We start from the raw sequence: 53,470 nt of genomic DNA, 5'->3' as shown, positions 1-53,470 counted from the left end.
TGCGAAAGGCCCGCCCCAACGGCGGGCCTTTTTGCATCCAGCTAAAACGCCATAAGCAAAGCCCGTGCACAGATGCACCCGCGCTCTGCGCAAAGCGCGGGCCGTAGGCGTCTGGATTTTAGCAGCAGAGGGGCGAAACGGTCGAAATTTACGTCAAGGGGTGGACATCTCGGGGAAAAAAGGTCTCCATGTTCAAAACAGACAAGACTGTTTGTGAATAATAAGTGTCCAACAGGAAAAAGAGATGACCATCCCCTACAGCAAAATTCTCTCGGCTGCCGTCGCTTGCGCAGCGCTCGCCGTGCCGGCACAGGCCGAAACAAAGTTCATCGCGAACGACTTCTTCGACGCGGCAACCCCGCTGGCCAAATACACCTATCTGGAATGGGCCGAGCAGGTGAAAGCGCTCTCGGACGGAGATCTCGTGCCGGATGTCTACACCGGCACGGTTCTGCTTGCCCCGCGCGCAAACCTTCAGGGAACGCAGGACAATATCGTTCAGCTGGCGCATCAGAGCGCCGTCTATACGCCCTCTGAGATGCCGGTTGCGAACGCGGTGCAGGAACTGGGCTTCAACTACTCGGATCAGTTCGTGATGCAGTTCGCGATCTCCGATTTCTCCATGCACAATCAGATACAGATGGACGAATGGCGCGACCTTGGTCTGGTGTATCTCGGCGGCTATGCCACCCCGCCCTATGTGCTTTTCTGCCGCGAACCGGTGCGCAACCTTGCGGAACTGAAAGGCAAGCGCATTCGCACCGCAGGCTCGACCGTCTCGGCCTGGGTCGAGGAAGCAGGCGGCATCCCGGTCAACGTGCCCTCGAGCGAAATGTATACCGGCCTCGAGCGCGGCACGCTCGACTGTGCCTCGAACGCGGCGAACGATCTGATCGACCGCTCGCTGTGGGAGGTCTCGGAACACACCACATTGCTGCCGACGGGCATGTACTGGTCCGGACCGATGTGGGGCTATAACGCCGATTTCTGGGCCTCGCTCACCGACGACAACCGAAGCGTGCTGATGACGGCGACGGCCCGCGCCATGGTGCGGCTGGCGATCGGCTATGATGCGGCGGCGCGCGACGCGCTGGAGGCTTCGGCCGAGAAGGGCAACAACATCTATGAGCCGGAGGCCGATCTTATGGAGTCGGTCGAGGCGTTCCGGGCCAAGGCGCTTGAAGGCATCTATGAAACGGCAGAACAGAAATACGGCATCACCGACGCACAGGCGCTGATCGACGATTTCCGTGCCGTGGTCGAGAAATGGGAAGGCCTTCTCGAGGGTGTTGATCGCTCGGACGAGGATGCGCTGACCGCGCTTGTCGAAAGCGAAATCTACGACACGCTCGAGCCTGCCAGCTACGGCATCAACTGAAAATAGGCCGGCGCGGGACCTCCGCGTCGGCCCTTTGCTGTCACGGAGCCGACACCGATGTTCACGCGGATCGCATCCTTCACCAACCGGCTATTTCTGGTCCTCGCTTCGGTCGCCATCGTGTTGATGGCGGTGCAGGTCACCACTGACGTGGTCATCCGCGCGCTGTTCAACAGCGCGGTGATCGGCACCCTCGAGGTGATTTCCTACTACAATATGGTCGGCTTGGTGTTCTTGTCCTTGGGATATGTGGAGCTGACGCATCAGAACATCCGGGTGGATCTGTTTGCGCAATACATGCCCAAAACGGTCCAGTTGGCGCTGTATCTGTTTTCCTGCCTCCTCGGGCTGGTCTTCTTCGGATGTCTCGGCTGGCAGACGCTGTTGGACGCCATCAAGGCGACGCAGCGGACCGAAACCGTCATGGCGAACTTCATCTTCCAAATCTGGCCGGCGCGCTGGCTGCTCCCGGTCGGCTTCCTTGGGCTTGTGCTGGCGCTGACGTCCAACTTCTTCTCGGCGCTCGCCCGCCGCGAGCCATACTGAGGCCAAATATGAGCAATCTCGAAATCGGCATCCTCTATACCGTCGCGGCGCTTGTGCTGATCGCGCTGCGCGTTCCGATCGGCCTTAGCCTCGGCCTCGTCTCGGTGCTCGGCATCGCGCAGATGTTCAGCTTCAGTGTGGCATGGGGGATGATCTCGGCCACACCCTTTGACTATGTCGGCCAATGGGAACTGTCGGCCGCGCCGATGTTCCTGCTCATGGGGTTCATCTGCTCATCGACCGAAATGACCCGCGGGCTGTTCACCGCGCTGCGGATCGCCCTCGCGCGGCTGCCCGGCGGCCTTGCCGTGTCGTCGGTCGCCGCCTGCGCGTTCTTTGCCGCCGCCGCCGGCTCATCCACCGCCACCGCTTCGGCGATGTCGCGCATTGCCGTGCCCGAGATGCTGCGCAGCGGCTACAATCGCGGCCTCGCCACCGGGACGATCGCCGCCTCTGGCACATTGGGCTCGCTGATCCCGCCGTCGGTTCTGCTCATCCTCTATGGTGTCTACGCGCAGGTCTCTGTCGGGCAGCTGTTCATGGCGGGCTTCATCCCCGGCATTCTGTCGGCGCTGATCTATATGGCCATGATCATCATCCGGGTGAAGCTGAACCCCGATCTGGCGGGCAGCGTCGCCACCGAGATCTCGCCCGAAGAGCGCCGCGAAGCCTATCGCGACATCTGGCCTCTTCCCCTGCTGATCGTCTCAGTGCTTGGCGGTATCTTCGCCGGGCTGTTCTCGCCCACAGAGGCGGGTGCCATCGGGGTTGCAGTGGCGCTGGTTATTGCGCTTGCTCAGGGTCGCCTCACACGCAAAGCGCTGATGTCGGCGATCCGCGACGCGGTGGTCGCGACCGGCTCCATCTTTATCATCTTGATCGGCTCGCTCTTCTTCACCCGCTTCCTCGCGCTGTCCGGCCTACCCGAAGCCTTCGCGCGGCTGATCCTTGGTGTCAGTTCCGAGCTTTGGTGGATCCTGCTCGCGGTCGCGGTCATCTATGTGGTGCTTGGGATGCTGATCGATAGCATCGGGCTTCTGCTGCTGACGATCCCGATCATGCTGCCGCTGATCAACGAAGTCGGCATGGACCCGATCTGGTTCGGCATCATCGTGGTCAAGCTGCTCGAGGTCGGGCTGGTGACCCCTCCGGTGGGCTTGAACGTCTATATGATCAAAGGCGCGCTGGGAGAGATGGTCACGCTCAAAGAGATCTTTCGCGGAGTCTGGTGGTTCGTGGCGATGGATGTGCTCACGCTGCTGATCCTGATCCTCTTCCCTGCGCTGACGCTCTGGCTGCCCACTTTGTCCTACCGGTAGCAGGCGCGTCACGCCCCGAAGTCCTGTTTTCAGAGAATGACGTTCAGCCCTGTTACAAACTCGCGTGTTTGCTTATTTTGTCACGGAACAGTGAGACGTCATGATCTGAGAGGCATCCGGTGACCGAAACGAACGGCGGCAAGCGTCGCACACAGGCCGAGAGGTCGGAGACCACGCGAAACCAACTTTGTGAGGCGGCGCTCGAAACCCTGAGCGAGCTGGGCTACGTCAAAACCTCGACGCAGGAAATCTCTCGCCGTGCGAAGGTGTCGCGCGGCGCACTGACCCACCACTTCGCCAGCCGCAACGAGCTGATCATCGCGGCCTTCGAACATCTGGTCACCAGATGGGAGGCTGAATGGCCTTTCAGTCTGGAGGGTATGGTTCCGCATCTCAGCCCTGAAGAACTGATCGACGTGCTCTGGGACAAACTGTTCGACACCGGGCGCTATGTCGCCTCTCTCGAGATGATGCTGGCGGCCAGAATTGACGATGAACTCGGGCAGGGACTGCGGTGCGTTCTTGACCGATGGACCAGCCGCCGTGATCGGATGATCGCGCAGATGCTGAGCCTGCCGCCCGAAGACCCGGCGGTGGCGCGTTTCGTTCAGATCAATCTCAGCGTGATGCGCGGTGTCGCCGTCCATGCGAGCTTTGACAGTCGGCCCGAGAGCCAGACGCTGCTGTTGCAGGACTGGAAGCGCATGCTTCGGACAATCATGGAGAACGACCCGGCGTTCTCTCCGAGTTTGCGCGCGACGCCCGAATAGGCGCCGCGCCTTGGCAGTGATTACGCAGCAAAATCGTTCTTGTGGAACGCACCGTCTTTCATGATGACTTTCAGCGTCTCGCCGTGGCGGGTGAACACTTCGGGATCGGTCGTCGGATCGCCGTCCACCACCAGGATATCGGCGCGCGCGCCCACGACGATCTCGCCGATTTCGCCCGCCATGCACATCATCTCTGCGTTGCGGGAGGTCGCGGAGATCAGCGTGTCGACCGGGTCTTCGACCTTGGCGCGGATGGTGAACTCGTTGCATTGATACTCATGCAGTTCGAGCCCCAGAAGATCGGTGCCGAAGCCGACATTCACGTTTGCTGCGCGGGCAATCTGAAGACTTTCGAGACCGCGCTCGCAAACGAAGGCGATCTTTTTCATGCTGGTGTCGCTAAAGCCGTATTTGTCCGCAAACTTGGTCAGGATGTCCGACGCAACGAGGGTCGGGCAAAGCCAAGCGCCCTTTTCCGCCATCAGCTTTGCGGTGGCCTCATCGATGAGATTGCCGTGTTCGATCGTGTGACAGCCAGCCTCGATGGCCGCGGTGATGGCACGCGGCGTATAAGCATGTGCCATCACATAGGTGTTCCATGCGACGGCTTCTTCGACGATCGCGCGCAGTTCTTCGCCAGAGAATTGCGTGTTGCCAATCGGGTCCGTCACCGAGGCCGCACCGCCGGAGGCCATGATCTTGACCAGCTTGGCGCCTTTGCGCATTTCATCCCGGGCCGCTTCGCGCACTTCCGCAACGCCGTTGCAGATCCGCCCGATCATCGAGCCGACCCGATCGTGCGTCGCCTCGCCGGGGGCGCGATAGATCGTGCGCATGTCGCCGTGGCCGCCGGTCTGGCTCAGCGCCAGACCCGAAATCACCAGACGCGGCCCTTTCAGCCAGCCTTCCTCGACGGCCCGCACAAGACCCGCATCGGCGCCGCCCGCGTCGCGCACCGTGGTGAAACCACGATCCAGCATCCCGCGCATGATATGGCCCGCCTGCGCGAAGACGAAGCTGGGCCACTGGACGCCCGCCGTCAGATCGACGCTGTTGGCAACCACATGCACATGGCCGTCGATAAGGCCCGGGGTCAGCACCCTGCCCCCGCAGTCAACCCGCTCTGCATCATCCGGGATTGCAACGTCTTCGCCGATCTCGGCGATGATCCCGTCCCGCACAAGCACGACGAGCCCGTCCCGCAGGGTCGGGTTGCGTCCGTCAAAAACGCGGGCATTTAGAAAAGCAGTGGTCATTGGCATCTCCTGTGGGACCAAAGTGCCCGGATTTTCAGCAACGCTGCAGGAAATGCAGGGCCCTTCGCCGGGATGTGAGGTTTCCGCTCACTTGCCAACAAACCTGTATGTATGTAATCTTCATGTCAAGCCGTACCCTAAGGCAAAAAACGATCGCAACAGAGAGCAAACCCAAATGAATATTTCCCGCACCCTGCCCCTATCCGTCCTGGCGACCGGCGCGTTTCTGTCCGCGTCCCTTCCCCTGCAGGCGCAGCAGTCGATGAACCTCGCGAACGAATATCCCGCGTCGTCGATCCACGCCACCACGGCTGATTTCTTTGCCGAACGGGTCGAAGAGCTGACCAACGGCGAGATCGAGATCACCAACCACCATGGCGGCGCGCTTGGCTATAAGTCGCTCGAGCAGTTCGATGCCGTGGGCGATGGCGCGCTCGAACTGGCCTCCTCTTCGCTGGTGTTCTGGACGGGGATCGATCCGCTGTTCCAGCTGCCGTCGCTGCCCTTCATCGCGCCGACGGCCGCCGACACCAAGGCGCTCTATGAAGCTGTGATGCCGACCTACAAGGAAAAGATGGCGGACTACGGCCAGATCCTGCTGGTTGCGACGCCTTGGCCGTCCTCGGGACTCTGGGGCCACAGCGCGCTCGACTCGAAAGAGGCGCTCGATGGGCTCAAGGTCCGCACCTATGATGTCTCGTCTACCGAGACGATGCGCAACGCAGGTGCGTTCCCGGTGCAGATCGGATGGGCTGACGTGCCCGCGCAGCTGTCGACCAATGCCATCGACTCCGTGCTCACCTCCGCCGACGGCGGTGTCGGCATTCAGATGTGGGAACAGCTCGATCACTTCACGGTCGTGAACTACGCCATGCCGATGCAGGCGATCCACATGAACGCCGATGTCTTTGACGCGCTCGACGAAGACGAACAGAACGCAATCCTCGAGGCGGCGGCCGAAGCCGAAGCCAAGGGATGGAAACTGCTCGAGACCCGCTCGCAGGACAACTTCGCCACGATGCGCGAGCATGGCATGACCGTCGTCGAGGAAGTGCCCGCTGAATTCTCGGAGTTCCTGACCGCATCTGCCCAGCCGTTCATCGACGAATGGCTGGAAAGCGTCGGCGATGAGGGCCGCGCGATCCTTGACGCCTATGAGGCCGCGCGAGAGAAGTAACTCCGCCTGCGGTCGGGGAAATCCCATCCCCGACCGCCCCTCCCTCTCAGAGCCCGAAGGAACGACCACGATGGCACGGTGCTATCTCTACTGCTTTCGCCTGTCGCAAGTCGCTGCGGCCTTCGCCTGTCTGACGCTTCTCTACATGGTCGGCCATGTGATCTACGAGATCGTGCTCCGGTCGGTGTTCCACACGTCGACCTTCGTTATGGATGAATTCGTCGGCTACGCCCTTAGCGGCTTCATCTTCTTCTCGCTCGGCTACGCGCTCGAAACAGAGTCCCTCATCCGCGTCACGGTTCTGACGCAGCATTTTTCCGATCGTGTTGCGCGGATCGTCCTCGCCTTGGCTTCCTTCGTGAGTGTTGGCTTGGTGATCCTGCTGGCGAACAGCTATTGGATCCGCGTCGCCCGCGCCTACAAACGCGGCACCGTCTCCAGCAGCATCGCAGCCGTGCCGACCTGGATCCCCGAGGCCATCATCCTTGTGGGGCTGGCACTCTTTGCCCTGCAACTCTTCGCGTTCGGGCTGCGGCATCTGACCGGGCACGCATCACCCGCCACCGTCCCGCCGTCCAGCCCGACGGAATGAACGCGACCGGCTCCGTCGCGGCCAGACCCAACGAATAGGCAATAAACATGGAAGCACTCATCGCGGCGCTCGCGGTCCTCGGAATGCTGATCGTCACGCTTGGCGCCGGCCTCTGGGTCTTCTTGTCGCTGGCATTGGTCGCGGGCCTCAGCCTTCTCTTCGTGCAGGGCATGCCCGTCGACCGCATCTCGACCATCGCCGCCGGGATCGTCATCCGCTACGCATCGAGCTGGGAATTGGCCTCGATCCCGATGTTCATCTGGATGGGCGAAATCATTTTCCGCACCGACATTTCCGACCGCCTGTTCAAGGGCCTCTCGCCCTTCGTCGAGCGGATCCCCGGCGGGCTGCTTCATACCAATGTGCTGGGCTGCACCCTCTTTGCCGCGATCAGTGGCTCGTCGCCAGCGACGACGGCGACCGTCGGGCGCATCACCACGGTCGAACTGTTTCGGCGCGGTTATGACAAGAGCCTGTCGGTCGGCTCGATCGCCGGGGCCGGGAGCCTTGGCCTGCTGATCCCGCCTTCGATCCTGATGATCGTCTATGGCATCCTCGCTGAGCAATCGATCACCCGCCTCTTTGCCGCGGGCATCCTGCCCGGGTTGCTGATTGCGGCGCTCTATGTCTGCTACGTAATGATCCGCGCACTGCTCGACCCGTCGGTTGCGCCCTCTGACCTGCCGAAACGCCGCATCCGCGACTATCTAATCGCGCTGGCGAACCTGCTACCCATCGGCATATTGATGGGCACCGTTCTTGGCTCGATCTATTCCGGTGTCGCAACGCCATCGGAAGCGGCAGCCATGGGGGTGCTTGCGGCGACCTGTATCACCATCGCCACCGGCCAGTTCAGCCTGTCGATGATGCGCGACACCCTGCTTGGAACCGCGCGCACCAGCACCATGGTCTGCTCGATCCTCATCTTTGCGGCGTTCCTCTCGACGGCGATGGGCTATCTGCACATTCCCGCCGACGTTGCCGCGGCCATCGGCGCCATGAACCTGTCGCCCTATGCGCTGCTTGCGCTGCTGACGGTCTTTTACCTTGGTCTCGGGATCATCCTTGACGGCAATTCGATCGTGGTGATGAGCCTGCCGATCGCGCTGCCGCTTGTGCTGCAGGCTGGCTTCGATCCGATCTGGTTCGGCATCTACCTCGTGCTCATGGTCGAGATGGCGCAGGTCACACCGCCCGTCGGCTTCAACCTGTTCGTGCTGCAGGGGGTCACCGGCTGGTCGATCGGCCAGGTCGCCCGCGCTGCGACGCCGTTCTTCCTGCTTATGGTCCTTGGTCTGCTGATCGTCACCATCTTCCCGCAAATTGTCCTTTTTCTTCCTGATGTGATCTACAACCGATGACTTTGATGCCCGCCCCCTCCGCCGACACACTGCGCGCTCTGGTGACCCGTTTGAACGGCGTCGCCGCTCAGGGTGACAGTGTCGCGCTCTTTTCCGAGATGCTGACGATCTCCAAGGAGACCTTCGGCAGCAAGCTCTTCTCGGCGCTGCTCTGGGACCCCGATCGCGGGGCCATTCTCCGGGTCTTCAGCGATGACCTCGAGCGCTATCCGCTCGGCGTTTGGAAGCCGATGGGACCCACGCCTTGGGGGGCCAAGCTCCTCAAGGGCGGCGTGCCGGTGCTGTGCCGCGACGAGACCGAACTTCGCTGGGCCTTCCCTGATGCGGACCTGCTGGTCAGCATGGGGTGCATCGCCAATCTGTCAGCGCCGGTGCGCGACAACGGCGAGGTGCTGGGCGTGGTGTCGATCTCCGAGCGTTCCGGGGCCTATGACGACGCGCAGCTCGCCGCCTTCGAACACCTCGCGCAATGTCTGGTCCCGGCCTACCGGGCCGAGATCAATCGCCACGCCGCGTCATTCGACGCCTGACCCACCGATCCTGCGGGAAGGAACGACTATGAGCACCAAACTCATCCGCAACGCCGCTATCGTCGATGGTAGCCAAGACCGCCCCACCGAGCCGCTGGACATCGCCATCGAGAACGGCCGCTTTGTCGAGGTCGGATCTGGACTGCGCTTTTCGGCCGACGAGACCATCGACCTCGAAGGCGGGATCGTCATGCCGGGCCTGATCGACTGTCACGTCCATGTCATCGCGACCACCGCAAATCTCGGGCAGAACGCCGAACTCCCCAACAGCCTTGTCACCATCCGGTCGCTCAAACTGATGAACGACATGCTAATGCGCGGCTTCACCACGGTGCGCGACCTTGGCGGGGCGGATATTGGGCTCAAGATGGCATCGGATGAAGGCGCGATCGCCGCGCCGCGGCTGGTCATCTGCGGCAAGGCCCTGTCGCAAACCGGGGGGCATACCGACTACCGCGGGAGCTATTCGAACCGCGACGTGAGCTGGTATGCTGATCGCCTCGGCACGCTCGGGCGGATTTGCGACGGCGTGGCCGAAGTGCAGCGCGCCGCACGTGAAGAGATCAAGGGCGGCGCTCAGTTCATCAAGATCATGGCCGATGGCGGCGTGTCTTCCCCTTCGGATCCGATTGGCTATCTGGTCTTCTCGGTCGACGAAATCAAGGCGGCGGTCGAGATCGCAAAAGGGTTCGGCACCTACGTCTCGGCCCATCTTTACGACGATCGCGCCATTGTCCGGGCGCTTGATTGCGGCGTCGAATGCATCGAGCACGGCAACCTGATTTCCGATGAGACCATCGCGCGCATCGCCCGCGAAGGGCAGGCCATCGTGCCGACCAATATCACCTACGACTATCTTGCCACCGAGGGACCGCGCTTTGGCCTTCCGCCGGAAAGCGTCGCCAAGGTCGCGGATGTGCGCGAGGCGGGGCTCGAACGCCTGTCCAAACTGCATGAAGCGGGCGCACTGATGGGCTATGGCTCGGACCTGCTGGGCGGCATGCAGGCGCAGCAATCCGGCGAGTTCGCTCTGCGCGCGCGCTATATGCCCAATCAGGCGGTGATCCGTTCGGCGACCCTCGATGCCGCGCGGGTGCTGCGGATGGAGGGCGAAATTGGGGTCATTGCCCCCGGCGCGCACGCCGACCTGATCGCGGTGCGTGGCAACCCGCTCGACGACATCTCGGTCCTTGCGGGCCAAGGTGAAGGCATTTCCATGGTCCTCAAAGACGGGCGCGTGATGACGCGCACCTGAGCACATCCTCCCCGAACCGGCGGGGCGCGACACATGTCGCGTGGGCCGGTTTGTACTCAGAGCGGGTGGGTCTCCCCATCCGCTCTTTTTTGTTTAGTCCCGGGCCAATCGACCGGACACCGCACCTCGCCGTTGCCTCAGCCGGTGATCTTCGGCCAGGTGTCCGACAGGCGATATCCCGCGGGCCAAGGATCATCCGGATCCAGCATGTGCTGATGGGTCCCGGTGATCCAGCCCCGGCCGTTCAGCTCCGGGCGGATCGCCTTACGATCGCCCACCTGTGTCGTGCCAAGAATGCGCCCGTGGAATTCCGAGCCGATGATCGATTCCGCGGTGAACCGGTCGTCGAGCCCCATTTCGCCGCGCTCATGCAGGATCGCCATGCGCGCCGAAACGGCGGTGCCGGTGGGCGAACGGTCGAGCTTGCCCGGTTGGATGGCGACCACGGATTTTGCGCGCATGTGATTTCCGTCGCGCTGGATCTCACCAGCGAAGAGGCAGAACGAATGGTGCTGCCAGTCCGGCTTCTCCGGATGCTCGAACTGAAACGCAGCATTGGCGGCATTGGTGATCCGAATGCCCAGTTCGGCGATCTGGCGGGCGTTGCCCTGCTCAAGCTCGAGACCGATTTCGGCGGGGTTCACCACCACAAAGCTGTCTCCGCCAAACGCCGTATCGACGGTGATACGGCCAAGACCCGGCACCTCCAGCGGCACCGCGAGGCGCGTGGCGAAGGACGGCAGGTTCTCGACGAAAATCCGCTCTGCCTTGCCGTTCGCGCACTGCGCGCGAACCCGCACCAGACCGCCCGGCGCTTCGAGGACCAATTCGGTCACCGGCTCTTGCATCGGAAGAATGCCGCTGTCGAGCAGGACGGTCGACACGCAGATCGAGTTTGAGCCGGACATCGGGGGCGTATCCTCGGGCTCCATGATGATCCACGCAGCCTGCGCTTCGGGGTGTTTCGGCGGCACCAGCAAATTCACATGCCGGAAGACGCCGCCTCGGGGCTCGTTCAGCACGAAGTTGCGCAGTGTCTCATCCTGCGCGATCCAAGCGCGCTGCTCCCACAATGTATCACCGGGCGGCGGCGCGACGCCGCCAACGATGACATCCCCGACCTCGCCTTCTGCGTGGCATGAGACAACGTGGATTACCTTCGACGTGCGCATCAAAACGCCTCCGTTATACAAACAGTATGCTTTGTTTGTAATTGTACGCCTGCAGCCGGGCTGCTCGCAAGAGGATTTCCGACCGGGCAGAACTCAGCGAATACAGAGGCAACCCGCGATGTGCCGAGGGCACATTGGAGCATGACGGCGCACATAGCCAGCATACACCTCGGGACCAAGTCACTTTCCCACATCCAGCGCCGCTCCATAGGATTGCACTAATCAATGACTAATTTTTCCATAATTTTCACTAACCCGGGCCTCGTCTAGGGTCGGTCAAGATTCATCTGGCCGCCCCAAAAGCCGGACAAAATAAGGACTTTTACATGTCGATCGAACGCGTTGATACCCTCGTCGTCGGAGCGGGACAGGCTGGCGTCGCAATGAGCGAGCACCTTGGACGTGCGGGCGTCTCCCACCTCGTTCTCGAACGCTCGCGCATCGCAGAGGACTGGCGGACGAAGCGCTGGGACTCGCTCGTGGCCAACGGCCCGGCCTGGCACGATCGGTTTCCCGGGATGGAGTTCCGGGCAGACCCCGACGCTTTCGTCACCAAGGACGGCGTTGCCGAGTATCTCTCGGACTACGCTGCGATGATCAACGCGCCCATCCGCACCGGGGTCGACGTGACAAAGGTCGAGCGGCTCGAGGGGCGTCAGGGCTTCCGCATCGAAACATCGGAAGGTGTGGTCGAGGCGCTCAACGTCGTGGCGGCCACCGGGCCGTTCCAGACCGCGGTGATCCCGCCTGTCGTTCCCGAAGAGGCAGGGCTGACCCAGATCCATTCCAGCCAGTACCGCAATCCGGCCGATCTTCCCGAGGGCGGTATTCTGGTGGTCGGAGCGGGATCCTCGGGCGTGCAGATCGCCGACGAACTGAACCGCGCCGGCCGCAAGGTCTATCTGTCGGTGGGCCCGCATGATCGCCCCCCGCGCGCCTACCGTGGCCGTGATTTCGTCTGGTGGCTGGGCGTTCTCGGCCTTTGGAACATGGAAGCGCCCGCCCCCGGCACCGAACATGTGACCATCGCGGTCAGCGGCGCGCGCGGCGGCGAGACCATCGACTTCCGCAACCTCGCCGCGCAGGGCATCACCCTGCTGGGCCGGACCGAAGGCTTTGCGGCTGGCAAGCTGAGCTTTGCGGCGGACCTGCGCCGCAACATCGAGGGCGGCGACGACAACTATCTCAAGCTGCTGCGCGCCGCAGACGCCTATGTCGCGGAGAACGGCCTCGATCTGCCCGAGGAGCCCGAAGCGCATCTGCTCGGCGAGCTGCCGCAAGACGCCGTCGATCCGACGCTGTCGGTCGATCTGGCCGAGGCGGGCATCACCACGATCATCTGGGCAACCGGCTTCGGTGTCGACTATACGTGGATGAAGGTCGACTGCTTCGACGACAATGGCCGACCGATCCATCAGCGCGGCGTTGGCAAGGTTCCGGGTATCTTCTTCCTTGGCCTGCCGTGGCAGTCCCGCCGGGGTTCCAGTTTCATCTGGGGCGTCTGGCATGATGCCAAACATGTCGCAGATCAGATCACCACGCAGGCAAAATATATGGAATACCACGCCGAAGCAGAGGCCGATCACGACAGCCCTGCCGCGGCGACCGCCTGAGGCTCACGCATTCACTTCTATCGCGAGGGTGCCGAACGGCCACCCTCGCCGTACTTTCCGGAGGCCAAGATGGCTCATACCCGCATTCGCAAGTTCAACACCAAAGACACCTACCCCGAGCAAAATCTCGACAACGATCTGTGTCAGGCCGTGGTTGCCGAGGGCAAAATGGTGTTCCTGCGCGGCCAGTGCCCGCAGAACCTCGATGACGCCAAGAACATCGAAAGCCACGACCCGGTCGAGCAGACCCATAAGGTCATGCAGAACATCCGCCAGCTGATGGAAGAATGCGGCGGCGCGATGGAGCATGTCTGCCGGGTGCAGGTCTTTCTGACCGATGTGCGCAACCGCGAGGCGGTCTACCGGACCATGGGCGAATACATCAAGGGCGTACACCCGGTGTCCACCGGGCTGGTCGTTTCGGCACTTGCGCGTCCCGACTGGCTGGTCGAGATCGAGGCAACCGCCGTCATTCCCCACGATTACAAGGCCTGATCCCCTATGACCTTTTCCCTCGTCGCCCGCTGCCCCGACACCGGCATGTTCGGCATCGCGATCTCGTCGTCCTCCCCGGCGGTGGCTGCGCGTTGCTCATACGCGCGCGCAGGCGTCGGCGCGGTGGCCTCGCAGAACGTGACCGACCCGACGCTCGGCCCGCTCGCGCTGGACCTGATGCAAAGCGGAAAATCCGCCGCCGAAGCGATCGAGGGCGTGCAGGCGCAGGGCAAGTTCATCGAGTACCGGCAGGTGCTCGCGGTTGACAGCGAGGGGCGCACAGCGATCCATTCCGGCCCCAACTCGCTGGGCATCTGGACGCAAGCGCAGGCCCAAAACGTGGCTTCGGGCGGCAACCTTCTGGCCAATGACGGCGTGCCGCAGGCCATTGTCGAGGGCTATCTCTCGGCCAGCGGTCACATCGGCGACCGGCTGATCGCCGCCATGCGCGCCGGGCTTGCCGCCGGCGGCGAGGCCGGGCCGGTGCATTCCGCGGGGATGAAGATCGTCGATAAGGTCTCTTGGCCGGTGGCTGACCTGCGCTGCGACTGGACCGAAGAATGCCCGATCGAGGCCATCGCCACAGCATGGCAGGTCTACAAGCCGCAGTTGGACGCCTATGTGCAACGTGCGCTCGACCCGCGCGAAGCACCCTCATACGGGGTGCCGGGCGACGAGTGAGCGCCGCCTCCGCAACAAGACGGGCCGGGCCATCGCCCGGCCCTTTTTCGTGTCAGAGCGACGTTCCCAGAGTGACCATGGAGTTTAGGAAAAGCGCCTCGAACCTCGGCTGATCCAACCCGGTGAGGATCTGCGCATTCGGCGCGCGTCCGGCAAGATGGCGTTCGCTGATGGCGGCGACGGATTGGCCCGCCGTATCGCCCGGCGTGGTCACGATCGCAACATGCCCCGCCACGCTTTCAAAGAGGGCAGGCTCGAGCAGATAGGCCACCACCGCCGGATCGTGCAGGCAGGGATCATGATAGCCCGCCAACAGGCTGCCGCAGAGGCCCTGCAGCGGCGCGTCCGGTCCCGACAACCGCGCCATGGCCTGCGGCGACAGCACCGCCTGACGGGTCACGTCAAGCCCCGCCATGACAATCGGGATACCGCTTTCAAAGACGATCCGTGCCGCTTCGGGGTCGACGTGGAAATTGAACTCTGCCGCTGGCGTGGTGTTGCCCGGTCCAAAGGCCGCACCGCCCATCAGCGTGATGCCGTCGATGAGCTCGGGCAGATCCGGCGCCAGCAGGAGGGCAAGCGCAAGATTTGTCAGCGGACCGGTCGCGAGCAGATGCAGCCGCCCATCGCAGGCGCGGGCGGTTTCAACGATGGCCTGCGCCCCGTGCAGAGGCTCTGGCGCGCGCGTGGCAGGCGGCAGGCCGACATCGCCCAGCCCATCGCCGCCATGCATCTTCGAGGTCTTGCCCCGCGCGCGCATGATTGGCCGATGCGCTCCGGCATAGACCGGCACCGCCCCGAGCCCCGCGACATCCAGCATCCTGCGCGCGTTCGGCGCGGTGCACTCAAGACCGACGTTCCCGGCAACGACGGTGACGGCCCGCAGATCGAACCGTTCGGGATGCGCGGCGATCCACAGGATCGCCAGCGCGTCATCGACGCCCGGATCGCAGTCCAGCAGGATCGGGCGCGGCTCAGCCATGCGCCGCATCGTCCGGAACGTAGCGCGCCGCGCCGTCGGCCCAGCCAAAGCGGATCATCTCGCCGATTGCGGGATCAAAGCTCGCCGGCGCACGGGTGGTGATCTCGCAGCCCGCGGCCTCGAGGATCACCCGCAGGTCCGAGCCGGCAAACACCGTCTCGATCACCCGGCCCTCAAAGTCACCCTCACCGAGGCGGATGTCCTCTGGGCGGATGACCAGCGCGCCCGCAGCCCCCTCGGTCAGCCCGTCACGGCCATGAGCGATGAGGCCAAGCGGGGTCTGCAACCCAGCGCCCTCGACATGGCCCTTGAGGATGGTGGACTGGCCGATGAAATCGGCGACGAAGAGGCTGTTGGGTTCCGCGTAAATCTTCCGCGGCGTGTCGATCTGAGCGATCTTGCCATCGGACATCAGGCAGATGCGGTCCGACAGCGCCAGCGCTTCTTCCTGATCATGGGTGACGAAGATGATCGTCGCGCCGGTCTCGCGGTGGATGCGCTTGATCTCGATCTGCATCACCTCGCGCAGCTTGGCATCGAGCGCGCCAAGCGGTTCGTCCATCAGGATGATCGAGGGATCGTAAACAAGGCAACGCGCCAGCGCGACGCGCTGCTGCTGGCCGCCCGAAAGCTGGGTGGGGAAGCGCTCATGCGCGTGGCCGAGGCCCACGGTGTCCAGCACCTTCTCGACCTTGGGGGCGATATCGGCGGCGGCCATGCCGCGCATCTTCAGCGGGAAGGCAACGTTTTCGGCCACGGTCATATGCGGAAAGAGCGCGTAGTTCTGGAACACCACGCCGATGCCGCGCTTGTTGACCGGGGCAAAGGTCTGGTCAGTGCCGTCGATCATCACCTGCCCGGCGGACGGATCGGCCAGCCCCGCGATCAGCTGCAGCAGCGTCGTCTTGCCAGAGCCCGACGGCCCGAGCAGGGTCAGCAACTCGCCCTCGCGCACGTCGAGATCGACGTGATCGAGCGCCACAGTCGGCCCGTAGATTTTGGCAAGCCCCCGGGCCTGCAGCTTCATCGTGGTTTCAGAAGACCCCAGCGGGGTCGCGGCGGTGGTCATGGGGGCAGTTCCTGTATCCGGGGTCACGGAGCGGGCGGCGGAGATGGGAGAGGTCATGGTCATGCCTGCGGTCCTTTGGCTTGGCTCTGGCCTCCCTCAGCGGGGGCGGCTTTTCTCTGCGATGACGAAGAGGATGGTGACGATAAAGACGACAAAGACCGAGGCGGCCGCCAGCGTCGGCTGGATCGACAGCAGGATGTCGTCCCACATCTGCTTGGGCAGGGTCTGTTTCACGCCCGCACCGACGAAGATGGCAATGGTCAGTTCCTCGAAGGAGTGCAGCACCCCAAAGAGAAAGCCCGCGACGGTGCCGCCCTTGACCAGAGGCAGAAGGATCAGCCGGATCTGCTGCCAGCGGGTGGCGCCCATGGTGGCTGCGGCCTGCAGCAGGCGCCAGTCCATGCTGCGGAAGGTGGTCAGCAGGATCACAAAGACGATCGGCAGCGCGGTCAGCGTGTGGCCAAGCGCAATGCCGAGGTTGGTGGCGATCAGCCCGACCTGCGCGAAGACGTAGAACAGCGCCACGGCGATGACGATATTCGGCACGATCATCGGCAGCAGGAAGATCAGGAACACGAGGCTGTTCAGCTTCGAGCGCGAGCGCGCCATGCCATAGGCTGCGACGCCCGCGATCAGCGTCGACATCAGGCCCACGGCCACCGCGATCACCGCCGAGCGGATGGTCGCTCCGGTCCACTGCGCCGAGGTCAGATAGGCCTCGAACCATTTCAGCGAGAAGGAGGTTGGCGGAAACTCAAGGAAGGAGGCGGAGTTGAAGGCCATCGGCGGGAAGGCGATCACCGGCACGATCAGCACAAAGAGGATGACCCAGACGAAAATCGACAGCGTCCAGCGGCTGAACCGCGCCGGGATCACGCTGGCTGCGGCATCCGTGAGCCCTGCGCCAAGGGCGATCAGACCATTGCCTACACGCGCCGAGAGCCGCCCGTGGTGCGACTTGCCCCCGCCCTCGCCCGAGACCGAGGACATGCCGAAGATGCGGTCATAAAGGGCGATGGTCAGCAGGGTCACCACCAGCAGCAGCGTCGCCAGTGCGCCAGCAAGACGCATGTTGAAGAGCTTCTGAACCTGCGTGATGAGGGTCTGGCCCAGCACGGTTTCGCGCGGCGAGCCGAGCAGCGCGGGGGTGATGAAAAAGCCCAGCCCCATGACAAAGATCAGCAGACCAGCGGCGGTGACTCCGGGCATCGAAAGCGGCAGGAAGATACGCCAGAAAGCCTGACCGCGGCTCGCGCCCATGGTCATCGCGGCAGGCTGCAGCCGCTTGTCGATCGACAGCATGGTCGGAAGCATGGTCAAAATGGCGATCGGCAGCATCGCGTGCGCCATGCCAAAGACGACGGCACCGCGGCCATAAAGCAGGTCGAGCCCGCCTTCCATGCCCATCCCATTGAGGATTTGCGCCACGATGCCCTTGCGGGCCAGCAGCACGATCCATGCAAAGTTCTTCAGCAGCGGGCTGACCCAGAAGGGCAGCAGCACCAGCCACATGGCCATGCGCCTGCGGCGCTCGTTCATCCCCGCAAGCCAGACCGCGATGGGATAGCCCGCCAGAATGCACACGCCCGTCACCTCGGCAGAGATGATGAAGGTGTTCAGCAGCGTCTTTACGTAAACCCCCGCCGAGAACATGTCGCGGTAGACCGACAACTCAAAGGCGCCGGTGTCGGGGTTGCGGAAAGACAGCAGGATCAAAGCCCCTGCAGGCACCAGCAGCAAGAGCGCGAGATAGGCGATCCCCGGTGCCGAGAGCCAGAGCGTATCCGGACGGCCAAGCCTGCGCCGCTTGGCGGCAGGGGCGGGAGGAGCGGAAGTGGCGGCGGTGGTTTCGGTCATGACGTCTCGGCAAGTTCGAGGGGCAGGCTTGGCCCGGAGGGCTGAAGGACCGCGCGGGTGCTTCAGGCAAAGGGCGGAAAAAAACCGCAGCGGGGCGTGCCCGGCTGCGGTTGGGGGGGCGGCGGACCGCCCCCCTTAGAACCCGGTTAGCCGAGGATCCACTGCTCGAAACGCTGGGTCAGCGCGTCTTGGTTCTCGGCCCAGTAGTCAGCGCCCAGAAGCGCAAGGCCCGAGATGTGCTCCGGCGTGGTCGGCAGCACAGCGGCCTTCTCGGCGGAGATGTAGTCATAGGCCTTCATGTTGGTCGGGCCACAGGCCAGCACCTCGGTGTAGGCCGCCTGACGCTCGGCATCGAGGCACCACTCGACGAACTTGCGCGACAGGTCGGCTTTCTCGGTGTTGCCGGCGATGGTCCAGCCGTCGATGTTGTAAAGACCGCCGTTCCAGACCAGTTCCACCGGCGCGCCCGAAGAGATCGCCGTTTGCGCGCGGGTCGACCAAGCCGAAGTCATGTCGACTTCGCCGTTCTGCATCACCTGCGTGTTCTGCGCACCCGAGGTCCACCAAAGATCGACGTGATCCTTGATCTTGTCGAGGCTGGCAAACGCACGGTCGACGTCCAGCGGATAGAGGTCTTCGAGCGCGACGCCGTCCGCCAGCAGGGCCATTTCCAAGGTGGTCACCGGGCTGCGCCACAGGCCGCGGCGGCCTTTGAAGGTGTCGACGTCCCAGAAATCAGCCCAGCTCTTCGGACCCTTCTCGCCGAAGGTGTCGGTGCGGTAGGCCATGGCCAGCGCGTAGATCGCGACGCCGGTGAAATCGTGCTGGAAGGTGTTCGGCGTGAAGTCGTCGGGGTTCGACACTTCGATCTGCATCGGCAGCATGTAGTCGTCACCGAACTGGCGCAGACGCAGAACGTGCTCGGGGGTCATCAGGGCAACGTCGAACAGCTTGGTGTCGGTATCGACAGCCATTTTATACTGCGGGATCGGATCCGGCTCGTTGGTCGAGGTCTGGATGGTGACGCCGAATTCCTCGGTGAAACTGTCGTAAAAGCCCGCCTTGAAGCCTTCGTAGAAGGTGCCGCCCATGTCGCGGACCATCAAGGTCTCGCCAGCGAAAACCTTATTGCCCTTCAGCACGGCCGGAGCCGCCAGCGCGAGGCCGAGACCGGTTGAGGCCTTCATGAAGCCGCGACGGGAGAAGGTCGGTTTGTTGCCCTGTTTCATTTTGTTCCTTTGATTCCTGTTGGGAGGGTCCACATCGGCGATATGGAGCAGGTGGGATGTATCATTCGGCGGTGCGGGCATCGGATAAATTACAATTTTCCGCGCCTTGGCTTTGGCCTTTCCTAAGGTCAACCTGCGATGGCTTTAAGGCCTCGCCGAAGGACCTGCGCAGAAATTGGCAACCGCTTGACGCAGCATCAGATTGCAGGCTTCCAGCTGCGCGGCTTCGATGAATTCGTCGGGCTGGTGTCCCTGCGCCATGTCGCCCGGGCCGCAAACGATCACCGGAACCTGAAGCGCATCGCTGAACAGACCGCCCTCGGTTCCGAAGCTGAGCCAGCAATGGGGCGTCCCCTCGGGCAGGCAGGCGGCAAGCCGTCCGACCGCAGCAGCCTCGGGGTCCTGCGCAAGGCCGGGATAGGCCAATGTCTCGGTCAGCGTGATGCCGGTGCCTGCAAAGCCCTGCTTGGCGGCGTCAGAGATGGCACGGGCGCAGTCGCGGATGCGCGCGTCCAGCGCGGCGCTGTCCTCGGTGGCGGGAAAGCGGGTCTCGAAAATCAGCCGTGCCTCGGAGGGCACCACATTGACGGCTGTGCCGCCCTGCAGCACGCCCGAGTGAACCGTGGCGTAAGGGATCGAATAGCCCTCTTCGCGCACGCCGTTTTCCGCCAGCTCGTCCTGCATCGCCCGCAGCGCCATGACCAAATCTGTCGCGAGATGCAGCGCGTTGAGCGCCATCGGTGCCTCTGCGGAATGGCGGGCGACGCCCCTGCAGTCGGCGCGGTAGCCGATCTTGCCCTTGTGGCCCAGCCCGATGCGCAGGCTGGTCGGCTCTCCGACAAGCACGAGATCGGGACGGATGCCCCGCTGCTCGATCGCCGACAGCATATCGCCGACCCCGGCGCAGCCAACCTCTTCGTCGTAGGACAGCGCGATCCAGAGGGGCAGTGCCAAAGTCGCGGGGTCTACGGCCTCGGCCAGCGCCATAGCGCAGGCGACAAAGCCCTTCATGTCGGTCGTGCCGCGCCCGTAGAGCTTGTCACCCTCACGGGTCAGTTCAAAAGGAGGCCGTGTCCAGGGCTGGCCCGCCACCGGCACCACGTCGAGATGCGCCGACAACATCAGCCCCCCCGGCGCCTCTGGTCCCAGCCGTGCCAGAAGCGCAGCCTTCTGGCCGGTCGCGTCAGGAAAGATCTCGCAGATGGCACCCGCCGCTTCCAGCGCGGAACGCAACTCGGCGACCAGCGCCAAATTACTGTCCGCGCTGATCGTGGGATGGGCGATCAGCCGCGCCAGCCAGTCAAGATGGCTCACAGTGCGGCCTCTGCGGCGTCCATCGCGGCGTTGATGCGCGCGATGACCTCGGTGGTCTCTTCCTCGGTGATCGAGATGCGCAGGCGGCGTTCCAGCGTGGTGAAGATCCCAAAGAACGAGTTGGCGCAATGTTCGAGCGCCCGGTCCGCCTCGTCCGCAGTGATGCCGCAGCGCGCCGACAGGAAGTCACGAATGACACCCCGGGCGTGCGGGTTCGGCAGCACATAGGCGGGCTGGGTGTCATAGGCCACGCGGCGCCATGGCAGCAGCGACGGCATGAGGGTCAGCGGCGCGCGCAGGCGGATGTCATCCGAGGCGGCGGCGACCAGCAGCTCGGCCTCTTCGCCTTCCAGCACCCAGCGCCCCTGCCCCGGATGCCAGACCGCAAGGTCGCGCCCGGTGACGGTGAGCGTAACGCGGCGGCTCTCCCCCGGCTCGAGCGGGGTTTTGGCAAAGGCCTTGAGCTCGATCGTGCTGCGCTTCAGCTGGCGTCCTTTCGCCGCAAGATAGATCTGGCTGACCTCGCGACCTGCGAAATCGCCGGTGTTGGTCACGGTGAAAGAGACCTCCAGCGCTCCGTCCAGCGTGATCTCGGAGGTCGAGACCGACAGATCGGAATAGGCGAAGCTGGTGTAGGAGAGACCGTGCCCAAAGGCAAAGAGCGGAGCCATGCCGCGCGCCGCGTAGCCGCGATAGCCGACGTGCACACCTTCGGAGTACATGTGACGGCCCAGCTCGCCCGGGTAGGACAGGTGGCCCGGCACGTCGGACAGCTGCTGCGGGAAGGTGACCGACAGTTTGCCCGATGGGCTGACTTTGCCGCTGACCAGATCGGCCACTGCCCCGGCCATCGCCTGACCGGAATAGAAGCTGACGAGCACGGCGTCGACCGCGTCGATCCAAGGCATTTCGATCGCGTCGGGGCAGGCGACGATCACCGCGACCGGCGTGCCACTGGCGGCCAGCGCACGGATCATCTCATCCTGCCCGGGGCCAAGCGCCAGCGTGGTGCGGTCCGACCCTTCGCCATCGTAGGCACCCTCGGTCGAGACATAGGCAAGGATCACATCGGCGGTCTTGGCAATTTCCATCGCTTCGGCATCGGCCTCGGTGCGCTGGATGATCTCGGCGCCGGGCAGAACCGAGCGAAGCTCATCGACCGGGCTGTCGATCATCGTGGGGATCGTCGTGGCGCAGCCCGAGCCCTGGATCACAGGGGTTTCGGCGTCGCGCCCCATCACCAGCACGCGCTTGGCATCCGCCCGGACCGGCAGCGCGCCACCGTTCTTGACCAGCACCATCGACTGGGTGCCCATGGCACGGGCGCGGGCATGGTGCGCGGCCTGATCGATCTGCGGTGCGGGCGTCTCGGCACCGGCCAGCGCCTTTGCAATGAACTCCAGCATCCGCACGCAGGAGCGGTCGACCACATCTGCGGGCAGGCTGCCGTTTTCGATGGCCTCCAGCAGTTGGGCCTTGCGGCGCGGGCTTTCGGGCATGTCGAGATCGCCGCCCGCCAGCAGCGATGCGGGACGGTCCTTGATGCCGTGCCAGTCCGAGACGACGATGCCCTCATAGCCCCAGTCGCCGCGCAGCACATCGCCCAGCAGCCACGGATCCTGACTGGCCTGCACGCCGTTCAGGCGGTTGTAAGAGGACATGACGGTCCACGGGTTGGCCTGCTTGATCGCGATCTCAAAGCCTTTGAGGTAAATCTCGCGCAGCGCCCGCTCTTCGACGACGCTGTCCATGCTGGTGCGCTCGATCTCGGAGTTGTTGCAGGCGAAATGCTTGAGCGAGGTGCCGACGCCCTGCTCTTGGATGCCTTCGATCACCGCAGCCGACAGCTTGCCGGTCACCACCGGGTCTTCCGAGTAATATTCGTAGCTGCGCCCTGCCAGCGGCGTGCGGCGGATGTTGATCCCCGGCCCGAGCAGCATGTGCACGCCCATGGCGCGGCATTCGCGGCCCAAGAGCTCGCCAAGTTCGCGCATGAGGCCGGTGTCCCAGCTGTTGCCCATGGCAGAGCCATTGGGGAAACAGGTTGCAGGCTTCATCTCGCCCCAAGCCACGGCAACGTCCGACGCGCGCTGGTTCACCATGTTGAGGAACGCATCGAGATCCTCACCGCCCTTCTCGTCGCCGTCGATCTGCGGGATCGAGTAGCGCACGCCGTAGGTGCCATCCGTCATGGTAGTCGTGGGAATGCCAAAGCGCTCCAGCGCCGCGGTTTTCCACATGCCGAAACCGGAGAGCAGATCGGTCTTTTCTTGGGGGGTCATCTGCGCGACGATCTTTTCGGGCGCGCTCAGGTCCTGCATGGCGGGGGCAGTCAGGGTCTCGGTCAAGTGGGGCTCCGGCATGTGTCGCCGGAGGGAGGGCCGGCGCGGGAAAATTCACCCGTTATCCTTTCAGATGCCGAGGACAAGCGAAAATACGGAGTTGCGATCCGCTGGTTAGGGCGAGACTAAGCAGGGGTGCCCTTGGCTTTACTGAACCCGTTTTGGGACCATGATCGGAGGCTCCATACCCGGGATGTAGCTGTTCGAGATCATGCTGACGCAATGCTCTGTGAAGGTGCTCACCAGCCGTGTCGGCTCCCGCCCCGCCACACGGAGCAGACCCAGACGCATCGGCGTCTGATCCCCGGCGATGCGCAATTTGTGCACCGGGCGGCCATCCAGCGCCGCCGAGGCGCGGGGGCGAATGTTGGCGATGGTAAAGCCGAAGTTATTGGCGACCATGGTGCGGATCACATCTTGGTGCCGGAGCCGCGCGGTGACCTTGGGGACGACCCCGGCCCGTGCGAAAAGCCCCATGAAGTAATCACGCGACAACGGCAGATCGAGCAGGATGAAATCGCGCTCCGCAAGCTCTTCCAGCGTCACGGCACTCTGCTCGGCCAAAGGATCGGTCTGCGCCACCATCGCATAGGGCGGCAGTTCGGCCAGCGGCGTGAACTCGAAACCTTCGGGCACATGCAGATCGTAAGTCAGGGCGATGTCCAGCTCGGCACGTTCGATTTTCGCCAGCAGGATCTCGTGATCGGCCACCTCCGGCTGCACCCGCGCATTGGGGTAGTCGGCGGCGAAACTATGCGCCACTTGCGGCAGCACCATCGGCGCGAAGGTCACCAGACAACCCAGAGCGAGGTTGCCCTGAACCAGCCCGGTGGCCTCCGACACCAGCATGTAGAGCCCCTGCGCGTGGTCGAGCAGCTTCTTGGCCTCTGCGAGGGTTTCGCGTCCGACCGGGGTCAACGACAGGCCCTGCGCGTGGCGCCGCAGGAAAAGCTGTGCGCCGAGTTCGGCCTCGAGCTGCGAGATCGCGGTCGAGATCGACGGTTGCGAGATATTGATGCGCTCCGAGGCGAGCCGGATCGAGCCGCATTCGGCCGTCGCAATGAAATACTCGATTTGCCGGAGCGTGAAGCGCATGGGATGGTCTTTCTTTGCGGTCTCTTATCAGGTGGCAGCGCTTCGTTCGGGCCCCGCCCCATCGGCCAGAGCCACCCGGGGCGGCAGGCAAACACCCGTTGCGCCAAGTGTAGAGCTGCGGCTTGGGTGCTGGTGACGTGCCGAGGGTTTGAGCCCGTGCTGACCGCAGGTGATACGCCCATGCGCTTGGCGCGTCGAGGCTCTTGTGGCCCCCCTTGCCACGCAAGTGCCCGAGCCTGCGCCCCGGCCCGCCACCCTCTGGGCCGCGCCCTTCCTGCCTGACCTAGTGCGAGAGCCGCTTAAGGAACCGCTGCAGCCGTGCGTCTTTCGGCGCGCCAAAGATCTGCTCGGGCGCGCCTTCCTCGACGATCTTGCCGCCGTGCATGAAGATCACCCTGTCGGCGATCTCGCGGGCAAACTGCATCTCGTGGGTGACGATCAGCATGGTCTGCTTGCGCTCGGCGACGCGGCGCATCAGGTCCAGCACCTCGCCGACCCATTCGGGATCGAGCGCCGATGTGGGCTCGTCGAAAAGCATCAGTTCGGCACCGATCGCCATCGCGCGCCCGATCCCGACGCGCTGCTGCTGCCCGCCCGACAGGCTCGCCGGGTAGCTGCCCGCCTTGTCCGCCAGACCGGTCTCGGCCAGCACCTCAAGCGCGCGCGCCTCGGCCTCGGCCTTGGGGCGGCCCTGCACGGTGACCAGCGCCTCCATGATGTTCTCTTTCGCGGTCTTATTGGCAAAGAGCGCGTAGTTCTGGAACACGAAGGCCGAGCGGCGGCGTAGAGCGAGGATCTCGGCCCGCGATGCATGGGCGGCATCCAGCGTCACATCGCCGATGGTGATCTGCCCCGCATCGGGCTGGTCAAGGAAGTTGAGGCAGCGCAGCAGCGTCGATTTGCCGGTCCCCGACGGGCCGATGATCACCACGCGCTCGCCCGGCGCGATATCCAGGTCGATGCCATCGAGCACCGCCGTGCCATCGAAGCTCTTGCTAAGGCCGCGGACCTTGATCATCGTGCATACGCCTTGTTCAGATAGGTTTCGAGCCGCTTCTGGCCCTGGCTCAGCAGTTCCACCATGGCCCAGTACATCAGCGCCACGACAAGGAACGCCTCGAAGTAGAGGAAGCTGCCCGCCGCCTCTTTCTGCGCCGCGCCCATCATCTCGGTGACGCCGAGGGTGAAGGCCAGCGAGGTGCCCTTGATCATGTCGATGAAGTAATTGACCAGCGTCGGCGCGGCGACGCGCGCGGCCTGCGGCAGGATGATCCGCCGCATCATCTGCAGCTGGGTCATGCCGATCGACTGCGCGGCCTCCCACTGGCTGCGGTCAACGCCAAGGATGGCGGCGCGGATCGTCTCGGCCATATAGGCCGAGAAGTGCAGCGTCAGCCCCATGATCGCGGCAGTGACCCCGTCGATGCTGGTCAGGAAACTCAGCACCTGCGGCAACCCGTAGTAGAACAGGAAGAGCTGGACCAGCAGGGGCGTGCCGCGGAAGAAGCTGATGAACAGCACCACCGCCCAGTCGAGCCAGCGGATGCGGAACACCCGCTCGACCGCCAACAGCGAGGCGAGGACGAGCGCCAGCACCATCCCCGCCGCCGCCATGCCCAGCGTCAGCGGCACATAGCCCAAGATGACGGGCACCAGCCCCAGCATGTAGTCGAGGTCCAGTCCCCGCATGATCTTACTCCGGGCTGGTGATGTCGGTGCCGAACCACTTCTGCGAGATCTCGGTCAGCGTGCCGTTCTCGCGCAGCGTGGTCAGCGCGGCGTCCACCTCGTCGCGCAGCGCGGTGCCGGTCTCATCGGTGCGGAAGGGCAGCGCGTTGCGGATTTCCGAGAACGGCTTGCCAGCCAGTTCCAGCGGCAGCGGGCTTTCCTGGATCAGCTGCACCGACGACACGCGGTCCATCACGAAGGCATCGACGCGGCCCAGAGCAGTATCCTGCGCGATGTTGGACTCATAGGTCTTGATCTCGATCTCGTCGGCGAAGGGCAGTTCGCGCAGCAGCTGCTCAAAGTTCGAGCCGAGGTTCACCGCGACGGTGCGGCCGCGCAGATCCTCGACGCCAGCCACCTCGTCATTGCCCTCACGCACCACCACCTGCGCACCGTCATAGACGTAAGGCTGGGTGAAGGTGAACTTGGCCTCGCGCTCGGGGGTGATGGTGATCTGGTTGGCGATCGTGTCGATGCGCCCCGCGTCGAGCGCGCCGATCAGACCCGAGAAGGACATGGTCTCGAACTCGACGTCGAGGCCGGTCTCTTCGCCGACGGCGTTCATCACGTCCACCTCGAAGCCCTGCAGCACGTCCTGCTTGACGAAGGTGAAGGGGAAATAGCCGCCCGACATGCCCACGCGCAGCGTCTGGCCCTCTTGCGCGACGGTGGCGCTGGCCAGTCCGGCGGTGATCGCAGCAGCGGCGATGATGGATTTGAGCATTTTGGCAACTCCTTTGAATTAGGAGCACTAGGTGTCTTCGCGCGCCACGAGGATCAATGGGCCGAAAAAGAAAAGGCCCCTGTCTTGCGCAGCTGCGCTGCCGCCAGAACGCCGTTCTGCATTTTCGGCCCCGGGCGGAATGCATGTTTGCCACCGCAGGCCCCTGCGCCGGTGGGTGCACCACGTTTAGGAGACGGCGCGCGTCAAACAGGGCGGTATCGCGATGCCGCTTGCATCCTTCGGCGACCGACCGCTCTTTGCTCGGCCCGATGTCGGGGACACTCTGGCTCGCATAGCGTTCCCGCATATTCACACCCGAGAGAAGTGCATAGGCTTGGCACTGCTCAAAAATTCAGTTTTCGATAGTTCCCGCGCCAAGATCTCATCGCGGCACCAGCTGGGGCGGGCTTTGGGCCCCTCGCCCCTTGTGCTTCACGGATTTAGGCATTGAGACCTGAGCGGTGGACCTGACCTGAACGGATTGAGCGGATGAAGATTACCAAAGTTGATGTTTTCAAGGGACGCAGCGGCAAGCTCAATCCCGTTCTCATCCGTATCAGCACCGACGCGGGGCTGGAGGGCTGGGGCGAGGCGGGCGTTGCCTACGGAAAAGGCGCGAGCGCGGCGGCGGGCATGATTTGCGACCTTGCGCCGTTTCTCATCGGAACCGATCCCACCGCCATCGAGGCCTTTCTGACCCAGTGCCGGGACCATACGTTCTGGGGCAAGAACGGCGGCACCATCTTCCATGCCGCTGTCAGCGCCTGCGAAATGGCGATGTGGGATATCCTCGGCAAACAGCTGCAGGTCCCAATCCGGACGCTGATGGGCGGTTCGGTGATCGACGATCTGCCCTGCTACGCGAATGGCTGGTACGAAGCATCGCAGTCCCCGGATGACTTCGCGCGTGCGGTCGAGCGCCCGATGAAGGACGGCTTCAAGGCGATCAAATTCTATCCGCTGGGGCAGATGGTCGGGCAGAACATGCGGCACGTCAGCAGGCGTCAGATCAGCCGCGCGGCGGCAGATCTTGCGGTCGACAGGGTTCGCGCGGTCCGCGATGCGGTGGGGCCGGACGTCGACATCATGCTTGACCTCTCGGGCGGGATCACGGCCGCTGAGGTCATCCGCTTGTGCGAGCGCTTTGCCGAGTTCGACATCCGCTTCGTTGAAGAGCCGGTCGATCCCGCCGACATCGCCGGACTTGCAGAAGTCTCGCGGTCGGTGGCCATGCCGGTCGCCGCCGGAGAGCGACATTACACGCGCGACGGCTTCCGTCCGCTGATGGAGCAGCGCGCGATCAGCATCGCGCAGCCCGATCCCGGCAACACCGGGGGGCTCGCCGAAACCCGCAAGATCGCGGCCATGGCAGAAGCTTTTGGCATGCTCTGCGCCCCGCATGTCTGCGCCTCGCCGCTGATGACCGAAGCGGCTCTTCAGGTCGGCGCGACATTGCCCAACTTCATGACGATGGAGCTCTATCCCTACTTCCGGCATCACGACGGCTGGGTCGATTTCGTGCGCACCCCTGCCGAGACGAGGGCTGCCAATGGGATGATCCGGCCCAGTGACGCGCCAGGGATCGGTGTCGAAATCGAGGTGCCGCTCATCGAACATTGGCACGTCGCGTCGGTCACCTAGTCGACGCACCGCCCAATCTCAGCCGCCCGACCCTCAGCTGGACAAAGCGGCGCGGGCAATATCCGCCTCGGCGCGATCCGCAAGGTCTTCGAGCAACTGCGCCGCCGGAACGTCGGTCAGCGCCGATGTCCAAAGGCGGTTCGCGATGTCCTCATGCATCTGGACCACATGTTCCATGTCGATGATCGAAGCGACGCCGTAGCGCACATTGGGAATATCGACGACCCGGAACGGGCTGTTCACGACGCGGCTGCGGTCCATTTCGCGGATGATCTGAAAGCCGGACACCGGCAGACCCTCGGTCAGCACGCCGATCTGCACGCCCATCTGCGGCGACCGCAGCATCTGCGCGATATGCCTGACCTCGCGCACGGCATGGCTGCGGCGCGCGTGCACCAGCCGCGCGGAGGGATTTCTACGGGCCACGAGCCCCGTGGCTAGGAACCGCTCGATCTCGGGGACAGAGGAAATCGACACCAGCCCCATGCGCCGCGCCCGAAAGGTTTCCTTGCGTCCGCGCAGAGAGGTCAGCAGATCATCGAGGCGGCGCTGCACCCCGGTGGAAACATCGGGAAATGTCTCGGTCAGCGCCTCGCGCAGCACCTCGTCATATTCATCGGAGGTCAGCATATAGGCGATCGGGCCAAAGACGATAACCGAGGACAGCGCCCGCGCTTCGATCTGCCGGATACGCTCGAAGAAGACGATCCCGTCCGAGACGAACTCGATGTCGATCCCCAGCAGCGCCGTCATCGGGACCTGCAACAGGTTCGCCAGCTTCTGCACGGTCTCGATCTTCACCACCTCGCCCTTCTCGTAGCGATAGACCGCCGCGCGGCTCACCCCGAGCCGGGCCGCAAGATCGTCGACGCTGCGCCCCGAGGCGATGCGATAGGTGCGCAGGCGGTCTCCGATGTCGGAAAAGCGCGGCCCGGTCTTGGCCATTTGTCTCACCTCATGAGAATCTGGTGACTAATTTTTCATTTTTATCATTTCTTGAAACTTCTGCGAAAGCCCTTCTCAGGCGATGGTGGCGAAAAGTTAGAGGGACAAGACATGCTGACACATCTTGCTGCCACGGTTGACGGCGCGAAGGTTGTTTACGACCGCACCGAACAAGACGGCTATCCGGTCATTTTCGTGCATGGCGGCTTTGGCAGTTCGTCCGAGTTGTGGCATTCGACCATGGACAGCCTGCCCGAGGGATTTTGCGGTTACGCGATCAACAACTTCCTGCGCTCGGACGCGCCGCCCGACGGTTACACCATCGAAAGCCTTGCAGCCCGTGTCGCGCATTTTGCGCAGGCGCTCGGCCTTGAGCGCCCGGTCATCGTGGGCCATTCCATGGGCGGCGTCGTGTGTCAGCAGGCGGCGATCAGCTACCCGGATGTGATCGGCGGCCTTGTCACGGTCGGCAGCGGCCCGACCATGAAGGGGCACAACACCGGACGGGGCTTGCTGGCCACGATGCGCGAGGCGAATGGCATCACCGAGGAACTCATGCGCGGCATCAGCGCAAAGTGGTTCTACAAAGAGCCGCCCGAGGGGTTCTTTGACGCCTATGTCGAGCGCGCCATGCAAGCGCCGATGCAAGCGGTGATCGACATTCAGGCAAGCCTGCTGGACACCGATCTGGTCGACGACCTTCCGAAGATCGAAGCGCCGACGCTGGTGCTGCATCCCACCGAGGACTCCGGGCGCCCGATGGAACACGCCGAGCTGCTGATGGCGGGTATTTCCAATACGCGGCTGCATGTGTTCAAGGACTGCGGCCACTCTCCCATGCTCGAATCGAAAACCGAGTTTGACACCGTCTTCCATTCGTTTCTCCGCGACGTGAAAGACGGAACAACCAAAGCGGACCAGTGATGTTTCCAACAGAAAGGACCACCCTCATGAAGCCCTCGTGCTCCAAGCTCGGCCAAGCGCTCGGCGCCTTTGCCCTGACCGCCGCGCTGTTTCCCGCCACGCTTTCGGCGCAGACCGCCGTCAACGTGCTGGGCGGGTTCTCGAACCAATACCAGAACGCCGAAATCGAAAAGCCCTTCTTTGAAGGTCTTGAAGAGGCGACCGATGGTGCCGTCTCCGTGCGCTTCCGCTCGATCGACGAGCTGGGCCTCAAGGGCTACGACGGTTTCCGGCAACTGCAGTCGGGCGTGTTCCAGATCATGGAAATCTCGCCGGGCTATGTTGCGGGGGATGATCCCTTTGTGATGGGCCTCGACCTGCCCGGCATCATGCCGGAACTGGACACCAATCGCGCCGCCATCGAGGCCTTTCGCGGGCCGCTTGCCCAGCGGGTTCGCGAGAAGTTCGACGGCGAACTGCTGACGATCTGGCCCTATCCCGCCTCGATGCTGTTCTGCAGCGGCGAGCTGAACAGCCTGTCCGATCTGAAGGGCAAAAAGGTGCGGGTCTTCTCGCCGGCGCTCAACGATCTGGTGTCCTACTTCGGTGCAAGCGGCGTGACCCTGCCCTTCTCGGAGGTCTATCCCAGCCTGCAGCGCGGCGTCGTCGATTGCGCCATCGCGGCCTCGCTCTCGGGCTATGAGGCAAAATGGCATGAGGTGACCGACACGCTGTTCACCCTGCCGCTCACATGGGCGAACCAGCTTCATGTCGCCAATGGCGAATTCTGGGATGGCCTGCCCGAAGACGACCGCGCGGCGCTCACCACCGAGTTTGCCAAGATGGAAGATGAGATGTGGTCGGTCGCCGAGGATGCCACCGCGCAGGGCATCGCCTGCAACACCGGCGAAGGTGAGTGCACCTTTGGTGACGCCGCCGACATGAAGCTTGTCGAATATTCCGCCGAAGACGAAGAGAAGCTGATCGAAGCGGTGAATTCCGTGGTTCTGCCCGGCTGGGCCGAAGATTGCGACGCGGCCTTTGGCGAATGCTCGGCGATCTGGAACGAGACCGTCGGCGCCGCAACCGGTTACAGCATCAAATGACCTCCCCGTGACCGGCCCCGCGCGGGCCGGTCCGACCTGTGCCGGGCCGATCCGTCGGTCCGGCGCCTTTTTTCTGGGACTCACGTGGTGCCGCACGCCTAAGAGACGAACGGCGCAATGACCAAAGTGCGATGGAGCAGTGGATGCGGAAACTTCTGGATATCGTGACGATTGTGGCCGGGGCCGGGTTTCTGGGCCTTGCCTTTCTGACCGCCTACGAAGTGCTGAGCCGAAAGCTGTTCAACCATTCGCTGGCCGGTGTGGACGAGATCGGTGGCTATATCTATGCCATCGGCGCCGCCGTCGGTTTCACCGCCGCCTATGTGGCCAATGCCCACATCCGGATCAATCTGATCGTCGCCCGCTTTCCGGCCTTGGTGCGGCTGGTGCTGAATGTCCTGTCGCATGCGATCCTGCTGGCCTTCGCGCTGTTGCTCACGTGGCGCGGCGGAGCGCAATGGCTTCGCTCCTACGAGCTTGGCGCGGTCTCTCCGACCCCGCTCGGCACAAAGCTGGTCTATCCGCAGGGCATCTGGCTCGTGGCTCTGGCCTGCTTCACCCTCGTCATCGCCGCCCGGCTGGTCCGCGCGCTTGCGAAAATCCCCGGCGAAGGCGGCATCACCGCGGCGGCGCGCGACCTCGACATCGACGATGTCTCTGCCGAGACACAGGCCGAGCTGGCCTCGCTCAAGAGGCGCCAGTCGCCGGAAGGACTTTGAGATGATCGATACGACAACCCTCGCCGCACTCTATATCGCCCTGCTCGTCGGCCTGTCGCTTCTTGGCTTTCACGTTGCCGCCGTCATGGCCATGCTTGGTGTGATCGGCGCGCTGCTGACCTTCGGGCCCGCTGTCGTGATGAACATCGGCGGTCTCGCATGGTCGACGTCGAACGATTATCTGCTCGTCGCGCTTCCGATGTTCGTACTGATGGGCGAGCTGCTGCTGCGCTCGGGCATCACCGACCGGCTGTATAATGCGCTCTCGGCTTGGGTGCGCGGCGTGCCCGGCGGCCTTTTGCACAGCAATATCTTCGCCAGCGCGATCTTCTCGGCCACCTCCGGGTCGAGCGTCGCGACGGCGGCCACCATCGGCAGCGTGGCCATGCCAAATATGACCGAGCGCGGCTATAACGAGCGCCTCGCCCTCGGCTCCATCGCAGCGGGCGGCACGCTTGGCATCCTGATCCCGCCCAGCATCAACCTGATGATCTATGGCGCGATCACCAATACCTCTGTGGGCCGTCTCTTCGCGGCGGGGGTTGTGCCGGGCGTGCTGATGACGCTGCTCTTCTCGGCGGTCATCGTGATCTGGACACGGTTCGACCGCGCGTCGGCGGGCCGCGGCGGCACCCCCGCCCCGATGCGCGAACGGCTGGCGCTGCTGGTCGATCTACTGCCGATCCTGCTGATCTTCGCCGTGGTCATGGGCAGCCTCTATTCCGGCTTTGCCACCGCGACCGAAGCTGCCGCGCTTGGCACCGTGGCCGCCACCGGGCTCGCTGCGGCCCGCGGCCGACTGAACCGCGCGATGCTCGCCGAGGCATTCCGATCGACGATCAAGGTGACCGGCATGGTGACCCTGCTGATCGTCGCGGCCTTCTTCCTGAACTTCGTGCTGGGTCTCATCGGCATCCCGCAGGCCGTCGCTCAATGGGTCGATACGGTCAGCACCGGTCCGCTGATGACCCTGCTGCTGCTGATCTGTCTCTACCTCGTCCTCGGCTGTTTCATGGAAACGCTTTCGATGCTGATCACCACGCTGCCGATCGTGACCCCGATCGTGCTACAGCAGGGGATCGACCCGGTCTGGTTTGGCATCTTCGTGGTCATCATGTGCGAGCTGTCGCTGGTGACGCCGCCCGTCGGCATGAACCTCTTCGTCGTGCAGGGCATCCGCAAACCCGGATCGGACGTGCGCGACGTGGTGCTGGGCGCGATCCCCTTCGTGCTGTGCATGCTGGTGCTGGTCGGCTTGCTGATCGCCGCGCCGGTCCTCGCGACCTGGCTGCCGGACATGCTCTACGGCTGATCACCCCTCCTTCGGAAGCTCCCTGAGCGCTGGCCCCTTTGGGCCAGCGGCACCCCCCTTTTGGCCGTTTGAAAGCGAGAAACAGAATGAACGCTCCCGCTCCCTCCGCCCAACCGCTCGACACGCTGGCCGCTCGGCTTTTCAACGATATTCGCGGACTTGCGCCCGATGCCGAGGGCGTCTCCCGTCCGGCCTTTTCGGAGGATGAGAGCCGCGTTCTGGCCTATCTGGCGCAGGAGATGACCGCGCAGGGACTGGTGGTCGAGGAAGACGCGGGCCGCAATCTTGTCTTTAGCCTGCCGGAACATGCCGAAGCCGAGGCGTGGGACCTTATCGGAAGCCATGTGGATTCCGTGCCGTGCGGCGGCAATTACGACGGTCTTGCCGGTATTGTCGCGGGGCTTCTGGTGCTGCTGAGCGCGCATCGCGGCGACAGTCATCTGAAGAGGCCGCTCAAATGCATCGCCCTGCGGGCCGAGGAAAGCGCATGGTTCGGCACCTGCTATCTCGGCTCCAAGATGCTGACCGGACAGCTCACGCAGAAGGACCTCAACGCGCCGCACAAAGGAGATGGCCGTCCCTTGCGCAGCCATCTCAATGCGCTTGGCGTCGATACAGAAGCCGTCGCGGCGGGAACGCCGCTCGGAGATATGTCGCGCGTGCTGTCCTATGTGGAACTGCACATCGAGCAAGGCCCCCAGCTTGTGGAGGCCGAGCTTCCGGTTGCCGTGGTTTCTGCGATCCGGGGCAATTTCCGCTTCCGCCAAGTGCAGTGCATCGGGCAGGCCGGGCACTCTGGCACCGTGCCGCAGAAGGACCGCCACGATGCCGTTCTGGCCTATGCCGACTTCATGAACGGGCTGGAAACCCATTGCCTCGAACGGCTGTCGCGCGGCAGCGATCTGGTGATGACCTCGGGCGTGGTGGGCACCGATCCCGATCAGCACGCCATTGCGCGCATTCCGGGCAGCGTGTCCTTTTCGCTCGACATTCGCTCTGGCTCGAAGGCGCTCCTTGCAGAGCTGCGCACTGAGGTCGAGGCACGGATGAGCCGCATCGCCAAAACCCGCAAGGTCCGCTTCCTGACCGGCGCGGTGGTCGAAACTCAGCCCGCCGAGCTTGATCCCGGCGTCACAGCTGCGTTGGAGCGGGCGATGACAGAGGTGGCCGGGCGCGGTCTGGTCCTGACCTCGGGCGCAGGTCACGATGCGGCGGTCTTCGCGGGCGCGGGCGTGCCCACCGGCATGGTCTTCGTGCGCAACCGCAATGGCAGCCACAACCCGCAAGAGGCCATGGAAATCGCCGACCTGATGGTCGGGGTCGATGTGCTCAAGAGCTATTTCGCGCGCGCCGCTGCGCCTGCGCAAAACCCTTCAACCAAGAACGAGGCAGATATGTTTGACGACCTGATCGAGACTTTTGAAAGCCACGGCAAGGGCCTGCGCGCTCATGGGGCGCTTGCCACCGCGGCACGCAAATCGGCGGTTGCGCAGCCAAGCATGGCCACCGCGCTGCATCTGATCGCAAGCCGCGCCGACGCTTTCGTCGCGCGCTATGAGCGCATGCCGCTCACCTCCAGCGAAGAAGCGAAGGCCGAACGCGAGCTGCGCGCGATGATCGACGACCTCGACCGCGCCCTGTCGACGGGCTCGGAAGTTGAGACGCTTGCCGCCCTCGCCTCGGCGGCGCGGAATTGCTGCGCCGAAGAACTCGCTGCGGGCTGAGACCGGCGCAGTGGCCGTTGGATGACTTTTGCCGCCGGTTCTTTGGACGCCGCTATTTCATCGTCTTTTCGCGGGCGACATCCTTCAGGCACTGCACAAAAAGCTCGACGAAGGGGTTGAACCCATCGGCCCGCCACGCAGCGACCAGCGAGATGACCTCGGGCAGTTCGTCGAGCGGGCGCACCACCAGCCCGTCCATCGGCTCCTGCTCGACCCAGCGCGGCACCACCCCGATGCCAAGCCCTGCGGCGACGAGGACCACGACCGCTTTGGTGTGGCTGACCCGCTGCACGATATTTGGCGAGAACCCGGCGGCGCGGCAGTGCTGAAAGACAATCTCCTGATAGGAGATGCCACGGATGTCGCTGAACCCGATGAAGTTCTCATCCTTCAGGTCCTGCACGCGCAGTGACTTGCGCGCGGCCAGCGGCGAGGTGCTGGGCAATACGGCGGCAAAGCCCTCGCGGTGCACCTCGAGCGTCTGTAGCCCGCTCATGCTGCGCGGCGGGCGGATGAAGGCGACGTCGATCTTGCGCTCTGCGAGCAGCGGGAGCTGTTCCTCTGTGGTGTGAAAACTCATGTCGAACTGCACCGCAGGAGCCTGCGCCGAAAGCGCCCGCAAGGCCTTTGGAAGCACAGAGTAAATCGCCGAAGACATGGCACCGATCCGCAGCCGTCCGGCCTTGAGCCCGCCCACTGTCCGCGCCTCGTCGATCGCATCCTGAAAGCTGAGCAGCGCCTCTCCCGATTTCTCAAAAAGCGCGCGTCCCGCCGGTGTCAGCGTCACCGTGCGGGTCGTCCGATCGAAGAGCCGCACGCCGATGCGCTCCTCAAGCTGGCGGATCTGCTGCGAAAGCGGGGCCTGACTAACGCCTAATATCTCGGCGGCGCGCCCGAAGTGCAGTTCCTGTGCGACACGCATGAAGTAGCGCAAGTGACGGACTTCAACGCCTTTCATCGAATTATTCTCCAAAACAGATCAATACATACTATTCATATATTGGACTTAAAGACACAAGGCTGCTGGTCTGCGGCAACCAACAGGATACGGAAATGACTCGCCAAGAACCTCTCGACCTCTTTCGACCGGTCCGATGGATCGTCACGATCATGCTCATCGTCGTGGTCGCCACGACATTGCTGCAGATCATCATGCGCTACGCCTTCAACTCGCCGCTGATCTGGAGCGAGGAGTTCGTGCGCCTGTTGATCGTCTGGATCACCTTCATCGGGGCCTCTGCGGTCTGCTACGACGGACGGCACCTGAACGTCGAGGTGTTCCTCAAGGCCGCACCGCCGCGCTTGCGCGCCGCCATGCGGGTGTTCAACGCGGTTGTCTCGCTGATCTTTCTTGGGGTGCTCGGCTGGCATTCCATCACGCTGGTGAAGATCGAGATGATGCAGGACATGTCCGCCCTGCCGCTGAAGATCGGCCACATTCGTCTCGCTGCAACGGTTGGCTGCGCGCTGATGGTGATCGGTATCCTTGCCCGGATCTTCTACCGCCGCCCCGGGCTGAGCCGGATCGATCCGGCGCATGTCGAAAACGACGCGATGTAAGGCCAGACCATGCTGACGACCCTGATTATCCTGCTCCTGCTGGTCCTGCTGTTTACGGGCCTGCCTCTGGTCTTTGCGATCGGCACCGCCTCGCTGACCTATTTCTACTTCTCGGACATCAACCTCGCGCTGCTGACCCAGCGCATGACCTCTTCGGTCGACTCCTTCCTGATCCTGGCGATCCCGTTCTTCTTTCTCGCCGGCGAGTTGATGAACGCCTGCAAGCTGACCGACCGGATCATCAATCTCGCGAAGGTCTGCGTCGGTCACATCCACGGCGGGCTGGCGCAGGTGAACATCTTTGCCTCGCTGATCTTCTCGGGCATGTCCGGCTCGCCCACCGCTGACACCACCGCGCTTGGCTCGGTGCTGATCCCGGCGATGAAGCGCGAAGGCTACCCCGCGCCCTTCTCTGCGGCGGTCACCGTCGCCTCTTCGATGGTCGGCCCGATGGTGCCGCCTTCGGTCTCGCTGGTGATCTATGGCACGCTGGCCAATGTCTCGGTCGGGCGGTTGCTGCTGGCGGGCATTTTGCCGGGGCTGGTGATCATCGGCACGCAGATGGCCTTCACCTATTTCTACGCACGCTACGCCAAGCTGCCGCGGTACGAGCGCGCCTCCTTCCCCGAGGTTCGCACCGCCTTTGCCGAGGGCTTTGCCGCGCTGATGTTCCCGGTGATCATCGTGTCGGGCATTCTGCTTGGGATCTTCTCGCCGACCGAGGCCGCAGCAGTCGCCGTGCTTTACGCGCTCTGCCTTGGCTTCATCTACAAGAACGTCAGCGTCCGCGACATGCTTGGCGCGGTGACCACCACCGCACTTGGCACTGCACGCATCCTGTCGATCATCGCCGTCGCATCGGCCTTCTCGTGGATCATGGTGCGCGAGGGCGTGCCGCTGGCGATCGCCAACTCGATTTCCTCGATCTCTGAGGACCCGCTGATCGCGCTCTTTCTGATCGTGCTGATGCTGCTGGGTGTCGGCCTGCTCATGGTCGCCTCCTCGGCAGAGATCGTGCTGACCCCGATCCTCGTGCCGGTGATCCTGCAGTTCGGCATCGACCCGGTGCATTTCGGTGTGCTGATGGTCTTTGTCCTGATCATCGGCGGCGCCACCCCGCCGGTCGGCGTGCTGCTGTTCATCGCGCAGGACATCGCCAAGATCAGCCACCTTCAGATGGTGCGCGCCATGCTGCCCTTCTACGTGCCGCTGGTGCTGGCGATCATCCTCTTGGTCTGCTTCCCGCAGATCAGCCTCTTCCTTCCCAACCTCGTCTTCGGCGATTGAGCCGAACGGAGACCACAATGACGACTGCACATCAAAATCTTCTGGAGAACATGACCTTCGAGCAATTCGACGCTTGGTCGAAGGCCGAAGAAAAGCCGGTCATCCTGATCCCGCTTGGGTCGCAGGAGATCCAAGGCCCGATGGTTCCGATGGGAGACTTCATGCTGACCCGTGAGGTCGCTGCCGAGGTGGCGAAAACCTCCGGCGCGATTGCCGCCCCGACCCTGCCCTTCGGCTATGCCGAATACTTCCGCACCGTGCCCGGCGGCATCGCGATCTCGGCCGACGCCTTCCGTACCACGCTGACCGACATCCTCGACAACTTCCTCGACCACGGCTTCACCCGGATCGTCATCCTCAACGGCCACAGCGGCAACTACCCGCTGGTCGATCAGGTGATCCGCAGCGTGCGCAAGAAGCATGACCTGCTGGTGCCCTGCATCAACCTCTGGCGCTCGATCCCCGACGCGCTCTGGACCGAGCTGCACGGCGACTTCGGCAAGAAGGCCTTCTCGCATGGTGGCGACCCGGTGACCTCGGTCTATATGCACTATTTCCCGCAGCTGACCCACGAAGACCGCGCCAAGCTGCCGGACGCGCCGGGCAAGCTTGCGGGTCTGCCTGTGGCGGGTCTCGCCGGGGTGAAATTCAAGGACATCGAAATCGGCATGCCGGTCAATGTTGACGACCGCTGCCCCGACGGGATCGTGGCCGGCGATCCCGCGCGCTCGTCCGCGGACAAGGGCAAGAAGATCGCAGAGCACCTCGTGGCGTTCTGCACTGACTTCATCGCCCACTTCCGCGAGAGCGATCCGAAGGTTCCGGCCATGACGAAAACAGGGAAGTAAAACATGAAAAAGTTCACCATTGCCGCCGCTCTTCTGGCCAGCACCGCGCTTGCAGCGCAGGCCGATGAGATCCGCTATGCGACCTGGGCCCAGCCCGGCGAAGCGCCCTATGCAGGCGCCGAGAAGTTCAAGGAAGTGGTCGAGGCGAACTCGGATCACACCGTGACGATTTTCCCCGGCGACCAGCTTGGCAAGCCCAAGGAAGTCTATTCGCAGATGGCGCTCGGCTCGACGCAGATCCTTGCTTCGGGCGATCCGGGCCTGAAAGAGATCGAATATCTCGCGCTGCCCTACCTGATGGGCGATATGGGCGACTACGCCGAGGTGCTCGACACCGATTTCGGCAAAGAGTGGAACCAGCGCCTCGTCGACGAGCGCATGGTGCGCATCTTGGGTTTCATGCCGCGCAGCCCGCGCCAGATCAGCGCCAACAAGGTCATCAACACCATCGACGATCTCAAGGGGCTGAAACTGCGCGCTCCCGAGCGTGACTATTACGTCAAATCGCTTTCGGCGCTCGGCGCAAACCCGACCCCGATGGCCTTTGCCGAGGTCTACACCGCGCTGCAGACCGGCATCGTCGATGGGCAGGAAAACCCGATCGAGACGATCTATGCGCAGAAGTTCCACGAGGTTCAGAAGGGCGTTGCGATGATCGACTACATCGTCAAACCCGCCTATGTGACCATCTCGGAAAGCTTCTGGCAGGGCCTCTCTGACGAGGACAAGGCGCTGATGGTTCGCGCCAACGAGGAATCCACCAAGGTGATCGAAGAGATGCTTCCGCAGGAGCAGGAGAAAATCCTCTCCGAGATGGAAGCCGCTGGCGTGACCGTGACCTACCCCGACAAGGCGCCCTTCATCGAGGCGACCCAATCGGTGCGCGACGAGCTTGGCACCGAAATCTGGGGCGAGGACGTCTACAAGCAGATCGCCGAGATCGGCAAGAACTAAGCCCCGCACCTCCCTCTCAAAACTAAAAATCGGACCCTCCCTTCGGCACGCGCCGGAGGGGTGGTCCCGCTTTGTCCAAGGAACACCATGTCGCAAGCCACCAACCTCGTCTCCGAAATCGACGCGATCACCGCAGAGATCACCGAGGACCTGATCCGCATTCGCCGCTGGATGCACGAAAACCCCGAGCTCGCCTTCGAAGAGGTCCAGACCTCGGCGATGATCAAGGCAGAGCTCGACAAGTTCGGCATTTCCTGGACCGGCGGTTTTGGCACCACCGGCCTTTGCGCCACCATCGGCGACGGCTCTGGCCCGGTGATCGCCCTGCGCGGCGATTTCGACGCGCTGCCCATCCACGAAACCGGCAGCCCCGAGTATGTCTCAAAGACCGCCGGGAAATCGCACGCCTGTGGCCATGACGCCCACACCGCGATCCTGCTTGGCGTGGTGCGCGTGCTGGCGCGGCTTGGCAGCCTGCCGGGCAAGGCGATGTTCATCTTCCAGCCCGGCGAGGAAACGCTCTCCGGCGCGCGGGCGATGCTCGAGGACGGGCTGTTCGACCATTGCGACCCCGACATCGTTCTGGGCTACCACAACTGGCCGCTGATCCCCGGCGGCACGATCGGATGGCACCCGGCGACCGCCTTTGCCTCGACCGATCCGTTCGACGTGGAAATCACCGGAAAATCGGGCCATGGCGCACATCCGCATCTGGCCAAGGACCCCATCGTGGCCGCCGCGGCGCTGGTCAGCGGACTTCAGACCATTGTCAGCCGTCAGGTTGCGCCGCTGTCCTCTGCGGTGCTGTCGATCGGCCGCATCGAAGGCGGCACCGCCCGCAACCAGATCCCCGACACCGTGCGCCTCGAAGGCACCACCCGCAGCCAGGACCCGGCGGTACGTCAGCAGATCCGCGAAGCGATCGAGGCGCAATGCGCCGGCATCGCCACGCAGTTCGGCGTCGAGGTCACCCCGATTTTCCACACCGGCGTTCCGCCGGTCGTCAATGATCGCAAAATCCTTGATCCGGTGCTCGACGCCACGCGCGAGATTATCGGCGCGGACAAAGTCATCGAACTTCCGCAAGGCTCCATGGGCAGCGAGGATTTCGCCGAGTTTTCCAGCCGTAAGCCTTCTGCGCACCTGCGCATCGGCTCGCAGCTGGAGCATCACAAGACCATGCTTCATCGCAGCGATTTCGATCTCGACGAGGCCTGCATCCCCACCGCCGTGCGGGCGCTCAGCCACGCCATGCTCAGCCTTATGGACGCTGCCTAAATCACGCTTGTCCAGCTTGGCTTATGGGCGCAGCGCGCCCGTTCCGCCAAGCTGGGCGCCAAGCCCGCGTCGTTTCCGAGCGGGCTTGGCAGCGCGCAGAGCGCATCTCGGACCTGCCCCGCGTGCAGCGGCTCAGCCCGATTGCGCGACCACCACCCGGAACCCATTGCCGCGCCAAAAGCCGTTCGGCTCGAGGCTCCCGCGATAGATGCCGTTGGCTTTGAGCCGACCCGAAGAAAAGCAGCCGCCGCGCAGCACACGCCGCACGTCCGGCGCCGCACCAAGCGCCTCGCGGCCATCCTCGGCCCAGGGGAAGGCAAAGCTTGGCTTTGACATGTCGCTGCCCCAAAGCGTCGTGCACCATTCCCAGGCCTGACCGGCCATGTCGTGGCAACCGCAGGGCGAAGCGCCCTCGGGGAAGAGACCGACCGTGCAGATATCGTTGAAGCCGGTCTCTTCGTCATTCGCATGTTCCGCCGCCCAGACCTCGCCCCATGGGTAGGTCAGCCCAGCATGGCCGCGCGCGGCAGCCTCCCATTCGCGTTCGGTCGGCAGACGCACGGTGTCTTCGGCGATGATCCGGCCCTCGCCCCGCCACGTCTCGGTAAGCCAGTCGCAATAGGCGCGCGCGTCGTGCCATGTGAGGTCGGTTGCCGGGTGACTGGCGCGCTCTGGCGCACGGCCAGTGGCGGAAAGCCACTCCCGCCCCGTCGCTTGGACAAAGCGCAGATAGGCGGCACAGGTGACCGGGTACGCGCCGATGCGAAAGCTCTGAAGCATGACCTGATGCGCAGGGGCCGAATTGGGATGCAGATCGCCTCCCATGTCGTAGCGCCCGGCTGGCACCGTCACGAGCGCATCGAGCGCGCGCGGGACGCCGAGCTTTGCCAGCGCCTCCCCGGCCCGGCGACGGAGCGCGGGGGCGGCCCCGCCTGCTTCGATCGCCCCGGACAGTGCTGCTGCGATGTCCGCGGCTTCCGAGCTTCCGGCGGCGGTCAGATCGGCAGCGGCCAGCAATAGCGGCAGCGCTCCCATCCCGGCCAGCGCGGAGGCGAGCCCCGCATCCTCGCCCCGGCGACGGACCACCAAGCGCAGCGGGCCTGACCAGCGCGCGGGGTCTTGCGCCACCATTTCGGCGATCTGCGCGGGCGGCAGCCTGTCCAGAGCCTCGGCGTCGCGCGCCTCATCCAGCCACGCCTCTGTGGCGGGGAGTGCCGCCGCCTCTGCCAGCGACAGCGTCCGGCCATGGATCACCGACAGCGCCCAAAGACCGGGCTCAACCCAGATCTCGGAGCAAGGATCGGCGCGTCCGGCCAGCGCCGCGGCCCGTTCGGGCGCAAGCAAGGGAAGCAGCGCATGGGCGCGCAGATCGGGGTGGAGCCGGATGCCTTCAAGCGCGCCGCTCTCACACAGGATCAGCAGCCGCGCCTCGGGCGTCTCTGCGATCCATGCCATCGCCTGCTGCAGCAGTGCCGAAGGGTCGGGCTCGTGCTCAAACCCATCGAGAATAAGCAGCACCTGGCCGCTCTCGGCAATTGCAGCCGCCAGCGCCGCCCTACCTTGGCCCGGCGTCGAGACACAGGGCAGCGGCAGGCCCGCCTCCCAGACTTGCGGCAGCGAGAGACCTTGCGGGTTGCGGATCGCCGGACGACAGAGCGCTTCGGGGGGCCGCGCGGGATCATTCGCGCGTTGGGCGGTCAGCGCCTCGGCAAGGCAGCGCGCCAGCGTCGTCTTGCCGCCGCCGCGCGGCGCGTGCAGCAGCTGAGCGCGGTGCATGGAGATCATCTCGGGCGCGGTGAACTGCACCGCGACCTCTGGCTCTGCCCCTTCGGCGAAGACCCGCAGCCCCTTGGCGGCGCGGTCTTCATGGGTGAAGCCGACGAGGCGGGGCAGGATCGGAAGCTCTGTCATTTGAACAGCTTGGCCACGTCCGGGTTGTGAAAGCGCTGGATCTCGATGGCGTAACCCGCCGGATCCTCGAAGAAGAAGTGCTCGCAATAGGTGCCGCGCAGGATCTCCGAAAGCCCCGTCACGCCAGCCTCGGTCATCTTGGCGTGCCAGCCCGCCACATCCTCGGAGACGACAGTCAGCAGCGTCGCGCTCTGCGGCTGGTGCTTGAGGTGGCCCTTGTTGCCGTCGACGATGCCGAAATAGGCGTTTCCGGCGATGCGATAGATCCGCGCCAGCCCTTGGTCGAGCACCAGCTCGAAGCCCAGCACCTCCTCGTAGAAGGGGGCTACGGCGTGGATGTCTTCGTAGTAATAGAAGGTGATCGCGCATTCCTTGAGCATGATCGGCTCCTTTCGTCGTTGTGTCTTTGGGCAGCGCTTAGGCAATGCGCAGAATGCCCTTGTGATCGAGGCTCAGCCCCTGCAACTCGGGGACATGCGCGAGGCAGAGCACGGGGTGGAAGAGGTAAGCCCAAGGCGGGGCCTCCTGCAGGCGCCGGAGCAGCCCGCCATAGGCGCTGGCGCGGGCGGCTGTATCCGTCAGATGGCGCGCGGCATCGAAGCCGGTGTCGACCTGCGGATCGCTGACGCCCTGCCACCAGACCGCGCGGCTTAGGCCAGAGATCTTGTCGTCGAGCACGCGGAATGTGCTGTGCGGCGAGCTGTCAAAGATTGCCGCGTCGCCCATGCGCTTTTCGCCGATGTCGCGCGCGTATTGCGGACGGTCTTCGGCGATCTCGACGCGGGTCTCGAAGCCGACAGCGTTCCAGGCCTCGCGCATGAACCGCGCAAATTCCGGCGCGCGCTCGGGCATATAGGTTGGGCTGCGCAGCACCACTTCGCGCGGCCCATCAGAGCGCGCAAGCAGGCGGCGCGCTTCCTCGGGGTCGAAACGCAGCGGCGCAAGTCCCGCCTCGGCATGGCCAAAGTGCCAAGGGCTGACAATCGTGTCCGAGGGGATGGCAAGCCCGCCCATGACCTCCCGCACCAGCCGGGCGCGGTCGATTGCGAGATTGGCGGCGCGCCGCGCGTGAGGATCGCAGAAGGCCCCCTCGAAACCGTTCATATAGGCCATGACCGACATGGTGCTGACCTGCTCCTGCCAGCCAAAGCCCTCGATACCGCGCCGCGGCTCTTGCAGCCGTTCCATATGCGTGGCCGCCTGAACCTCGCCCGCCCGCAGCGCCGCGAGACGGTCCTCGGCTACCGGCATCGCGACAAAGCGCAGCCTGCGCCCGTCGCTGCGCCGGTGCAGCACGGCCTCTGCGCCGGGGGTGAAGGCGTCCACCCGCCACGGGCCGGTGCCGATCACCGGGCGCCCCTCGGCATCCATCTTCGGCAGGTAGAATTCTGAAAGGATCTCGGGCAGATCGGGGAAAGGTTTGGGCGTGACGATGGTCAGCACCTGCGCCTCGGCGGTGATCTCGGCGCCATCAAGGTAGCGGGCGTAAGACCACGGCATGCCGAACATGTCGCGCGAGTCGAGGATACGGGTGATGAACGCCGCTGCGTCTTCGGCGCGCACCGGGGTGCCGTCGTGGAATGTCTTGCCCGGGCGGATGTGCAGGCTCCAGCGGCAGCCGGTCGAGTCCAGATCCCATTCGGCAAACAGCCCGGGGCGGATCATGCCGTCCTGCCAGCGCAGCATCGGCTCGAGCACCAGAGATTTCAGCGTCAGAACGCTGCAATCATCCGTGACCCGGTCGGGCGGCAGGAAATCGACTTTTTCCAAAGCAATGGTTGGGACGGGAGGGTGGCTCATCCGATCTGGCTCCGGCGGCGAGGGTTGAACCAATCGGCCAGCGCGTCGCCGATCAGGTTGAAGGAGAGCACCGCCAGCAGGATCGCAAAGCCCGGGCCAAGCGCCGTCCATGGGCTGGAGCGGGCAAAGGCGAGATTGGCAGAGACATCAGCGCCCCATTCCGGCATTGGCGGCTGCGCGCCGAGACCGAGAAAGCCGAGGCTGGCGGTCTGCAGGATGGCGCTGCCGACGTTCAGCGAGGCCTGCACCAGCAGCGGTCCGATGGCATTGACCAGCACGTAGCGCAGCAATATCCGGCGCTGCGGCAGGCCAAGCGCATGTGCCGCATCGACATAGAGCCGCGACGAGACCGCCAGCGCTTGGCTGCGCGCAACACGGGCGAATTGCGGTGCCATGGTGATCGCGACGGCGAGCATCGCGTTCTCGAGACTGGGCCCAAAGGCTGCGGCCAAAGCGATCGCCAGCACCAGCGCCGGGAAAGAAAGCATGGCGTCGACAATGCGCATGATCAGCATGTCGATCCAGCCGCCGGAAAACCCCGCGATCACGCCAAAGAACACCCCGACTACAAAGGCGATGCCAACCACAAGGATGCCGATGGCCAGCGTGTATCGTCCACCGTGCACGAGCCGCGAAAGCATATCGCGACCAAAGCTGTCGGTGCCCAGCCAATGGCCCGGCCCCGGTGGCAGCAGCTTGGCGCCCATGTCGATCGCCACGGGCGATTTGACGAGGAAGGGCCCGACCAGCACCGCCAGCAGCAGCGCTCCGAGGATGCCCGCTCCGACCATGGCCAATGTGTTGCGGCGGAGAAAATGGATCAACTCTTTCATGGCGTCCCTCCCTCAGTTCATCTTGCGGCGGACGCGCGGGTCCAGCACGGCGTAGAGGACGTCGACCAGCAGCGAGGTCAGCATGAAGAGCAGCGCAAAGACCAGCGTCGCGCCTTGGATCACCGGGTAGTCGCGATTGCGGATGGCCTCGAACATGAAGCGCCCGATGCCGGGCCAGCTAAAGATCGTCTCGGTCAGGATCGCGCCGCCGAGCATTTCGGCGAACTTCAGGCCGACCACCGTGATCGCGGGCAGCAGCGAGGTGCGTAGGGCGTGGCCATAGATCACTTCGCGGTGGCTGAGACCTTTGGCGCGGGCGGTGCGCACATAGTCCTCGCCCAATGTCTCAAGCATTGTGGCCCGCACGAAGCGGCCCAGAGTGGCCGCAAGAAAGGCGGCAAGTACGGTGACCGGCAGGATCATGTGCAGCAGGGCACTTTGCACGGCGCCCGGCTCGCCCGAGAGCCATGCGTCGATGACGGCGAAACCGGTGACGTTGTCGACGAAAAGATAGCTCGACATCCGTCCCGAGACCGGCAGCCAGCCGAGCCAGGTGGCGAAGATCAGCTGTAGCAGCAGCGCCAGAAGGAAGGCGGGCATCGACACGCCGGTCAGCGACAGGATGCGCACGCCGTGATCGAAGCCAGAGTTGGGCCGGGTCGCTGAGAGCACGCCAATCGGCGTGCCTATGAGGATCGCCACCAGAACCGCCGCGATCGAGATTTCCAGCGTGGCCGGAAGCCGCAGAAGGATCTCGTCCAGCACCGGCTGCCCGGATTTGAGCGACACACCAAGGTCGCCCTGCGCGAGGCCCGCCACATAGTGCCAGAGCTGCAGCAGCGCCGGTTCGTCAAGGTTGAGCTGGGCGCGGAGCGCTGCGATCTGGCTGTCGGTGGCACCGGGGCCAAGCAGCGTCACCGCCGGGTCGCCCGGGATCAGCCGGACCAGCGAGAACACGATCACCAGCACCAGCGCAAGGACGGGGATGAGCGACACAAGGCGCCGCACGAGAAAGGCAAACATCGGATAGTCCGGTCAGAGAGGGGAGCACCGGCCCGGACAGCGAGGGTCCGAGCCGGTGCCAGCTTTAGGGATCGGCGGCGAAGATCAGTTCTTCGACACGCTCCAATATTCGTTGAGCGGCGGCGCGCTGTTGACCACCAGTCCTTCGACGTTCGAACGGGCAAAGACGATCAGTTTGGGGCTGAAGAGATAGGCGCCCGGCACGTCCTCAACGATCTGCTTTTGGATTTCAGAGTAGAGGGCCTTGCGCTTTTCCATGTCTGCCTCGCCCTGTGCCTGCAGGATCTTGGCGTCAAGCTCGGCGTTCTCCGGCATGCGGAAGGTCATGGCGCTGTCCTTGAGCGTCGAGAGATAGCCGATGGTCACATGCGCGTCGGGATCATTGTACCAAGGCTGGCGACCGTCGAGAGCCATCTGCCATTCGCCAGCGACATGCAGCGCGCGATAGGAGGGGAACTCGGTCTGAGCGATGTCCACATTCACGCCGATCTCGGCAAGGTTGGCTTGCACGAAGGTCGCCACCGCACCCCAGAGCGCACCCTGAAAGCTGTAGAGTTTGACCGACAGATCCGCCGGATTGACGCCCGCTTCTTCAAGCAGCGCTTTCGCGGCCTCGGGGTCATATTTCGGCGCAAGGTCCTTCACCTCGGGATCGAAAGCCCAGCTGTTGGACGTGAGCGGGCCATAGACGTGCTCTGCGGTGCCGTCGAAGACGCCCGACAGAAGCCCGTCATAGTCGATTGCCATAGCAATCGCGCGGCGCACCCGCACATCGGCAAACGGACCTTCTGTCAGCGAGTTGTTGAACTCGAGCTGGCGGATGATCTGCGACGGGCTTTCGAGAATCTGAATGTCGGCATTGTCGGCGAATGCTGCCATCTCCTCGGAGGGCACCGCCGAAAGCTGGCCCGCCTGCTGGATGATGTCGACGCCGCCGTTTTCCAGTTCGAGGCGCCGGGTCGAAGCCTCGGGGATGATGTTGTAGATCAGCCGCTCGAGCTTTGGCGCACCGCGGAAGTAATCGGGGTTCGCGTCAAGCACCACACGGGTGTCTGCCTGATAGGCGCGGAACTTGAACGGGCCGGTACCGACCGGATTGTTGGCGAAGTCATCGCCGAATTTCTCGACCGCCGCAGGGCTCACGATCGCCGACTGCGGCTGCGCGAGGATCGACAGGAAGGCGGGATAGGGCCGCGACAGGGTGAACACAACCTCGGTATCCGAGGGGGTCTCGATGCTCTCGATCAGGCCCAGCGTCGCCTCGACGTAGGGGTTCATCTCGGTGGTGCGCTCGAGCGAAAACTTCACCGCCTCGGCGTTGAAGGGCGTGCCGTCGTGGAAGGTGACGCCGTCGCGCAGGGTGAAGTCAAAGGTCTTGCCATCCTCGGAGACGGTCCAATCGGTTGCCAGCCGCCCCTCAAGCTCGGAGAAGTCCGGCGCTTTCCACGCGACCAGCGTGTCGAAGACGTTGAGAATGATCTCCGAGCCGATCGGTTCGGCCTTGTTGATCCCCGGCTCCAGCCCGGCGGGATCAGAGGGGACCGCGATGACCAGCGTCGACGCTTCCTGCGCGAGCGCGGTTTGGGCGGTGAGCGGCGCCGTCGCCAGCACCAGCGCCGCGCCGGAGAAAGCTCCGAACAATCTGCGCGTCAGTTTCATCTTTCGCTCCTGTGTTGGATTGGGCCGCGGCCCTTGTTGCGCGACCGAGTCGCGGGGATGCATGGAGACATTGCGCTTGGTGATATATCAGGTGCAATATTTCTTTTGAGACTCTGGCACCTTCAGGACGGATTTTTTCGCACCAATCCAGCGCCGCTCAAAGAATAGGCAATGTCAGGCGCCGCCACGGCATCTTGAGCCAGGTCAGGGGAATGGGCCGCGCTTTACCGGGCGCGAGGGATCGTGGATGTATTGAGACCACGAGCCCACATACATGGCAGCCTCCACCCCGATCGAGGCCAGCGCCAGCACTGTGACAGCCGCCGACATGCCAGCCCCGCAATAGACCCCAACCGGCCGCTCCCCCGTGACCCCAAGCCCGCGGTACATCTCGGCCAGCGTCTCGAACGAGGTCAGCGGCCCTTCGTCGGTGAAATTGTCGGGTGCCGGAGCACTTTGTGCGCCGGGGATATGTCCGCGCTTCGGATCGCCCCCCTGTTCCGGCCCGCCGATATAGTTGGGCCGGATACGCGCATCCAAAAGCCCCCCTTCCGACGCAAGCGCCAGCGCCTCTTCGGCGGTGAGGTCAGGCATTTGCCCCGGAGACAAAACGATGTCGCTTTGTGCAGCAATTTTAGCAGCTTGAGATGTGGGAAGCCCGGCCTTCACCCAAGCGTCTAGCCCCCCATCAAGCACCCTGACATCGGCGATTCCGGCCCACCGCAACACCCACCAACCACGGGCGGCGGTCATTGCACGCTCGGCATCATAAAGCACGACCGGTCTGTCCCCGGTGATGCCCCAGCGGCGCACGGCCGCCTGCAGCGCCGCCACATCGGGCAAGGGACGCTGGCCAAGCTCGGGCGCAGCGGGGGCCGCGAAGTCGGCATAAGCCTCTGCATCCACGGCGCCGGGAATCCAGCGGCCGCTGCGCGAAGGGACACCGGTATAGGGGTTCACCGATTGCACCGCGATCACCACCGGCGGCAGCGGCCCATCCAGCATCGCGTGCAGCTGCGCCGGTGTCAGAAGCGCCTTGGCGCGGGTCTCGGCATCGGGTCTTGGCATGGTCGATCTCCGCTCATGGTGCGTTCGTGATATATCACTTGGTACATTTATATTTGACACCACAGATCGGATCGGCTGTAAATCCCCTCGTCGCGTTTCACCGGAGTCCCCATGACCCTTCTCTCCGTTTCTGGCCTCACCACGCAGTTCCGCACGCCGGACGGCTGGCGCAGCGTGGTCGATGACGTCAGCTTCGATGTCGCCGCCGGACAGACGCTGGCCGTGGTCGGCGAGTCGGGATCGGGCAAGAGCGTCACCGCGCTTTCGGTCATGGGACTGCTGCCCGAAGGGCTGGCCCGAGCCAGCGGGTCTATCCGCTTCGAGGATCGCGAGTTGCTGACGCTGCCCGAGCGCCAGATGGAACGGATCCGCGGCAACGACATCGCGATGATTTTCCAAGAACCGATGACCTCGTTGAACCCGGTGCTCAGCGTTGGCCGGCAGATTGCAGAGCCGCTGGTGCGCCACAGGGGTCTCTCGCGCCGCGCCGCCATGACCGAGGCGGTGCGTTTGATGGACCGGGTCCGCATCCCCGCCGCCGCGCGCCGCGCTGCGGAATACCCGCACGAGATGTCCGGCGGCATGCTGCAGAGGGTGATGATCGCCACCGCGCTGGCCTGCGCGCCGCGATTGCTGATCGCCGACGAGCCGACCACCGCGCTCGACGTGACGATCCAGGCGCAGATCCTCGAGCTGATCAAGGAGCTGCAGGACGAAGACGGCATGGGCGTCCTGTTCATCACCCACGACATGGGGGTGGTCGCCGAGATCGCCGAGCGCACCGTTGTTATGTACCGCTCGAAGCTGCTGGAGGAAGGCGCGACCGAGCAGGTCTTTGCCGCGCCGCGCACCGAATACACAAGGCGCCTGCTCGCCGCCGCGCCGCGGCTTGGGGATCTGGCGGGCAGCGCCCTGCCCCGGCCTTACCCTGAAGACGGCGCCGAGCTGCCCCCCGCAGTCGATACGGTCCAGCGCGAGGCCGCGCCGCTTCTGAAAGTGCGCGATCTCGTCACCCGTTTCGACCTGCGCCGGGGGGTTCTGGGGCGGGTGCATGCCCGCGTCCACGCGGTGCAGAATGTCTCGTTCGATCTCTACCCCGGCGAAACGCTTGCGCTGGTCGGCGAGTCCGGCTGCGGCAAATCCACGACGGGCCGTTCGGTGCTGCGGCTGACCGAGCCGACTTCGGGCAGCATCAGCTTCGAGGGGCAGGACTTGCTGGCCATGCCGCCCGCCGCGCTGCTGCGCGAACGGCAGGCGATGCAGATGATTTTCCAAGACCCGTTCAGTTCGCTCAATCCGCGCATGCGTGTCGGCGAGGCCATCGCAGAGCCAATGATCGTCCACGGTCTGCTCGATCGCGCACAGGCCCCCGCCGAGGTCGCCCGGCTGCTGAGCCGCGTCGGGCTTGATCCGCAGATGGCCGGGCGCTGGCCGCATGAGTTTTCCGGCGGCCAGCGCCAACGCATCTCGATCGCGCGCGCACTGGGGCTGAAGCCCCGGCTGATCGTGGCCGATGAAAGCGTTTCGGCGCTCGACGTGACGATCAAGGCGCAGGTGGTCAACCTGATGATGGAACTGCAGGCCGACCTTGGCCTCTCTTATCTGTTCATCAGCCACGACATGGCGGTGGTCGAGCGCATCAGCCATCGCGTCGCGGTGATGCTCTCTGGCGAGATCGTCGAGGTTGGCCCGCGAGAGCGCATATTCGCAAGCCCGCAGCATCCCTACACCCGCCGTCTGCTCTCGGCGGTGCCCGAGCCCGATCCCGCCCGCCGCCTGACCCGCAGGGTGATCGAGGCCACGGAGCTAAAGAGCCCGATCCATCCGCCCGACTTTGTGCCCCCCATCCGCAACTATGCCGAGGTCGCGCCCGGGCATCTTGTCATGCAGGGCGCCTAACGCCTCGCTCCTTCGAAAGCCCAATATGTCCCGCATCCTTGTCCTCAACCCCAACAGTTCGGCGGCGATCACCGAGTCGATCTCGGCCTGCCTCGCGCCGCAGCGCCAGCTGACCCGGCACGAGATCTGCTGCGCCGACCTGCCGGGAGCCCCCGCCGGGATCGAAACCGACGCCGACGTCGCGCAGGTTGTACCGATGGTGCAGGCGCGCGCCGCCGACTTCGGCGCCGATGCCACCGTGATCGCCTGTTTCTCTGATCCGGGCGTCGCCTCCACCCGCGCCGCTTTGCCCGGTCGGCCGATCATCGGCATCGCTGAGGCGGCCTATTACGCCGCTCTTCAGCTTGGGCAGCGCTTTGGGGTGATCTCGCTCGGCCCCTCCTCTATCGCCCGCCATGCTGCGCGGCTCGACGAACTGGGGCTTCTCTCGCGTCTCGCGGGTGACCGCGACATCTCGATGAGCGTGGCCGAGGGCAATCGAGCCGACAGCCTGCCGAAGATCCGCGCCACCGCCGAGGCGCTGCGCGATCGCGACGGAGCCAGCGTGATCATCCTCGGCTGCGCTGGCATGGGGCTGCACCGCGCGGCGCTGCAAGAGGCCATTGGCCTGCCGGTGATCGATCCGGTGCAGGCGGCTGTCGCGGCAGCGGTGACCGCGCTCGATCTCGACTATTACGCATTTGCAAGAACCGGAGCCTGACATGGCTGACTTGGCTAATTTGGACCTTCTCCTTCGCGGCACGATCGTCACCCCCGAGGCCACGCTGGAAAATGGCTGGATCGCGGTGAGAGGCGGCAGCATCGTCGCCACTGGTCAGGGCGCGGAGGCGCCCGCCGCGGCGCAGACCATCGACTATGGCGAGGCGCTCATCCTGCCCGGCGTGGTCGACGGCCAGACCCATGCCACCAGCTGCAAAGGCATGGAAGGCATCGCCGAGACCACCCGCGGCGCGCTCGCAGGCGGGGTGACCACGCTGGTCGATATGCCCTTCGACAACCCGCTGCCTCTGGACCGGCTCGAACGACTGACCGAAAAGACCGCCGCCATCGCCGAACATGCTCACGCCGATATGGCGCTTTATGGCACGGCCACGCGCGAGACCGGCACCACCGAGATGCAGGCGCTGATCGACGCGGGCGTCTGCGCCTTCAAGATTTCCTCGTTCGAAAGTAGCCCGACCCGGTTTCCGCGCATCGCCGCCGATCTCATGCTCGACATGATGGAGGTGCTGGCCGACACCGATCTGCCTCTCGGTCTGCACAATGAGGATCAGGAGATCGTCCGCGCCCGCATGGCCGAGGCCCGCGCTGCGGGGCGTGACGGCATCGAGGCCCATGCCGAGGCGCGCCCCATGGCCGCCGAACTCGCCGCCACGGCACAGTTCCTCGCGCTGGCACAGGCAAGTGGCGCGCATGCCCATCCGGTGCATCTGACCGGGGCCGAGGGCTTTGCACAGGTCGCCGCCTTCGCCGGGCTCGGCGCGCGCGTTACGGGCGAGACCTGCGTGCATTACCTTTGCCTTGATGCGGCACAAGACGGCGCCCGTCTAGGCGCGCGGATGAAAGTGAACCCGCCGATCCGCGCGGGCCGGGTCGAGGGGCTCTGGCAGGCAATCGAGGCAGGCCAGGTCGCCTTTACCTCCTCGGACCACTCCAGCTGGCCGATCGACAATAAACTGACCGCTTCGATCTTTGACGCGGGCGCGGGAGTGCCGGGGCTGCAGACCCTTCTGCCGCTCTTTTACACTCTTGCCGAGGCGCGCGGGCTCGACGCCGCACAGCTCGCCGCCGCGCAGCTCTGCACCCGTCCGGCGCAGTTCTTCGGCCTCGAGACCAAGGGCGCCATCGCGCCGGGCAAGGATGCGGATTTTGCCGTCCTCGAGCGGGGCAGCTTCGTCTTTGACGAAGCCAGCGCGCTTGACGGGCTGAAATGGTCGCCCTTCCACGGCGACAGTTTTGGCGTCCGGGTCACCGCGACCTATCTGCGCGGCGCGCAGGTCTGGGACGGCACCAATATCCTCAGCGCACCCGGCAGCGGCCGCTATCTCGCGCGGGGCGCGACCGGCTGGTTTTCCGATCAAGGACAGGCTCAATGACCCTTCTCACCTCTGACGCCCGCGGCGTTTACGTCATCTCCGTCACGCCCTTCACCGACAACGGTGAGATCGATTGGGACAGTCTCGACCGGGTGGTGGATTTCTACTTCGAGAAGGGCGCCGACGGGCTGACCATCCTTGGCATGATGGGCGAAGCGCCGAAGCTGACGCAGGCCGAAAGCCGCGCCGTCGCCGAGCGGGTGATCAAGCGCGCCGCGGGCAAGCCGGTGGTCGTCGGCGTCTCGGCCCCGGGCCTCGCGGCGATTGGCGAGCTTGGGAAGGCGGTGATGGATATGGGCGCGGCGGGCTGCATGGTGACCACGCCGGGCAGCCTCAAGACCGACCCGCAGACGCTTGGCTATTTTTCCCAAGTCGCGCGCACGCTGGGCGCGGATGTGCCCATCGTGCTGCAGGATTTC

Annotated in this window: 48 protein-coding genes; 27 read left to right on the top strand and 21 right to left on the bottom strand. The window is 64.3% G+C overall.

Annotated features, from left to right (window positions below):
• Nucleotides 1-244: 244 nt before the first annotated feature.
• From G0A00_RS22225 to G0A00_RS22210, 4 genes are all read left to right on the top strand, one after another.
• Nucleotides 245-1,378, top strand: coding sequence for a C4-dicarboxylate TRAP transporter substrate-binding protein (locus G0A00_RS22225; RefSeq protein ID WP_164184495.1), 1,134 nt, complete (start codon nucleotides 245-247; stop codon nucleotides 1,376-1,378).
• A gap of 57 nt (nucleotides 1,379-1,435) precedes the next feature.
• Nucleotides 1,436-1,924: a TRAP transporter small permease gene (locus G0A00_RS22220; protein ID WP_164184494.1), complete on the top strand. Its 489-nt coding sequence runs from the start codon at nucleotides 1,436-1,438 to the stop codon at nucleotides 1,922-1,924.
• A gap of 8 nt (nucleotides 1,925-1,932) precedes the next feature.
• Entirely contained in the window at nucleotides 1,933-3,243 is a 1,311-nt protein-coding gene (locus G0A00_RS22215; protein ID WP_164184493.1) for a TRAP transporter large permease, read from the top strand.
• A gap of 119 nt (nucleotides 3,244-3,362) precedes the next feature.
• The gene (locus tag G0A00_RS22210; protein WP_164184492.1) at nucleotides 3,363-4,013 is read left to right on the top strand and encodes a TetR/AcrR family transcriptional regulator; all 651 of its coding nucleotides are present in this window, start codon (nucleotides 3,363-3,365) and stop codon (nucleotides 4,011-4,013) included.
• Nucleotides 4,014-4,033: 20 nt separating this feature from the next.
• On the opposite strand, the gene G0A00_RS22205 is transcribed toward G0A00_RS22210, so the two are convergent.
• Nucleotides 4,034-5,269, bottom strand: coding sequence for an amidohydrolase family protein (locus G0A00_RS22205; protein ID WP_203595477.1), 1,236 nt, complete (start codon nucleotides 5,267-5,269; stop codon nucleotides 4,034-4,036).
• Nucleotides 5,270-5,531: 262 nt separating this feature from the next.
• Between G0A00_RS22205 and G0A00_RS22200 the strand changes: the two genes are divergently transcribed.
• The 5 genes from G0A00_RS22200 (at nucleotide 5,532) to G0A00_RS22180 (ending at nucleotide 10,184) form a co-directional block, all read left to right on the top strand.
• Nucleotides 5,532-6,446, top strand: coding sequence for a TRAP transporter substrate-binding protein (locus G0A00_RS22200; protein WP_164214280.1), 915 nt, complete (start codon nucleotides 5,532-5,534; stop codon nucleotides 6,444-6,446).
• 70 nt (nucleotides 6,447-6,516) lie between these two features.
• Nucleotides 6,517-7,038, top strand: a complete 522-nt coding sequence (locus G0A00_RS22195) for a TRAP transporter small permease subunit (RefSeq protein ID WP_164184489.1) — start codon at nucleotides 6,517-6,519, stop codon at nucleotides 7,036-7,038.
• 47 nt (nucleotides 7,039-7,085) lie between these two features.
• Nucleotides 7,086-8,399: a TRAP transporter large permease gene (locus tag G0A00_RS22190; RefSeq protein ID WP_164184488.1), complete on the top strand. Its 1,314-nt coding sequence runs from the start codon at nucleotides 7,086-7,088 to the stop codon at nucleotides 8,397-8,399.
• 5 nt (nucleotides 8,400-8,404) lie between these two features.
• The gene (locus G0A00_RS22185) at nucleotides 8,405-8,929 is read left to right on the top strand and encodes a GAF domain-containing protein (protein WP_164184487.1); all 525 of its coding nucleotides are present in this window, start codon (nucleotides 8,405-8,407) and stop codon (nucleotides 8,927-8,929) included.
• 28 nt (nucleotides 8,930-8,957) lie between these two features.
• Nucleotides 8,958-10,184, top strand: coding sequence for an amidohydrolase family protein (locus tag G0A00_RS22180; protein ID WP_164184486.1), 1,227 nt, complete (start codon nucleotides 8,958-8,960; stop codon nucleotides 10,182-10,184).
• Nucleotides 10,185-10,321: 137 nt separating this feature from the next.
• Here the strand turns inward: G0A00_RS22180 and G0A00_RS22175 are convergent, their stop codons facing one another.
• Nucleotides 10,322-11,356, bottom strand: a complete 1,035-nt coding sequence (locus tag G0A00_RS22175; RefSeq protein WP_164184485.1) for a proline racemase family protein — start codon at nucleotides 11,354-11,356, stop codon at nucleotides 10,322-10,324.
• A gap of 326 nt (nucleotides 11,357-11,682) precedes the next feature.
• On the opposite strand from G0A00_RS22175, the gene G0A00_RS22170 reads away from it, so the two are divergent.
• From G0A00_RS22170 to G0A00_RS22160, 3 genes are all read left to right on the top strand, one after another.
• Nucleotides 11,683-12,969 carry an NAD(P)/FAD-dependent oxidoreductase gene (locus G0A00_RS22170; protein WP_164184484.1) on the top strand — a complete coding sequence of 429 codons (1,287 nt, stop codon included), beginning with the start codon at nucleotides 11,683-11,685 and terminating at the stop codon, nucleotides 12,967-12,969.
• A gap of 69 nt (nucleotides 12,970-13,038) precedes the next feature.
• Nucleotides 13,039-13,464 carry a RidA family protein gene (locus G0A00_RS22165; RefSeq protein WP_164184483.1) on the top strand — a complete coding sequence of 142 codons (426 nt, stop codon included), beginning with the start codon at nucleotides 13,039-13,041 and terminating at the stop codon, nucleotides 13,462-13,464.
• A gap of 6 nt (nucleotides 13,465-13,470) precedes the next feature.
• On the top strand, nucleotides 13,471-14,145 hold the full coding sequence (locus G0A00_RS22160; RefSeq protein WP_164184482.1) for a DUF1028 domain-containing protein: 675 nt from the start codon (nucleotides 13,471-13,473) through the stop codon (nucleotides 14,143-14,145).
• Nucleotides 14,146-14,197: 52 nt separating this feature from the next.
• Here the strand turns inward: G0A00_RS22160 and G0A00_RS22155 are convergent, their stop codons facing one another.
• The 10 genes from G0A00_RS22155 to G0A00_RS22110 form a co-directional block, all read right to left on the bottom strand.
• Entirely contained in the window at nucleotides 14,198-15,127 is a 930-nt protein-coding gene (locus G0A00_RS22155) for a nucleoside hydrolase (protein ID WP_164184481.1), read from the bottom strand.
• Complete coding sequence (locus tag G0A00_RS22150; protein WP_164184480.1) at nucleotides 15,120-16,196, bottom strand: ABC transporter ATP-binding protein; 1,077 nt, start codon at nucleotides 16,194-16,196, stop codon at nucleotides 15,120-15,122. Before G0A00_RS22150 ends, G0A00_RS22155 begins: the two co-directional genes overlap by 8 nt.
• Nucleotides 16,197-16,292: 96 nt before the next feature.
• Nucleotides 16,293-18,053 (bottom strand): ABC transporter permease subunit, encoded by a 1,761-nt coding sequence (locus G0A00_RS22145; RefSeq protein ID WP_164184479.1) that lies wholly within the window; start codon nucleotides 18,051-18,053, stop codon nucleotides 16,293-16,295.
• Between the two features lie 146 nt (nucleotides 18,054-18,199).
• Nucleotides 18,200-19,282: an ABC transporter substrate-binding protein gene (locus tag G0A00_RS22140; protein ID WP_164184478.1), complete on the bottom strand. Its 1,083-nt coding sequence runs from the start codon at nucleotides 19,280-19,282 to the stop codon at nucleotides 18,200-18,202.
• Between the two features lie 144 nt (nucleotides 19,283-19,426).
• A complete protein-coding gene (argE, locus tag G0A00_RS22135; protein ID WP_164184477.1) occupies nucleotides 19,427-20,596 on the bottom strand; it encodes an acetylornithine deacetylase in 1,170 nt (389 codons plus the stop codon).
• Nucleotides 20,593-22,944 (bottom strand): beta-glucosidase, encoded by a 2,352-nt coding sequence (locus G0A00_RS22130; RefSeq protein ID WP_203595476.1) that lies wholly within the window; start codon nucleotides 22,942-22,944, stop codon nucleotides 20,593-20,595. The genes argE and G0A00_RS22130 overlap by 4 nt, the downstream gene beginning before the upstream one ends.
• Nucleotides 22,945-23,085: 141 nt before the next feature.
• Nucleotides 23,086-24,033 carry a LysR family transcriptional regulator gene (locus tag G0A00_RS22125; protein ID WP_164184476.1) on the bottom strand — a complete coding sequence of 316 codons (948 nt, stop codon included), beginning with the start codon at nucleotides 24,031-24,033 and terminating at the stop codon, nucleotides 23,086-23,088.
• Nucleotides 24,034-24,316: 283 nt separating this feature from the next.
• Nucleotides 24,317-25,051, bottom strand: a complete 735-nt coding sequence (locus G0A00_RS22120; RefSeq protein WP_164184475.1) for an amino acid ABC transporter ATP-binding protein — start codon at nucleotides 25,049-25,051, stop codon at nucleotides 24,317-24,319.
• Complete coding sequence (locus G0A00_RS22115) at nucleotides 25,048-25,722, bottom strand: amino acid ABC transporter permease (protein ID WP_164184474.1); 675 nt, start codon at nucleotides 25,720-25,722, stop codon at nucleotides 25,048-25,050. Before G0A00_RS22115 ends, G0A00_RS22120 begins: the two co-directional genes overlap by 4 nt.
• A 4-nt stretch (nucleotides 25,723-25,726) precedes the next feature.
• On the bottom strand, nucleotides 25,727-26,485 hold the full coding sequence (locus tag G0A00_RS22110) for an amino acid ABC transporter substrate-binding protein (RefSeq protein WP_164184473.1): 759 nt from the start codon (nucleotides 26,483-26,485) through the stop codon (nucleotides 25,727-25,729).
• Between the two features lie 489 nt (nucleotides 26,486-26,974).
• Here G0A00_RS22110 and G0A00_RS22105 point away from each other — a divergent pair, with 489 nt between their 5' ends.
• Nucleotides 26,975-28,126, top strand: coding sequence for a mandelate racemase/muconate lactonizing enzyme family protein (locus tag G0A00_RS22105; RefSeq protein WP_164184472.1), 1,152 nt, complete (start codon nucleotides 26,975-26,977; stop codon nucleotides 28,124-28,126).
• A 33-nt stretch (nucleotides 28,127-28,159) separates the two neighbouring features.
• Here the strand turns inward: G0A00_RS22105 and G0A00_RS22100 are convergent, their stop codons facing one another.
• Nucleotides 28,160-29,071, bottom strand: a complete 912-nt coding sequence (locus G0A00_RS22100; protein WP_164184471.1) for a helix-turn-helix domain-containing protein — start codon at nucleotides 29,069-29,071, stop codon at nucleotides 28,160-28,162.
• A 111-nt stretch (nucleotides 29,072-29,182) separates the two neighbouring features.
• Between G0A00_RS22100 and G0A00_RS22095 the strand changes: the two genes are divergently transcribed.
• The 5 genes from G0A00_RS22095 (at nucleotide 29,183) to G0A00_RS22075 (ending at nucleotide 34,835) form a co-directional block, all read left to right on the top strand.
• Entirely contained in the window at nucleotides 29,183-29,995 is an 813-nt protein-coding gene (locus G0A00_RS22095; RefSeq protein WP_164184470.1) for an alpha/beta fold hydrolase, read from the top strand.
• A gap of 26 nt (nucleotides 29,996-30,021) precedes the next feature.
• A complete protein-coding gene (locus G0A00_RS22090) occupies nucleotides 30,022-31,080 on the top strand; it encodes a TRAP transporter substrate-binding protein (RefSeq protein ID WP_164184469.1) in 1,059 nt (352 codons plus the stop codon).
• A gap of 143 nt (nucleotides 31,081-31,223) precedes the next feature.
• Nucleotides 31,224-31,799, top strand: coding sequence for a TRAP transporter small permease subunit (locus G0A00_RS22085; RefSeq protein ID WP_164184468.1), 576 nt, complete (start codon nucleotides 31,224-31,226; stop codon nucleotides 31,797-31,799).
• A 1-nt stretch (nucleotide 31,800) separates the two neighbouring features.
• On the top strand, nucleotides 31,801-33,111 hold the full coding sequence (locus tag G0A00_RS22080) for a TRAP transporter large permease (RefSeq protein WP_164184467.1): 1,311 nt from the start codon (nucleotides 31,801-31,803) through the stop codon (nucleotides 33,109-33,111).
• A gap of 86 nt (nucleotides 33,112-33,197) precedes the next feature.
• Nucleotides 33,198-34,835, top strand: coding sequence for a Zn-dependent hydrolase (locus G0A00_RS22075; protein ID WP_164184466.1), 1,638 nt, complete (start codon nucleotides 33,198-33,200; stop codon nucleotides 34,833-34,835).
• 52 nt (nucleotides 34,836-34,887) lie between these two features.
• Here the strand turns inward: G0A00_RS22075 and G0A00_RS22070 are convergent, their stop codons facing one another.
• Nucleotides 34,888-35,793, bottom strand: coding sequence for a LysR family transcriptional regulator (locus G0A00_RS22070; protein WP_164184465.1), 906 nt, complete (start codon nucleotides 35,791-35,793; stop codon nucleotides 34,888-34,890).
• Between the two features lie 95 nt (nucleotides 35,794-35,888).
• On the opposite strand from G0A00_RS22070, the gene G0A00_RS22065 reads away from it, so the two are divergent.
• The 5 genes from G0A00_RS22065 to G0A00_RS22045 all read left to right on the top strand — a co-directional run bounded on the left by G0A00_RS22065 (nucleotide 35,889) and on the right by G0A00_RS22045 (nucleotide 40,762).
• A complete protein-coding gene (locus G0A00_RS22065) occupies nucleotides 35,889-36,395 on the top strand; it encodes a TRAP transporter small permease (RefSeq protein WP_164184464.1) in 507 nt (168 codons plus the stop codon).
• Between the two features lie 9 nt (nucleotides 36,396-36,404).
• Entirely contained in the window at nucleotides 36,405-37,682 is a 1,278-nt protein-coding gene (locus tag G0A00_RS22060; RefSeq protein ID WP_164184463.1) for a TRAP transporter large permease, read from the top strand.
• Between the two features lie 17 nt (nucleotides 37,683-37,699).
• Nucleotides 37,700-38,530, top strand: coding sequence for a creatininase family protein (locus tag G0A00_RS22055; protein ID WP_164184462.1), 831 nt, complete (start codon nucleotides 37,700-37,702; stop codon nucleotides 38,528-38,530).
• Between the two features lie 3 nt (nucleotides 38,531-38,533).
• The gene (locus G0A00_RS22050) at nucleotides 38,534-39,484 is read left to right on the top strand and encodes a TRAP transporter substrate-binding protein (RefSeq protein ID WP_164184461.1); all 951 of its coding nucleotides are present in this window, start codon (nucleotides 38,534-38,536) and stop codon (nucleotides 39,482-39,484) included.
• Between the two features lie 87 nt (nucleotides 39,485-39,571).
• Nucleotides 39,572-40,762, top strand: coding sequence for a M20 family metallopeptidase (locus tag G0A00_RS22045; RefSeq protein ID WP_164184460.1), 1,191 nt, complete (start codon nucleotides 39,572-39,574; stop codon nucleotides 40,760-40,762).
• A gap of 132 nt (nucleotides 40,763-40,894) precedes the next feature.
• Here G0A00_RS22045 and G0A00_RS26600 read toward each other — a convergent pair whose 3' ends face one another.
• The 7 genes from G0A00_RS26600 to G0A00_RS22010 form a co-directional block, all read right to left on the bottom strand.
• Entirely contained in the window at nucleotides 40,895-42,673 is a 1,779-nt protein-coding gene (locus G0A00_RS26600; protein WP_164184459.1) for a formylglycine-generating enzyme family protein, read from the bottom strand.
• Nucleotides 42,670-43,053, bottom strand: coding sequence for a VOC family protein (locus tag G0A00_RS22035; protein WP_164184458.1), 384 nt, complete (start codon nucleotides 43,051-43,053; stop codon nucleotides 42,670-42,672). Before G0A00_RS22035 ends, G0A00_RS26600 begins: the two co-directional genes overlap by 4 nt.
• A gap of 37 nt (nucleotides 43,054-43,090) precedes the next feature.
• Entirely contained in the window at nucleotides 43,091-44,473 is a 1,383-nt protein-coding gene (locus G0A00_RS22030; protein ID WP_164184457.1) for an ABC transporter substrate-binding protein, read from the bottom strand.
• Nucleotides 44,470-45,306 (bottom strand): ABC transporter permease, encoded by an 837-nt coding sequence (locus tag G0A00_RS22025; RefSeq protein ID WP_164184456.1) that lies wholly within the window; start codon nucleotides 45,304-45,306, stop codon nucleotides 44,470-44,472. The genes G0A00_RS22030 and G0A00_RS22025 overlap by 4 nt, the downstream gene beginning before the upstream one ends.
• Nucleotides 45,307-45,318: 12 nt before the next feature.
• Nucleotides 45,319-46,329 carry an ABC transporter permease gene (locus tag G0A00_RS22020; RefSeq protein WP_164184455.1) on the bottom strand — a complete coding sequence of 337 codons (1,011 nt, stop codon included), beginning with the start codon at nucleotides 46,327-46,329 and terminating at the stop codon, nucleotides 45,319-45,321.
• Nucleotides 46,330-46,413: 84 nt separating this feature from the next.
• The gene (locus G0A00_RS22015; protein ID WP_164184454.1) at nucleotides 46,414-47,988 is read right to left on the bottom strand and encodes an ABC transporter substrate-binding protein; all 1,575 of its coding nucleotides are present in this window, start codon (nucleotides 47,986-47,988) and stop codon (nucleotides 46,414-46,416) included.
• A 204-nt stretch (nucleotides 47,989-48,192) separates the two neighbouring features.
• On the bottom strand, nucleotides 48,193-49,056 hold the full coding sequence (locus G0A00_RS22010) for a sulfurtransferase (RefSeq protein ID WP_164184453.1): 864 nt from the start codon (nucleotides 49,054-49,056) through the stop codon (nucleotides 48,193-48,195).
• A gap of 111 nt (nucleotides 49,057-49,167) precedes the next feature.
• Here G0A00_RS22010 and G0A00_RS22005 point away from each other — a divergent pair, with 111 nt between their 5' ends.
• The 4 genes from G0A00_RS22005 to G0A00_RS21990 all read left to right on the top strand — a co-directional run.
• Nucleotides 49,168-50,955, top strand: coding sequence for an ABC transporter ATP-binding protein (locus G0A00_RS22005; protein ID WP_164184452.1), 1,788 nt, complete (start codon nucleotides 49,168-49,170; stop codon nucleotides 50,953-50,955).
• Between the two features lie 25 nt (nucleotides 50,956-50,980).
• Entirely contained in the window at nucleotides 50,981-51,655 is a 675-nt protein-coding gene (locus tag G0A00_RS22000; protein ID WP_164184451.1) for an aspartate/glutamate racemase family protein, read from the top strand.
• 1 nt (nucleotide 51,656) lies between these two features.
• Nucleotides 51,657-53,051 carry a dihydroorotase family protein gene (locus G0A00_RS21995; RefSeq protein WP_164184450.1) on the top strand — a complete coding sequence of 465 codons (1,395 nt, stop codon included), beginning with the start codon at nucleotides 51,657-51,659 and terminating at the stop codon, nucleotides 53,049-53,051.
• Nucleotides 53,048-53,470, top strand: a 423-nt coding sequence (locus tag G0A00_RS21990; RefSeq protein ID WP_164184449.1) for a dihydrodipicolinate synthase family protein, incomplete at its 3' end; no start/stop codon positions are given. The genes G0A00_RS21995 and G0A00_RS21990, both read left to right, overlap by 4 nt.

The sequence above is a fragment of the Salipiger sp. PrR002 genome (assembly GCF_010500775.1).
Classification (GTDB): Bacteria; Pseudomonadota; Alphaproteobacteria; order Rhodobacterales; family Rhodobacteraceae; genus Salipiger.
Note: the sequence above shows the minus strand (reverse complement) of the source record. Positions and strands in the feature narration are given on the sequence as shown.

What these genes read in the sequence shown, in the direction of transcription:
- G0A00_RS22225 (WP_164184495.1), top strand. Translation starts at nt 245, where the DNA reads ATGACCATCCCCTACAGCAAAATTCTCTCGGCTGCCGTCGCTTGCGCA.
- G0A00_RS22220 (WP_164184494.1), top strand. Translation starts at nt 1,436, where the DNA reads ATGTTCACGCGGATCGCATCCTTCACCAACCGGCTATTTCTGGTCCTC.
- G0A00_RS22215 (WP_164184493.1), top strand. Translation starts at nt 1,933, where the DNA reads ATGAGCAATCTCGAAATCGGCATCCTCTATACCGTCGCGGCGCTTGTG.
- G0A00_RS22205 (WP_203595477.1), bottom strand. Translation starts at nt 5,269, where the DNA reads ATGACCACTGCTTTTCTAAATGCCCGCGTTTTTGACGGACGCAACCCG.
- G0A00_RS22200 (WP_164214280.1), top strand. Translation starts at nt 5,532, where the DNA reads ATGAACCTCGCGAACGAATATCCCGCGTCGTCGATCCACGCCACCACG.
- G0A00_RS22195 (WP_164184489.1), top strand. Translation starts at nt 6,517, where the DNA reads ATGGCACGGTGCTATCTCTACTGCTTTCGCCTGTCGCAAGTCGCTGCG.
- G0A00_RS22190 (WP_164184488.1), top strand. Translation starts at nt 7,086, where the DNA reads ATGGAAGCACTCATCGCGGCGCTCGCGGTCCTCGGAATGCTGATCGTC.
- G0A00_RS22185 (WP_164184487.1), top strand. Translation starts at nt 8,405, where the DNA reads ATGCCCGCCCCCTCCGCCGACACACTGCGCGCTCTGGTGACCCGTTTG.
- G0A00_RS22180 (WP_164184486.1), top strand. Translation starts at nt 8,958, where the DNA reads ATGAGCACCAAACTCATCCGCAACGCCGCTATCGTCGATGGTAGCCAA.
- G0A00_RS22175 (WP_164184485.1), bottom strand. Translation starts at nt 11,356, where the DNA reads ATGCGCACGTCGAAGGTAATCCACGTTGTCTCATGCCACGCAGAAGGC.
- G0A00_RS22170 (WP_164184484.1), top strand. Translation starts at nt 11,683, where the DNA reads ATGTCGATCGAACGCGTTGATACCCTCGTCGTCGGAGCGGGACAGGCT.
- G0A00_RS22165 (WP_164184483.1), top strand. Translation starts at nt 13,039, where the DNA reads ATGGCTCATACCCGCATTCGCAAGTTCAACACCAAAGACACCTACCCC.
- G0A00_RS22160 (WP_164184482.1), top strand. Translation starts at nt 13,471, where the DNA reads ATGACCTTTTCCCTCGTCGCCCGCTGCCCCGACACCGGCATGTTCGGC.
- G0A00_RS22155 (WP_164184481.1), bottom strand. Translation starts at nt 15,127, where the DNA reads ATGGCTGAGCCGCGCCCGATCCTGCTGGACTGCGATCCGGGCGTCGAT.
- G0A00_RS22150 (WP_164184480.1), bottom strand. Translation starts at nt 16,196, where the DNA reads ATGACCACCGCCGCGACCCCGCTGGGGTCTTCTGAAACCACGATGAAG.
- G0A00_RS22145 (WP_164184479.1), bottom strand. Translation starts at nt 18,053, where the DNA reads ATGACCGAAACCACCGCCGCCACTTCCGCTCCTCCCGCCCCTGCCGCC.
- G0A00_RS22140 (WP_164184478.1), bottom strand. Translation starts at nt 19,282, where the DNA reads ATGAAACAGGGCAACAAACCGACCTTCTCCCGTCGCGGCTTCATGAAG.
- G0A00_RS22125 (WP_164184476.1), bottom strand. Translation starts at nt 24,033, where the DNA reads ATGCGCTTCACGCTCCGGCAAATCGAGTATTTCATTGCGACGGCCGAA.
- G0A00_RS22120 (WP_164184475.1), bottom strand. Translation starts at nt 25,051, where the DNA reads ATGATCAAGGTCCGCGGCCTTAGCAAGAGCTTCGATGGCACGGCGGTG.
- G0A00_RS22115 (WP_164184474.1), bottom strand. Translation starts at nt 25,722, where the DNA reads ATGCGGGGACTGGACCTCGACTACATGCTGGGGCTGGTGCCCGTCATC.
- G0A00_RS22110 (WP_164184473.1), bottom strand. Translation starts at nt 26,485, where the DNA reads ATGCTCAAATCCATCATCGCCGCTGCTGCGATCACCGCCGGACTGGCC.
- G0A00_RS22105 (WP_164184472.1), top strand. Translation starts at nt 26,975, where the DNA reads ATGAAGATTACCAAAGTTGATGTTTTCAAGGGACGCAGCGGCAAGCTC.
- G0A00_RS22100 (WP_164184471.1), bottom strand. Translation starts at nt 29,071, where the DNA reads ATGGCCAAGACCGGGCCGCGCTTTTCCGACATCGGAGACCGCCTGCGC.
- G0A00_RS22095 (WP_164184470.1), top strand. Translation starts at nt 29,183, where the DNA reads ATGCTGACACATCTTGCTGCCACGGTTGACGGCGCGAAGGTTGTTTAC.
- G0A00_RS22090 (WP_164184469.1), top strand. Translation starts at nt 30,022, where the DNA reads ATGAAGCCCTCGTGCTCCAAGCTCGGCCAAGCGCTCGGCGCCTTTGCC.
- G0A00_RS22085 (WP_164184468.1), top strand. Translation starts at nt 31,224, where the DNA reads ATGCGGAAACTTCTGGATATCGTGACGATTGTGGCCGGGGCCGGGTTT.
- G0A00_RS22080 (WP_164184467.1), top strand. Translation starts at nt 31,801, where the DNA reads ATGATCGATACGACAACCCTCGCCGCACTCTATATCGCCCTGCTCGTC.
- G0A00_RS22075 (WP_164184466.1), top strand. Translation starts at nt 33,198, where the DNA reads ATGAACGCTCCCGCTCCCTCCGCCCAACCGCTCGACACGCTGGCCGCT.
- G0A00_RS22070 (WP_164184465.1), bottom strand. Translation starts at nt 35,793, where the DNA reads ATGAAAGGCGTTGAAGTCCGTCACTTGCGCTACTTCATGCGTGTCGCA.
- G0A00_RS22065 (WP_164184464.1), top strand. Translation starts at nt 35,889, where the DNA reads ATGACTCGCCAAGAACCTCTCGACCTCTTTCGACCGGTCCGATGGATC.
- G0A00_RS22060 (WP_164184463.1), top strand. Translation starts at nt 36,405, where the DNA reads ATGCTGACGACCCTGATTATCCTGCTCCTGCTGGTCCTGCTGTTTACG.
- G0A00_RS22055 (WP_164184462.1), top strand. Translation starts at nt 37,700, where the DNA reads ATGACGACTGCACATCAAAATCTTCTGGAGAACATGACCTTCGAGCAA.
- G0A00_RS22050 (WP_164184461.1), top strand. Translation starts at nt 38,534, where the DNA reads ATGAAAAAGTTCACCATTGCCGCCGCTCTTCTGGCCAGCACCGCGCTT.
- G0A00_RS22045 (WP_164184460.1), top strand. Translation starts at nt 39,572, where the DNA reads ATGTCGCAAGCCACCAACCTCGTCTCCGAAATCGACGCGATCACCGCA.
- G0A00_RS26600 (WP_164184459.1), bottom strand. Translation starts at nt 42,673, where the DNA reads ATGACAGAGCTTCCGATCCTGCCCCGCCTCGTCGGCTTCACCCATGAA.
- G0A00_RS22035 (WP_164184458.1), bottom strand. Translation starts at nt 43,053, where the DNA reads ATGCTCAAGGAATGCGCGATCACCTTCTATTACTACGAAGACATCCAC.
- G0A00_RS22030 (WP_164184457.1), bottom strand. Translation starts at nt 44,473, where the DNA reads ATGAGCCACCCTCCCGTCCCAACCATTGCTTTGGAAAAAGTCGATTTC.
- G0A00_RS22025 (WP_164184456.1), bottom strand. Translation starts at nt 45,306, where the DNA reads ATGAAAGAGTTGATCCATTTTCTCCGCCGCAACACATTGGCCATGGTC.
- G0A00_RS22020 (WP_164184455.1), bottom strand. Translation starts at nt 46,329, where the DNA reads ATGTTTGCCTTTCTCGTGCGGCGCCTTGTGTCGCTCATCCCCGTCCTT.
- G0A00_RS22015 (WP_164184454.1), bottom strand. Translation starts at nt 47,988, where the DNA reads ATGAAACTGACGCGCAGATTGTTCGGAGCTTTCTCCGGCGCGGCGCTG.
- G0A00_RS22010 (WP_164184453.1), bottom strand. Translation starts at nt 49,056, where the DNA reads ATGCCAAGACCCGATGCCGAGACCCGCGCCAAGGCGCTTCTGACACCG.
- G0A00_RS22005 (WP_164184452.1), top strand. Translation starts at nt 49,168, where the DNA reads ATGACCCTTCTCTCCGTTTCTGGCCTCACCACGCAGTTCCGCACGCCG.
- G0A00_RS22000 (WP_164184451.1), top strand. Translation starts at nt 50,981, where the DNA reads ATGTCCCGCATCCTTGTCCTCAACCCCAACAGTTCGGCGGCGATCACC.
- G0A00_RS21995 (WP_164184450.1), top strand. Translation starts at nt 51,657, where the DNA reads ATGGCTGACTTGGCTAATTTGGACCTTCTCCTTCGCGGCACGATCGTC.